48 protein-coding genes and 1 riboswitch (1 of these 49 running past the window's edge) are annotated in these 57,671 nt (G+C 35.7%); of the genes, 34 read left to right on the plus strand and 14 right to left on the minus strand.

Annotated elements, in window-relative coordinates:
- Window positions 1-92: 92 nt before the first annotated feature.
- Both glnA and HMPREF3031_RS05295 read right to left on the minus strand, forming a co-directional pair.
- A complete protein-coding gene (glnA, locus tag HMPREF3031_RS05290; RefSeq protein ID WP_002480826.1) occupies window positions 93-1,433 on the minus strand; it encodes a type I glutamate--ammonia ligase in 1,341 nt (446 codons plus the stop codon).
- 20 nt (window positions 1,434-1,453) lie between these two features.
- Window positions 1,454-1,819, minus strand: a complete 366-nt coding sequence (locus HMPREF3031_RS05295) for a MerR family transcriptional regulator (RefSeq protein ID WP_002480827.1) — start codon at window positions 1,817-1,819, stop codon at window positions 1,454-1,456.
- A 460-nt stretch (window positions 1,820-2,279) separates the two neighbouring features.
- Between HMPREF3031_RS05295 and cls the strand changes: the two genes are divergently transcribed.
- Window positions 2,280-3,758, plus strand: coding sequence for a cardiolipin synthase (gene cls, locus HMPREF3031_RS05300; RefSeq protein ID WP_070724676.1), 1,479 nt, complete (start codon window positions 2,280-2,282; stop codon window positions 3,756-3,758).
- A gap of 54 nt (window positions 3,759-3,812) precedes the next feature.
- On the opposite strand, the gene HMPREF3031_RS05305 is transcribed toward cls, so the two are convergent.
- Window positions 3,813-4,007: a hypothetical protein gene (locus HMPREF3031_RS05305; RefSeq protein WP_002480829.1), complete on the minus strand. Its 195-nt coding sequence runs from the start codon at window positions 4,005-4,007 to the stop codon at window positions 3,813-3,815.
- A gap of 128 nt (window positions 4,008-4,135) precedes the next feature.
- Between HMPREF3031_RS05305 and HMPREF3031_RS05310 the strand changes: the two genes are divergently transcribed.
- The gene (locus tag HMPREF3031_RS05310; RefSeq protein WP_002480830.1) at window positions 4,136-4,669 is read left to right on the plus strand and encodes a thermonuclease NucI; all 534 of its coding nucleotides are present in this window, start codon (window positions 4,136-4,138) and stop codon (window positions 4,667-4,669) included.
- A 41-nt stretch (window positions 4,670-4,710) separates the two neighbouring features.
- Here HMPREF3031_RS05310 and HMPREF3031_RS05315 read toward each other — a convergent pair whose 3' ends face one another.
- The gene (locus tag HMPREF3031_RS05315) at window positions 4,711-5,571 is read right to left on the minus strand and encodes a hypothetical protein (protein ID WP_002480831.1); all 861 of its coding nucleotides are present in this window, start codon (window positions 5,569-5,571) and stop codon (window positions 4,711-4,713) included.
- Between the two features lie 250 nt (window positions 5,572-5,821).
- Window positions 5,822-6,196: a transcriptional regulator, SarA/Rot family gene (locus tag HMPREF3031_RS05320; protein ID WP_070724678.1), complete on the minus strand. Its 375-nt coding sequence runs from the start codon at window positions 6,194-6,196 to the stop codon at window positions 5,822-5,824.
- A gap of 192 nt (window positions 6,197-6,388) precedes the next feature.
- Here HMPREF3031_RS05320 and HMPREF3031_RS05325 point away from each other — a divergent pair, with 192 nt between their 5' ends.
- Window positions 6,389-6,853 carry a sugar phosphate isomerase family gene (locus tag HMPREF3031_RS05325; protein ID WP_002480833.1) on the plus strand — a complete coding sequence of 155 codons (465 nt, stop codon included), beginning with the start codon at window positions 6,389-6,391 and terminating at the stop codon, window positions 6,851-6,853.
- 95 nt (window positions 6,854-6,948) lie between these two features.
- Window positions 6,949-7,533, plus strand: coding sequence for a hypothetical protein (locus HMPREF3031_RS05330; protein WP_002480834.1), 585 nt, complete (start codon window positions 6,949-6,951; stop codon window positions 7,531-7,533).
- An 82-nt stretch (window positions 7,534-7,615) separates the two neighbouring features.
- Here HMPREF3031_RS05330 and HMPREF3031_RS05335 read toward each other — a convergent pair whose 3' ends face one another.
- Window positions 7,616-8,992 carry an aspartate kinase gene (locus HMPREF3031_RS05335; RefSeq protein ID WP_002480835.1) on the minus strand — a complete coding sequence of 459 codons (1,377 nt, stop codon included), beginning with the start codon at window positions 8,990-8,992 and terminating at the stop codon, window positions 7,616-7,618.
- Between the two features lie 192 nt (window positions 8,993-9,184).
- Between HMPREF3031_RS05335 and HMPREF3031_RS05340 the strand changes: the two genes are divergently transcribed.
- From HMPREF3031_RS05340 to HMPREF3031_RS05355, 4 genes are read left to right on the plus strand one after another with little or no spacing between them, the layout of a single operon-like run.
- Window positions 9,185-10,465: a homoserine dehydrogenase gene (locus HMPREF3031_RS05340; RefSeq protein ID WP_002480836.1), complete on the plus strand. Its 1,281-nt coding sequence runs from the start codon at window positions 9,185-9,187 to the stop codon at window positions 10,463-10,465.
- A gap of 5 nt (window positions 10,466-10,470) precedes the next feature.
- Complete coding sequence (gene thrC / locus HMPREF3031_RS05345; protein ID WP_057509855.1) at window positions 10,471-11,538, plus strand: threonine synthase; 1,068 nt, start codon at window positions 10,471-10,473, stop codon at window positions 11,536-11,538.
- Window positions 11,538-12,452 (plus strand): homoserine kinase, encoded by a 915-nt coding sequence (gene thrB / locus HMPREF3031_RS05350; protein WP_070724680.1) that lies wholly within the window; start codon window positions 11,538-11,540, stop codon window positions 12,450-12,452. Before thrC ends, thrB begins: the two co-directional genes overlap by 1 nt.
- Window positions 12,453-12,508: 56 nt before the next feature.
- The gene (locus HMPREF3031_RS05355) at window positions 12,509-13,312 is read left to right on the plus strand and encodes a Cof-type HAD-IIB family hydrolase (protein ID WP_002480839.1); all 804 of its coding nucleotides are present in this window, start codon (window positions 12,509-12,511) and stop codon (window positions 13,310-13,312) included.
- A gap of 59 nt (window positions 13,313-13,371) precedes the next feature.
- Here HMPREF3031_RS05355 and HMPREF3031_RS05360 read toward each other — a convergent pair whose 3' ends face one another.
- The 3 genes from HMPREF3031_RS05360 to rpmG all read right to left on the minus strand — a co-directional run bounded on the left by HMPREF3031_RS05360 (window position 13,372) and on the right by rpmG (window position 15,707).
- Entirely contained in the window at window positions 13,372-13,686 is a 315-nt protein-coding gene (locus HMPREF3031_RS05360; protein ID WP_002480840.1) for a hypothetical protein, read from the minus strand.
- Window positions 13,687-13,815: 129 nt separating this feature from the next.
- A complete protein-coding gene (locus tag HMPREF3031_RS05365; RefSeq protein ID WP_002480841.1) occupies window positions 13,816-15,273 on the minus strand; it encodes an amino acid permease in 1,458 nt (485 codons plus the stop codon).
- A 284-nt stretch (window positions 15,274-15,557) separates the two neighbouring features.
- Window positions 15,558-15,707 (minus strand): 50S ribosomal protein L33, encoded by a 150-nt coding sequence (rpmG, locus tag HMPREF3031_RS12975; RefSeq protein WP_001265708.1) that lies wholly within the window; start codon window positions 15,705-15,707, stop codon window positions 15,558-15,560.
- A gap of 256 nt (window positions 15,708-15,963) precedes the next feature.
- Here rpmG and rpsN point away from each other — a divergent pair, with 256 nt between their 5' ends.
- The 8 genes from rpsN to HMPREF3031_RS05405 all read left to right on the plus strand — a co-directional run bounded on the left by rpsN (window position 15,964) and on the right by HMPREF3031_RS05405 (window position 24,182).
- Window positions 15,964-16,233: a 30S ribosomal protein S14 gene (rpsN, locus tag HMPREF3031_RS05370; RefSeq protein WP_002480842.1), complete on the plus strand. Its 270-nt coding sequence runs from the start codon at window positions 15,964-15,966 to the stop codon at window positions 16,231-16,233.
- Between the two features lie 179 nt (window positions 16,234-16,412).
- Entirely contained in the window at window positions 16,413-17,390 is a 978-nt protein-coding gene (gene guaC, locus HMPREF3031_RS05375) for a GMP reductase (RefSeq protein ID WP_070724682.1), read from the plus strand.
- 100 nt (window positions 17,391-17,490) lie between these two features.
- On the plus strand, window positions 17,491-18,426 hold the full coding sequence (locus HMPREF3031_RS05380; protein ID WP_002480844.1) for a CAP domain-containing protein: 936 nt from the start codon (window positions 17,491-17,493) through the stop codon (window positions 18,424-18,426).
- Between the two features lie 196 nt (window positions 18,427-18,622).
- Complete coding sequence (locus tag HMPREF3031_RS05385) at window positions 18,623-19,603, plus strand: LacI family DNA-binding transcriptional regulator (RefSeq protein WP_061054739.1); 981 nt, start codon at window positions 18,623-18,625, stop codon at window positions 19,601-19,603.
- Between the two features lie 68 nt (window positions 19,604-19,671).
- Window positions 19,672-21,144, plus strand: a complete 1,473-nt coding sequence (locus HMPREF3031_RS05390; RefSeq protein WP_002480846.1) for a sucrose-6-phosphate hydrolase — start codon at window positions 19,672-19,674, stop codon at window positions 21,142-21,144.
- A gap of 2 nt (window positions 21,145-21,146) precedes the next feature.
- Window positions 21,147-22,106, plus strand: coding sequence for a carbohydrate kinase family protein (locus HMPREF3031_RS05395; protein ID WP_002480847.1), 960 nt, complete (start codon window positions 21,147-21,149; stop codon window positions 22,104-22,106).
- The gene (locus HMPREF3031_RS05400) at window positions 22,106-23,518 is read left to right on the plus strand and encodes a sucrose-specific PTS transporter subunit IIBC (protein WP_002480848.1); all 1,413 of its coding nucleotides are present in this window, start codon (window positions 22,106-22,108) and stop codon (window positions 23,516-23,518) included. The genes HMPREF3031_RS05395 and HMPREF3031_RS05400 overlap by 1 nt, the downstream gene beginning before the upstream one ends.
- A 142-nt stretch (window positions 23,519-23,660) precedes the next feature.
- Window positions 23,661-24,182, plus strand: a complete 522-nt coding sequence (locus HMPREF3031_RS05405) for an NAD(P)H-dependent oxidoreductase (protein ID WP_002480849.1) — start codon at window positions 23,661-23,663, stop codon at window positions 24,180-24,182.
- 43 nt (window positions 24,183-24,225) lie between these two features.
- Here HMPREF3031_RS05405 and HMPREF3031_RS05410 read toward each other — a convergent pair whose 3' ends face one another.
- Together HMPREF3031_RS05410 and lexA are read right to left on the minus strand one after the other, a co-directional pair.
- Window positions 24,226-24,909, minus strand: a complete 684-nt coding sequence (locus HMPREF3031_RS05410) for a phosphoribosylaminoimidazolesuccinocarboxamide synthase (RefSeq protein WP_070724684.1) — start codon at window positions 24,907-24,909, stop codon at window positions 24,226-24,228.
- A gap of 341 nt (window positions 24,910-25,250) precedes the next feature.
- Window positions 25,251-25,874: a transcriptional repressor LexA gene (gene lexA / locus HMPREF3031_RS05415; RefSeq protein WP_002480851.1), complete on the minus strand. Its 624-nt coding sequence runs from the start codon at window positions 25,872-25,874 to the stop codon at window positions 25,251-25,253.
- A 144-nt stretch (window positions 25,875-26,018) separates the two neighbouring features.
- Here lexA and sosA point away from each other — a divergent pair, with 144 nt between their 5' ends.
- The 7 genes from sosA (at window position 26,019) to sbcC (ending at window position 34,323) form a co-directional block, all read left to right on the plus strand.
- On the plus strand, window positions 26,019-26,252 hold the full coding sequence (gene sosA / locus HMPREF3031_RS05420; RefSeq protein WP_002480852.1) for a DNA damage-induced cell division inhibitor SosA: 234 nt from the start codon (window positions 26,019-26,021) through the stop codon (window positions 26,250-26,252).
- A gap of 156 nt (window positions 26,253-26,408) precedes the next feature.
- Window positions 26,409-26,651 carry a DUF896 domain-containing protein gene (locus HMPREF3031_RS05425; RefSeq protein ID WP_002480853.1) on the plus strand — a complete coding sequence of 81 codons (243 nt, stop codon included), beginning with the start codon at window positions 26,409-26,411 and terminating at the stop codon, window positions 26,649-26,651.
- Window positions 26,652-26,859: 208 nt separating this feature from the next.
- Complete coding sequence (tkt, locus tag HMPREF3031_RS05430) at window positions 26,860-28,848, plus strand: transketolase (RefSeq protein WP_002480854.1); 1,989 nt, start codon at window positions 26,860-26,862, stop codon at window positions 28,846-28,848.
- 174 nt (window positions 28,849-29,022) lie between these two features.
- Entirely contained in the window at window positions 29,023-29,253 is a 231-nt protein-coding gene (locus HMPREF3031_RS05435) for a YneF family protein (RefSeq protein WP_023015255.1), read from the plus strand.
- Window positions 29,254-29,414: 161 nt separating this feature from the next.
- Complete coding sequence (locus HMPREF3031_RS05440) at window positions 29,415-29,882, plus strand: CcdC family protein (protein WP_002480856.1); 468 nt, start codon at window positions 29,415-29,417, stop codon at window positions 29,880-29,882.
- A gap of 278 nt (window positions 29,883-30,160) precedes the next feature.
- Window positions 30,161-31,288: an exonuclease subunit SbcD gene (sbcD, locus tag HMPREF3031_RS05445; RefSeq protein WP_002480857.1), complete on the plus strand. Its 1,128-nt coding sequence runs from the start codon at window positions 30,161-30,163 to the stop codon at window positions 31,286-31,288.
- Entirely contained in the window at window positions 31,285-34,323 is a 3,039-nt protein-coding gene (gene sbcC, locus HMPREF3031_RS05450; protein WP_002480858.1) for an exonuclease subunit SbcC, read from the plus strand. The genes sbcD and sbcC overlap by 4 nt, the downstream gene beginning before the upstream one ends.
- A 58-nt stretch (window positions 34,324-34,381) precedes the next feature.
- On the opposite strand, the gene mscL is transcribed toward sbcC, so the two are convergent.
- A complete protein-coding gene (gene mscL, locus HMPREF3031_RS05455; protein WP_002480859.1) occupies window positions 34,382-34,753 on the minus strand; it encodes a large conductance mechanosensitive channel protein MscL in 372 nt (123 codons plus the stop codon).
- Between the two features lie 380 nt (window positions 34,754-35,133).
- On the opposite strand from mscL, the gene HMPREF3031_RS05460 reads away from it, so the two are divergent.
- The 3 genes from HMPREF3031_RS05460 (at window position 35,134) to menI (ending at window position 40,309) form a co-directional block, all read left to right on the plus strand.
- Window positions 35,134-36,759 (plus strand): BCCT family transporter, encoded by a 1,626-nt coding sequence (locus HMPREF3031_RS05460; RefSeq protein WP_070724686.1) that lies wholly within the window; start codon window positions 35,134-35,136, stop codon window positions 36,757-36,759.
- Window positions 36,760-37,022: 263 nt separating this feature from the next.
- Complete coding sequence (gene acnA / locus HMPREF3031_RS05465) at window positions 37,023-39,728, plus strand: aconitate hydratase AcnA (protein ID WP_002480861.1); 2,706 nt, start codon at window positions 37,023-37,025, stop codon at window positions 39,726-39,728.
- A 119-nt stretch (window positions 39,729-39,847) separates the two neighbouring features.
- The gene (gene menI / locus HMPREF3031_RS05470) at window positions 39,848-40,309 is read left to right on the plus strand and encodes a 1,4-dihydroxy-2-naphthoyl-CoA hydrolase MenI (protein WP_002480862.1); all 462 of its coding nucleotides are present in this window, start codon (window positions 39,848-39,850) and stop codon (window positions 40,307-40,309) included.
- Between the two features lie 64 nt (window positions 40,310-40,373).
- On the opposite strand, the gene HMPREF3031_RS05475 is transcribed toward menI, so the two are convergent.
- Together HMPREF3031_RS05475 and plsY are read right to left on the minus strand one after the other, a co-directional pair.
- Window positions 40,374-40,670, minus strand: a complete 297-nt coding sequence (locus HMPREF3031_RS05475; RefSeq protein ID WP_002480863.1) for a HesB/YadR/YfhF family protein — start codon at window positions 40,668-40,670, stop codon at window positions 40,374-40,376.
- A gap of 185 nt (window positions 40,671-40,855) precedes the next feature.
- Window positions 40,856-41,464, minus strand: coding sequence for a glycerol-3-phosphate 1-O-acyltransferase PlsY (plsY, locus tag HMPREF3031_RS05480; RefSeq protein ID WP_023015251.1), 609 nt, complete (start codon window positions 41,462-41,464; stop codon window positions 40,856-40,858).
- Between the two features lie 292 nt (window positions 41,465-41,756).
- Here plsY and parE point away from each other — a divergent pair, with 292 nt between their 5' ends.
- The 8 genes from parE to mprF all read left to right on the plus strand — a co-directional run bounded on the left by parE (window position 41,757) and on the right by mprF (window position 57,466).
- On the plus strand, window positions 41,757-43,757 hold the full coding sequence (gene parE / locus HMPREF3031_RS05485; protein ID WP_002480865.1) for a DNA topoisomerase IV subunit B: 2,001 nt from the start codon (window positions 41,757-41,759) through the stop codon (window positions 43,755-43,757).
- On the plus strand, window positions 43,754-46,177 hold the full coding sequence (gene parC / locus HMPREF3031_RS05490) for a DNA topoisomerase IV subunit A (protein ID WP_002480866.1): 2,424 nt from the start codon (window positions 43,754-43,756) through the stop codon (window positions 46,175-46,177). The genes parE and parC overlap by 4 nt, the downstream gene beginning before the upstream one ends.
- A 288-nt stretch (window positions 46,178-46,465) precedes the next feature.
- Window positions 46,466-47,929: a glutamine transporter AlsT gene (locus HMPREF3031_RS05495; protein ID WP_002480867.1), complete on the plus strand. Its 1,464-nt coding sequence runs from the start codon at window positions 46,466-46,468 to the stop codon at window positions 47,927-47,929.
- 264 nt (window positions 47,930-48,193) lie between these two features.
- Window positions 48,194-49,054, plus strand: a complete 861-nt coding sequence (gene glcT, locus HMPREF3031_RS05500; protein WP_037556387.1) for a glucose PTS transporter transcription antiterminator GlcT — start codon at window positions 48,194-48,196, stop codon at window positions 49,052-49,054.
- A 127-nt stretch (window positions 49,055-49,181) separates the two neighbouring features.
- Window positions 49,182-51,206, plus strand: a complete 2,025-nt coding sequence (gene ptsG / locus HMPREF3031_RS05505; RefSeq protein ID WP_002480869.1) for a glucose-specific PTS transporter subunit IIBC — start codon at window positions 49,182-49,184, stop codon at window positions 51,204-51,206.
- Window positions 51,207-51,327: 121 nt separating this feature from the next.
- Window positions 51,328-53,406 (plus strand): glucose-specific PTS transporter subunit IIBC, encoded by a 2,079-nt coding sequence (gene ptsG, locus HMPREF3031_RS05510; protein WP_002480870.1) that lies wholly within the window; start codon window positions 51,328-51,330, stop codon window positions 53,404-53,406.
- A gap of 163 nt (window positions 53,407-53,569) precedes the next feature.
- Window positions 53,570-54,796 (plus strand): AI-2E family transporter, encoded by a 1,227-nt coding sequence (locus tag HMPREF3031_RS05515; RefSeq protein WP_142351311.1) that lies wholly within the window; start codon window positions 53,570-53,572, stop codon window positions 54,794-54,796.
- A 144-nt stretch (window positions 54,797-54,940) separates the two neighbouring features.
- Complete coding sequence (gene mprF / locus HMPREF3031_RS05520; RefSeq protein WP_002480872.1) at window positions 54,941-57,466, plus strand: bifunctional lysylphosphatidylglycerol flippase/synthetase MprF; 2,526 nt, start codon at window positions 54,941-54,943, stop codon at window positions 57,464-57,466.
- A gap of 198 nt (window positions 57,467-57,664) precedes the next feature.
- Window positions 57,665-57,671, plus strand: a riboswitch (SAM riboswitch) (it continues 91 nt past the right edge of the window).

Below are 57,671 nucleotides of genomic sequence, written 5' to 3' on the forward strand. Positions count from 1 at the left end.
GACAAGTCCGTAGGACTTTGTCGACAGTCTGAAAAGAGGCCAGTCGGCCTCTTTTTTTTATCCCTATTGTTTAGCACCTGTGTGCGTAGTGATTAATACAATTTCATGTATTGTTCGCGTTCCCACTCAGATACTTGTGTTCTATAGTAATCCCACTCAATTGATTTAGAGTTGATGAATTGATTATAAATGTGTGAACCTAAAGCATCTTTAACAATTTTGTTTTCACGCATTGCTTTTAATGCTGTGTAAAGTGTTGAAGGAAGATCTTCGATACCGATTGCTTCACGTTCGTCACGGTTCATTTCATAGATATTTTGGTTTACAGGTTCAGTAACTTTAAGTTTGTTTTTGATACCGTCTAAACCAGCTTCTAAGATTGCTGCTAAAGCCATGTATGGGTTAGCTGCTGGGTCAACTGAACGAACTTCTACACGTGTAGATAAACCACGTGAAGTTGGAACACGTACTAATGGAGAACGGTTTTTACCACTCCAAGCGATATAACATGGTGCTTCGTAACCTGGAACTAAACGTTTGTATGAGTTTACTAACGGGTTACATACAGCAGTGAATCCACGTGCGTTTTTCAAGATACCTGCGATGAATTGGTAAGCTTCTTCAGTCATTTGGTCACGACCATTTGGATCGAAGAATGCATTTTCTTTACCTTTGAATAAAGAAACGTTGAAGTGCATACCGCTTCCGTTTACACCAAATAATGGTTTTGGCATAAATGTCGCATGTAAGTTATGTTTACGTGCAATTGTTTTAACAACAAGTTTGAAAGTTTGGATGTTATCACATGCAGTGATGGCATCTGCGTATTTGAAGTCGATTTCATGTTGGCCAGGCGCAACTTCGTGGTGGCTGGCTTCAATGTCAAAGCCCATGTCTTCTAATTCTAATACGATATCACGACGGCAGTTTTCACCTAAGTCAGTAGGAGCTAAGTCGAAGTAACCGCCATGGTCATTTAATTCTAATGTTGGTTCGCCATATTCATCTAATTTGAATAAGAAAAATTCTGGTTCAGGCCCTAAGTTGAAATCAGTGAAGCCTAATTCTTCCATTTCGTTTAAGACACGTTTCAAGTTAGTACGTGGGTCACCAGCGAATGGTTTACCATCTGTACCGTATACGTCACAGATTAAACGTGCAACTTTACCTTGACTTGCTGTCCAAGGGAAGATAACCCAAGTGTCTAAGTCAGGGTGTAAATACATATCTGATTCTTCAATACGAACGAAACCTTCGATTGAAGATCCGTCGAACATCATTTCATTATCTAATACTTTTTCTAATTGACTTACAGGTACTTCAACATTTTTGATTGTTCCTAAAATGTCAGTGAATTGCAAGCGTAAATATCTTACGTTTTCCTCAGTAGCAAATCTGCGGATGTCATCTTTTGTAAATGTACGTTTTGCCATGTTTTAAATCCTCCAGTGAATTATTTGATAAAACGAGATAGGTCGCCTCGATTTATCGGGATAGCTTCCTGTTGCGGTTTCTGTGTTGCTTCAACGATAACGTGTTTTCTGATGGCTTTTTCATCAGTAGACAAATGTTGATCATCTTGATAAATGATTTGTTTGATTGCTTTTAGGTTAAACCCTTTTTCTAATAGGTGTTTGATTTCTAACAGGCGATCTAAATCATTCATCGAAAATAATCTTTTGTTACCGGGTGTTCTCTCTGGTTTAACGAGTCCATGTGCTTCGTAATACCGTACCTGTCTTGGTGTTAGCTCAGTCAATTGATTTACGACACTCATAGAGAAGACGGCCATGTTTCTGCGAAGTGCATCATTTGACATTTCTCCATCACCTCTATTTTTGAACTTGTTATTAACTTATCACAAATAAACCGAAATTACAAAAATATGTAAGGTTTCCTGACATCAGTATAAAAAGCCTTATATATCAAGGGTTCAACATATTTTTCTGATAATTCTAACAAATTAAAACACGAACCATTCAAAAATATTTCACATTTTCGTTCCGATTTACTGTGTTTTTACTTAAATAAGAGAGAATCTACTATGACTTTCTCTATGTAAAATTATACCTAAGTTGCGTTAGACATAAACATTTGACTAAATGAAATGTGAAATTAGACGTACTCAAGTACTGATATTTCAGTTGTTTATATGATGTCTTATGCGATTATAAATGTTAAAATAGTTTTATCTTATTTATATTAAATGATAGACGTTTTAACTTACCATTAAATCAATGTAAGAGTTTAAAATGAATCGCAAGAATGGAGTTGAGACAATGATAGCCTTTTACGTACCAGGATTACTAGGTGATATATTGCTAGGCATATTTATCTTATTCACAATCTTGAATTTGATTGTTGCCTTTAATATCATCTTCTTGAAAAATAGGTCGACAAGTGCCACATGGGCTTGGTTGTTTATTTTATTTATCGCACCAGTGTTAGGTTTCTTCTTATACATTTTATTTGGAAGAGGCGTATCAAAGAAAAAGTTATACAAAGATTACAGAAAAGATATAGAACAATTTGATGATATTATCAATGAACAACGTTACCAAGTTCAACAAGATCAGATACAAAGTGATAATGAAATAGTTCAAAAACATCATGACTTAGTAAATATGCTGTTAACGAGACAACCTGCTTTCTTAACAGAAGGTAATGATATCGATGTGTTTGTCGATGGCCATAAATTATACGATCAAATGATTGAAGATATTAAAAAAGCGGAGTCTTTTATCCACTTAGAGTATTATGTATTTGAATTAGATGGTTTAGGCCATCGCATTATTGATGCTTTAGAAGAGCGTTTAGAAGCGGGTGTAGAGGTCTTATTATTATATGATGATATTGGCTCGAAAAAGTTAACCTTGCGCCAATTCAAGCGTTTTAGAAAGCTTGGTGGGCAAGTTGAAGCTTTCTTCGCAAGCAAACTGCCGTTAATCAACTTCAGAATTAATAACCGTAACGATAGAAAGATTGTGGTGATTGACGGTAAAATCGGTTATATCGGTGGTTTCAACGTTGGAGATGAATACTTAGGCTTAAGTAAGAAATTCGGTTATTGGAGAGATACACATGTCAGAATTAAAGGTTCTGCAGTGGATGCGTTAGAATTACGCTTTATGTTGGATTGGAATTCTCAATCTAAACGTCAAACGTTGCCATATAAACCTAAATACTTCCCAGTGAAAGAAGATGTAGGGGAAGCTTCTGTTCAGATTTGTTCAAGCGGACCTGATGATAACTGGCATGAAATTGAATTCGGCTATACAAAAATGATTAACTCAGCTAAAAAATCGATTTATATGCAGAGTCCTTACTTCATTCCAGATAATTCTTATATCAACGCGTTGAAGATGGCCGCAAATTCAGGAGTAGACATTCACTTGATGATTCCTGATATGCCTGACCATCCGTTTGTATACTGGGCAACATATTATCATGCGGCAGAGCTATTAGACTCAGGTGTCAAAATCTATACGTATAATAATGGGTTTATCCATTCTAAAACGATGGTAATTGATGATGAAGTCGCTAGTGTCGGTTCAGCCAACATGGACTTCAGAAGCTTTGAATTAAACTTTGAAGTCAACGCTTTTATGTATAACAAAGAAATCGCTACAGAGTTACGTAAAGCGTTTGAACATGATATCACACTTTCAACAGAATTAACGAAAGCACGTTATGCGAATCGTTCATTCTGGATTAAAATGAAAGAGGGCTTCTCAAAACTGATTACACCAATTTTATAAGATAAGAAAAACTCGGAAGTGAGCTGTCTCATTTCCGAGTTTATTTATACTGTGTTATTTTCTTTTATTGTGTTTATCTCGATTCTGCTGGATGATAAATAAAATAAAACCGACGAGCATTCCCATTAAGATGCCAATAATTGCTGTGACTAGTAATGGAAACTCATATACATATTGCAAAATCAAGCCGACGATAATTGCGACTGCAACAGCAACAATCATTACAATGTTTTCTTTAATGGCTTGCATAGCGCGCCTCCTCATCAAATTCCTTGTTTCTATCATACCAAATTTTTGTGCATCAGAGAATTGACGCACCTATGAAAAAATAGATATGATGAGTCGGTGATAACTTTAATCTAAGCAGGTGAAAATTTTTGAAACGTAAGTCTATGTCGTCAATCATTGTAATTGCAGTGATTGCTGTAATTGTTTTAGGTTTCCAATATTTTAATCATTCAGGTCCCTTTAAACAAAGCGGTGGAGAACAAGCGTCGACATCGATGGGGGATAAAGAAGCGGTTACTGTCAAACGTGTTATTGATGGTGACACCTTTATCGCAACAGATAAAGATAATCGTGAAATTAAAGTCAGAATGATTGGTATGGATACACCAGAAACAGTTAAACCTAATACACCTGTACAACCGTACGGGAAAGAGGCTTCAAACTATACCAAGAAGCATTTAAATAACCAAAAGGTTTATTTAGAATTTGATAAAGAGCCGAAAGATCAATATGGCCGCTATTTAGCTTATGTTTGGTTAGATGAGAACCATATGTTTAACGAAGAATTAGTTAAACAAGGACTTGCACGTGAAAAGTACTTTGCGCCGAATGGCAAGTACCGAGATGTGCTTAAAGATGCTGAACGAGAAGCGAAACAAAAACATTTAAATATTTGGAGTTAAAAAATAACGGACAAGCTGAATGTGCTTGTCCGTTATTTTAATTAAGGTTGATTGATGTAGCCCAGAATCTTTTCGCAATCTTGTTCAGTGATTTCATGTTTTGACTGCATAAATATATTGCGAATCGCATCTTTTAAGTCATGCTTAGAAGTTGCGGTCTCAACATATTTTTGACGTTCAGTCGGACCATCAATGATATTTACAGAACCGTCACTAAAGTATACTAAACCGACACTTGAAATTTTTTGATTGAAGTTCTTTTCGTAAGCATCTTTTAGTTCTTTAGAGTTCACAGAAGCTGTAAGGTACGGGTCATAGTCATAGAAATCAAAAGTGACACTGTTGCTTTTGACTTTTTCAGTGAACGTATAAATATCTTCTCTTGTTGACTGGAATTGACTTTGATATTGATCTGCGATGTAATGCCCGATAATTTGATCAATATCTTCTACATTTGTATCAATAGGTTTTTCAGGTTCAGCACTGAAATGATAAAATGTTTTTTCTTTCCAGTTCTTCACGTCGATATTTAACAACCCTTTATCTGTGATGACTACATAATCAAAAGTACGCAAGAAATCGAAGAGTGGATGTTTAACAGCAACATTGCCTGTTGAAACAATATGATAAAACTTAACTTCTCCATTTTCTTTTAAGCTTTGCATAACTTTCTCGATAGATTGTTTAGCTTTGCGTACACCATAATGATGTTGTTGTGTACCATCATTAATGATTTGATTTTTCAATGATGCGACTTCTGTACGTAAGGTGTTGACCTTGCTTACAAGTTGATTTTTTGAATAAATCTCTGTATCTAGTCGGTGCTGCATTAAGCTGCGTGATACAACAAGCGCAATGGCCAAAATCACGATGACAGCAACTAGAAGTAATATTAAATACATACCTATCATTCCTTACTCAATAAAAAGTAGTTAAATTTAAACATACCCTAATAATCTAACTCTTAGTGGTAAAAATCAATAATAAAGTCTTAACAAAATATTAATGTAACATTTATGACATATTATGATAATACTAAAAAAGTTCCAGACGAATATGTAGGAAATGTGTCTGGAACTTTAATCGTTAAATTCAATTTTAAGTGTTTGGTTTCAACTCAGCTTGGGAATCAATGAAATATCTTAAAAACTATTACGCTTTTGTATCTTGTAAGATAGATTTTTGTAAAGCGTCAAATTCCTCAAGCAGTTTCAATGCTTTTTTCGTTTGTGCGCTTGTAATAGTAATGAAAACTTTTCGTTCATCATCGATGCAGCGTTGCTTGCCGATGATTTTCATTTCCGTTAATGTGCTGAACGATTTATGAATTTCCATTAAACTGAAATTTATACCGTGTTTCACTTCAAGAAGAGGAATAAGTTTCTTTTGACGATCTAAAATGTGTTTTAAAAATAATAAATCGTTGAAACGTAAGTTATATTCCTGCTTCAAAGCTTTAATTAATTCTTTTCGATGCAATTCATAGTAAAAAATCGATTCTGTAGACTGTGTTTTTTCAGAATACATGATTTCACCTCGTGTTGTATTTATAATATCTTGCGTCTACATTATTATAATAAAAAAGTTATACTTTGAAAAGAGATATTCTTTAGTTTTAACTTAAATTATTGTATCTATTTTTAAAAATTCAATTAACGAATGAAAATAAAGTTTATAAATCCAATAGGGTTACTTGGTATAACAAAAGGAGTTTAAAAATTGTTCTCTATTATAAAGAATAAAACAGATTTATCAGACTTTTATAATAATATTCCTCCTAATGCAGTTATCGCATTAGATAATCATCCTATCTCTTATTATGTGTTAGACTGTTTAGCTGAACAGGAGAGACATGTTTCTGTTGTCACATTTTCCACAGATATTATGCAGTATGTGTGTCAAAATACTTTTTCAAATATTATTTTTGCGCCAGGTAAAGTGGATTCAAGCTTACATATTATTACTGGTGATACAATGGTGGAATCATTTAAAACTCTTCAAATAGATGTCTATTTCTGCGCAGCGAGTTACATAGATGAACAAGGTAGTTTATATCAAGTGCATTCAGAAATAGGGGCATTGCAAAAAACGTTGATCCAACAAGCGCGACACAGTTTTGTCGTTAATTATCCTGATTTTATAGAATCAAATCAGCGTTATATTCATATCGGATATGTAAATTAAATGATAGACAAGTAGTGAAACACACGCTAAAATGAATATGAATAGAGAGAAAATATAACCATTATTGTAAGCGCTTACTAGTAGGAGGTGTCAGAATGCAAAAGTCTAATAATGAAGATTTAAATTTCTTGGTTGATAGATTAATAGAGAATACCAATGATGAAATCAAATTTTTCGGAGAGACTGCAAAACTTTTATTCTTGAAAAATGAATTTATTATTAACGATACAGTAGATATTTGCGTAAAACGTAAGAACCTTACTAAAGTTTTAAAGAATATCCCGGATAATTATCGTATTCGATACATAGATTCAGAAGGGAATGTCAGTGAAAAATTAAGAGATACGAAATTCTCTCAACTAACACATTTAGAAGTAGAAATACATGGGCAAAGAATTATGACTATTTATATTTATGATGTACATAACAAAGAGTGGATGTTTAGATTCAACCACAACATTCGATTGCCTGAAAAACATATTTATTTCCATTCTTTACCTTGGGGCGTTGATTATATTAAACCAGAAATCGTTCTGATGTATGAGTTGCTGCAACCTTCAGTACATCGCAGTAGTTTTAACAACAAAGCTGTGATTGATGCATTGAGTTATTATCAATTCGTTATGTTACGCGTGGTCGTAGGTGAAGAACGTCTACATGATGCATTATACGCATCGTAAAAAGAACAAGAGCGTTGCTTAGTCGCAACACTCTTGTATTTTTATATCTTTAAATTTTAACTAAATATTGTTTAAATTCAGATTATTTTAATTGTAAATTTTCTTTCGCATGGGCACAACTTCCATCATATACTGCACGTACGGCATCGTCAGCATCCTTAACGCTGATACCGAACATCATTGAAATTTCAGACGCACCTTGGTTGATCATTTTCAGGTTAATATTCGCTTTTGCGAGTGCAGATGTAATCATATTGGCAGTACCGACCATTTGGTTCATACCTAAACCAACAACCATCATCACAGCTAAGTCGTTATCAATACCTAATTCATCAACATCACATTGTTTACGAATTTCATTTAACACTTTTGTTTCTTTGCCGCGAATTTGATGTGTTCGCATGATAATACTGACGTTATCAATACCAGAAGGCATATGGTCAAATGAGATATTGTAGTCTTCAAGTACTGATAAGATTTTACGTGTGAAACCAACTTGTCTGTTCATTAAGTATTTACGTACGTTAATGACTGTAAAGCCTTTGTCACAGCTAATACCTGTAATCAAGTGGTCTGGTTTAATTTCACGGTCGTATCTGATGAAAGTACCTGGATCTTCAGGACGATTTGTATTTTTAATTACGACTGGAATACGTTCTTTTTGTACAGGTTGAAGGGCTTCGTCGTGGAAAACACTAAAGCCTGCATATGAAAGTTCACGCATTTCGCTATATGTTACTTCTTCCATAATTTCAGCGTTTTTGATTAAGTTCGGATTTGCACGATAGATACCTGAAACATCTGTAAAGTTTTCATACAACGTTGCGCGTACACCGCGTGCCAAGATTGCACCAGTGATATCAGAACCGCCGCGAGGGAAAGTGACAACATTACCTTGTTTCGAGTAACCGAAGAAACCTGGAACGATAATTTTTCCTTCAATTTTTCTTAGATTGTAAATTTTATCATAAGATTCTTCTAATATTTGAGCAAATTGAGGCGTGTTGGTTACGGTAATACCTGCGTCTAAAGGAGACACATATGTAGTTGGAACACCTTGAGCGTTATTATATTGTGCGATTAAGCGAGCGTTAAAGTCTTCACCACAAGAAAGTAATGCATCTTTTAAACGAGGCGGATTGCTTTGGTTGGCTTTGATACGCTGTTCAAGAATATCATCGAATTCTGTTAAAATATTTTCGTCCATGTTTAAATCACGGATGATATCTGCATAACGTTCGATAATTTCTTCCTTTTTATTTTGATAATCTAATTTTGCTACACTTTTTTCATAAAGCCTAAGCAACAAATCTGTTGTCTTAATATCTTCAGAATGTCTTTTACCAGGAGCAGACACAACGATTATTTTTCTTTCGTCATCGCTATTGATGATGTTTAACACTTTCTGAATTTGGCTTGCTGAAGCGACGGAACTACCGCCAAATTTAGCTACTTTCATATTTAATCAACCTTTCTATCAATCTTAATAATATACTGCTTTGTTTTTTGGGTGAAAAATGCTAAAATTTCAACATATTCCAAATTTTTTGAACTTTACAATTTTGATGAATGAATTTATACTAAACCATAATCAAGTATTTTTCAATAGTACAGGTGTTTTTTTAGAACGAACAAACGGAGGAATGTAATTATGAAGAAGTTAAACATCGCTTTGCTCGGTCTGGGAACAGTGGGCTCAGGAGTAGTTAAAATTATTGAAGAGAATCATCAACAGATTAAAGATACGATTCACAAAGATCTTCACATCAAACATATTCTTGTTAGAGATAAAAAGAAAAAACGTCCCTTAAATATCAGTAAATACCATCTGACTGAAGATGTGGATGAAATCTTAAATGATGATGAAGTCGACATTGTGATTGAAGTGATGGGCGGTATCGAACCTACTGTTGAGTGGTTGAAAAAATCATTAAAACAGGGCAAACATGTGATTACTGCTAACAAAGATTTATTAGCGGTTCATTTACGCACATTAGAAGATTTAGCAGAAGAAAATGGCGTTGCTTTAAAATTCGAAGCCAGTGTGGCAGGCGGTATTCCAATCGTCAACGCAATCAACAATGGTTTAAATGCGAACAACATCAGTAAATTCATGGGTATTTTAAACGGTACATCCAACTTCATTTTATCTAAGATGACAAAAGAGGGCGCAAGCTTTAAAGAAGCTTTGGATGAGGCACAACGTTTAGGTTTTGCTGAAGCAGATCCAACCGATGATGTTGAAGGTATCGATGCGGCACGTAAAGTAGTCATCGTTACATACTTATCATTCAACCGAGTTATCAGTTTAGACGAAGTTAAAGTAACAGGTATTTCTGAAGTAACAGTAGAGGATATCAAAGCCGCAACAGCGCTTGGTTATAAAATTAAATTAATCGGTAAAGGTACATTTGATAATGGTGTTATTGAAACATCTGTTGCACCAACCTTAATCGATGAAAGACATCAATTAGCATCAGTTGAAGATGAATATAATGCGATTTATGTTATCGGCGACTCTGTTGGAGAAACGATGTTCTATGGTAAAGGTGCAGGTAGCTTAGCTACAGGTAGTGCAGTAGTCAGCGACTTACTTAACGTTTCACTGCAATTCGAATCTAACTTGCATACTTTACCGCCGCATTTCGAATTGAAAACAGGTCATGCAAAAGAAATGATCGACGCAGATGAACCGACAAAATTAAAAGAAAAAGGTAGTTACTATGTTGTTTTACAAACAAATGGTGCACCGGTTAAACGAGTGGAAGAAGAGGTTAAAGCACAATTACCGCTTCACAAATCACTCAATGTCATTGAACGAGATGACAACACAGCAGCTGTCATTGTAAAAAGTATCAATGTTCCAGCTGATGAGATTTTAGCACAAGGCAAATATCCAGTGGAAAAAGTTTATCCAGTAGAAGGGGTTTAATTAAAATGAAAAGATGGCAAGGTTTAGTACAAGAATACAAAGCATATCTCCCAGTTAACGACAACACACCGAATGTAACTTTAAATGAAGGCCAAACGCCGTTGATTCATTGTGATACATTATCAGACATGTTAGGTATTAACTTGTTTGTAAAATTTGAAGGTGCCAATCCGACAGGTTCATTTAAAGACCGTGGTATGGTCATGGCAGTCACTAAAGCAAAAGAAGAAGGTAAAAAAGTAGTGATTTGTGCATCAACAGGTAATACTTCGGCTTCTGCAGCTGCATATGCGGCACGTTCAGGCTTGAAAGCAATCGTAGTTATTCCTGAAGGTAAAATCGCTTTAGGTAAATTATCACAAGCTGTCATGTACGGAGCAGAAATTGTATCGATTGAAGGCAACTTTGATGAAGCGTTAGAAATTGTTAAAGAAGTTGCGAAAGAAGAAGGCGAAATTGAACTTGTTAACTCAATTAACCCATACCGTATCGAAGGTCAAAAAACAGGTGCATTTGAAGTAGTCGATCAATTAGGCGGCAAAGCACCAGATGTATTAGCTATCCCAGTCGGTAACGCAGGTAACATCACTGCGTATTGGAAAGGCTTCAAAGAGTTTAATGATAAACATCAAACAGGATTACCGAAATTATTTGGATTCCAAGCGGAAGGTGCATCACCAATCGTACAGAACAAAGTCATTAAAAATCCTGAAACAGTCGCAACTGCGATTCGTATCGGTAACCCAGCAAGTTGGGATAAGGCAGTGAAAGCTTTGGATGAATCAAACGGCTTGATTGATAGTGTGACAGATGAAGAAATCTTAGAAGCTTATCAATTACTTGCTTCTAAAGAAGGTGTGTTTGCAGAACCTGCAAGTAACGCTTCAATTGCTGGATTAATAAAATTGCATAGGGCTGGTAAATTACCAAAAGATATTACAGTCACTGCAGTGTTAACTGGTAATGGCTTGAAAGACCCTGATACTGCCATCTCATTATTAGACAACCCGATTAAATCTTTACCAAATGATAAAGCAAGTATTATTAAATATATCAAAGGAGCTATACATTAATGGGAGAAAGTTTAAAACTTAAAGTTCCCGCTTCTACTGCCAATCTTGGCGTAGGCTTTGATTCAATCGGACTCGCATTAAATAAGTTCCTATATGTTGAAGCAGAAGTGAGTGCAGATGATCGATGGCACTTCCATCATAAAGGTGACAACTTGCATGGCTTACCGACAGATGAACACCATCTGATTTATCAAGTTATACAGTTTCTTGAACAGAAATATGATATGTCAGTGCCGCCATTAGATGTCACTATGCGGAGTGAAATTCCTTTAGCCAGAGGACTTGGGTCCTCGGCTTCTGCTTTAGTTGCAGGTATTTATTTAGCAGATTTCTTCGGTCACTTACAATTATCAGAATTTGAAATGGTCGAAGCCGCAACAGAAATAGAAGGACATCCAGATAATGTTGCCCCTGTGATTTATGGTGGGATGATTGCTGGATTTTATAATCATGAAACAAAAGAAACATACATTTCTTCAATAGAACCTCCATATGTGAACCTCGTGATCACTATTCCAAGCTACGAGTTGAAGACACATGACTCTAGACAAGTTTTGCCGAAAAGCTTTGAACATGAACAAGCGGTTCAATACAGTGCCATCAGTAACACGATGTTAAGTGCATTGATGCAGCATGATTATCAATTAGCAGGTATGTTGATGGAAATGGATGGGTTCCATGAACCGTATCGTCAAGATTTAATCCCAGAATTTCAACGCGTTAAAGCGTTAGGTCGTGAATATCATGCTTATGCGACAGTTATCAGTGGGGCTGGTCCGACGATTTTAACATTAATTGATCCTTCTAAAAGCGGTAAATTAGTCAGAAGATTGAACAAAGAGTTGCCAGATTGTGAATCTGAATTAATTTCAGTCAATAAAAGCGGAATTATCGTTGAAAAAGTTTATGATTAATGAAGAAATGCGATATAATTTGATGGAATACGCTTGAAAGGAGCACTGCACATCAAATGAGCAGCTATAAAATGATAGTAATGGATATGGATGATACTTTGTTGAATTCAGAGAATCAAGTCAGTCCAGATACTGCAAAATATTTAATTGAATTACAAGATAAAGGATATCATGTTGTCTTAGCTTCAGGACGTCCAACAGAAGGTATGTTGCCAATCGCAAAAGACTTGCATCTTCATGAGCATGATAGTTATGTCATCAGTTTTAACGGCAGTCGTACAACACGTGTTAGAGATGGAGAGCTTGAAGCCGAACAAAGTATTTCTAAAAAAGACTTTGACCGTATTGTAGATTATTGTCGCGATAATAATATCTTTGTGTTGACGTATCAAGACGGTCATATTATCTATGAAGGTGAACATGAGTATATGAATATTGAGTCTGAGTTAACAGGGTTACCTATGCATCGCACAGATGATTTGAAAGCATTCATTCAAAATCCTGTTGCAAAAGTATTGGGCGTAGACTACGAATCACATATTCAAGAACTCTCTCAAGCATTTGGCGGTGTGTTTAACGACCAAATCGATGTGACGACAAGTAAACCCTTCTTCTTAGAATTTGTGCCGCATGGTGTGTCTAAAGGTAATGCATTACATGCGTTATGCGAAAAAGTCGGCATCGATATCAGTGAGACTATCGCATTTGGTGATAGTATGAATGATTATTCTATGATGGAAGAAGCAGGGTATGCTGTCGCAATGGGCAATGCACGTGATGCGTTAAAAGAAATCGCTGATTTTGTGACGTTAGATCATAACTCAGACGGTATTGTCTATGCCTTAAAGAAAATTTTATAGATTTAAATACAAAAGGAGACTTTCTGTTCAAGAGAGTCTCCTTTTGTATGCGATACATCTTATTTAGCTGTATGTGTCCATTCATGCATGCCATGGTTTCGTTTTACAAGAGCATAAATATTATCAGCAGAGTAGTCTAAGTTTGTATAGACTGTGATAATAAATGATGATTGTCCAGTTTCAAACGGTTCACTTAGGTAAACATCTTTTAAGTGTTCAAATAGAGGTACCATTTGATCATGTTCTAGACTTGGATATTCTCTTAAAGTTCTTTTGATAAGTCTGCCATTTTTTTCTTCAAGAGACTGAACGACAATCACAAAACGTTCATCTTCCTTCAAAACATCGTCAAATAAATTTGTTTGTCCTACCATGTTGTAACACCTCGATTTCTCGTCTTATTACTCCTATTATACTACATATCCATAAACGTTAAAATCTTAAAAGTTATAAGAAGAAACAAAAAAACAGATTGGCCAAAGCCAATCTGTCAGTGTGAATAATTATTTCACTTTATTAAATTCTTCGAAACTTCTTACATCCATTTCTTTCAATTTAACAGGTTTTGTTTTCTTAATGATTTTATGGACAATGAAAATAATAAAGAGCACTACAATCGGTACGAAGTCTTTAATTAATCCGCCGACATTCAAGTGAATCATATTTTCAAATGAACCACCGAATAATAAGAACACGAGTATAGCTAAAACAAGAATCGGTCCTAGCGGATATAACGGTGTTTTATAAGGTAAACGTTCATTAATATCTATACCTTGTGCTTTTAATCCTTTACGCAATCTGATTTGCGAGAAGATTGCGGCTGCCCATACGAAGATAACAAGTTGCCCTATAATACCAAGTAATGTGAAAATCGCATTCGCATGGAAGTTCGCTAAAATAATGACCGCCACAACAATTACGAAGTTCGTTAAGATGGCTGGAATCGGTAACTTTGTTTTACCATGCAAATAACTTAAGAATTTCGGCGCTTGTCGATCTGTACTAAGTGAGAACAACATACGACTTGTTGAATAGATACCTGAGTTAGCAGCTGATAATAGTGATGTTAAAATAACCGCATTGATGACAGAAGCTGCAAAGGCGATACCGACTCTATCGAACACAATCGTAAATGGACTTTGTGTTACAGATTCACTTTTATTAAGTAATAACGGTTCATTGTAAGGTAAAATCGCTGAAATGACTGCGATTGAGAGAACATAGAATAATAAAATTCTCCAGAATACTGATTTAATGGCACTTGGCATTGATTTTTTAGGATCATCTGATTCACCAGCTGTGACCGCTACAATTTCCGTACCACCGACAGAGAATCCAGCGATAAGCAGAACGCTTAAGAAACCAGAGATACCGCCAACAAATGGTGCTTCACCGACAGTGAAGTTTTTAAAACCATACGTATGACCGCCAAGAATACCAAAGATAGTTAAAACACCTATAACGATGAAAACGATAATCGTCACAACTTTAATAGCTGCTAACCAGAATTCCGCTTCACCGAAGGCTCTTACCGTAAAGATATTCAATAATAGTAAGAACGTGATAAATATTAAACTCCATGTAAGTGGAGAGAAGAACTTAAATGTGTCCCAATAGTACAAGACATTTGATGCAATAATAACATCAACGCTTGTCACAAGTGACCACATTGCCCAGTATAACCAACCGACTGTAAAACCAAGTGAGGGGTCAACGAATCGTGTTGAATAAGAACTGAAAGAACCTGATACAGGATAAAAGGTTGCAAGTTCTCCGACTGATGACATTAAGAAATATAACATGACACCAATAATCAGATACGCTGCAATCGCACCGCCAGGACCAGCTTGAGAAATGACGCCGCCCATTGCGATAAAGAGACCTGTACCGATTGCACCCCCGATAGCAATCATTGATATATGGCGAGAACTGAGTCCTCTATTCATTTTGTTTTCATCCATATGCGTTACCTCTAATCTTTAAATTAAAATATATGTACTCTATTCTAATTGTTTTTATACGACTAATCAATGACCTTTGATGCATTAAATCAAATATTTTAAAAAATTCAGAAAAATGACAGAATTTTGTTCATTGTGTCCGTTAAATTGACATAAATTCTTAGTTGATATAGTAAGAGCGTATTAGACAAAATAGAAGGAGAGGTGTATATTTAGACCCAACAATAAAAAAAGTGAACGTTACCGATTTGAATAGGTAAGTTCACTATCGTAGTTTCAATACATTATTTAGTTTCGCGGTGTAATGTATATTTGTTCAATCTTGGGCAGTATTTTTTCATTTCGATACGTTCAGGATTGTTACGTTTGTTTTTAGTAGTAATATAATTACGATCGCCGCATTCTGTGCAAGCTAATGTTACGTTTACGCGCAATGTAGACACCCTTTCTATTAAGTTATTAGCAATACTTACGCACTTAAATTTACCACAATCATGCATATCGTGCAAGATGGATAAAATAAGCAGCATAAGCTCAATGTATTCTATTGTATAGAAAAATTTACGATTAGTAAATAACTTTGCCTAAAAAATGAGCAAAAAGTATTGATAAAGATGGAAATTGTGTTATGATATAAATCGTAATAATTACGATTATGAACATTTACTATTAAGAAAGGTAGGAACTTTAATGGCAAAAAAATCAAAAGTTGTTAAAGAACAAAAACGAGAAGAACTCGTTGCTAAATATTACGCAAAACGTCAAGAGTTAAAAGCTAAAGGTGACTATGAAGCATTAAGAAAATTACCTAGAGATTCATCACCAACACGTTTAACTCGTAGATGTAAAGTAACTGGAAGACCTCGTGGCGTAATGAGAAAATTCGAAATGTCACGTATTGCATTCAGAGAACATGCACATAAAGGTCAAATTCCTGGCGTAAGAAAAGCAAGCTGGTAATTTCTAGTTTTTAGCAATCAATTTATCATGAAACACATTTCTTGAATGAAATGTGTTCTTTTTTTGTGTATTTTTAGAGAGAATACACGCTTTTTTATGGTAAAAGTCGTAATGAGGTAGTATGATGTATATTGGACTTTTTGAGTTAGAGAAAATAAAGGGTAAGGTGTTAGATAGATATGAAAATTTTTGATTATGAAGATATCCAAATGATTCCTAATAAATGTATAGTGAAAAGCCGCTCAGAATGTGATACATCAATCCAATTCGGACCGCGTCGTTTTAAGATGCCGGTTGTTCCTGCAAATATGCAGACGGTTATGAATGAAAAACTTGCAGAGTGGTTCGCAGAAAATGATTACTTCTATATTATGCATCGTTTTGATGAAGCAGCGCGTATTCCATTCATCAAAAAAATGCAAGATAAAGGATTATTCGCATCTATTTCTGTAGGTGTTAAAGATAATGAATATGATTTCGTTAAAGAAATTGCAGAACAAGGTTTAAAACCTGAATATGTCACAATTGATATTGCTCATGGTCACTCAGAACAAGTCATTAACATGATTCGCCACTTGAAAGAATATTTACCAGATTCATTTGTGATCGCAGGTAACGTAGGTACGCCTGAAGGTGTAAGAGAATTAGAAAACGCTGGTGCAGATGCGATAAAAGTCGGTATCGGACCAGGCCGTGTATGTATTACAAAAATCAAAACAGGATTCGGTACAGGCGGTTGGCAATTAGCTGCAGTAAACCACTGCAGTAAAGCAGCGCGTAAACCAATCATTGCTGATGGCGGTATCAGAACTCACGGTGACATCGCGAAATCAATTCGTTTCGGTGCTTCAATGGTTATGATTGGCTCATTATTTGCGGCACATGAAGAATCACCAGGTGAAACAGTAGAACTTGATGGTAAATTATACAAAGAATACTTCGGCAGTGCTTCTGAATTCCAAAAAGGTGAGCGCAAAAACGTTGAAGGTAAGAAAATGTTTGTAGAACACAAAGGTTCATTAGCAGACACATTGAATGAAATGCAACAGGACTTACAAAGCTCTATTTCTTATGCAGGCGGTAAAGACTTGCTTGAATTAAGAAAAGTAGATTATGTCATCGTAAGAAACTCTATCTTCAATGGTGATAGAGACTAAGCTTTACCTTCTGGAGGTGTAGACGATCAGACGCACATTTTCATTTGTAGTCATCCTGTTACTTGCTGCTTTAATCATTCCTTTTAAAGAGACACCATGGATGATTGACATTCAAAATCAAGCAAAAGCCAAAATACAAGCAATCACTGCACAAGAAAGTGCCAATGAAACAGCACTTAAAGTGCCGGATAAGCAAGATTTTGCTTTAAATAACATTCAAATGAATATGACAAAAGAAGAAGTCGAACAGGCTTTAGGTAAACCTGAGCGTGTCAGCGCAAATGAATATGGTTTAAAATGGTACACATACCATAAAGATTACCATTCATTCGTAATGGTCAGTTATATGAATAATAAAGTGAATGGTATCTATAGCAATCAAAATGTTATCTCTTCTAAATCTAAAATCAAGTATGGTTCGCCGAAATCAGCTGTAAGAGATAGACTAGGCCAACCGATTGATGAAATGACGAAAGGTAATTATAGATACCAAATTACGAGCGATGAATATGATGTTTTTGATAAAGATGGTATTTATACGACCGTCTTTTATGACAAGCATGAAAATAATCAAGTAACAGGTGTCATGCAGATTAGTAAGGAAATGGAACATCGTTTAACTAAACCTTACGGTGCGCCATCGTCTTCACTTGCTCAGAGTTTTGAGATGCAAAACTTTGATATAGTCAATGCAGAGCGTGTTCAAAAAGGCTTATCTGTATTGAAATATAGTGATGCAATCTCTAATACTGCACGAAAACACAGTAAAGATATGGCTGACAACCATTACTTTGATCATACTAATCCAAAAGGAGAATCTCCATTTGATCGTATGAAAAAGGATGGCATTGATTATAATAGCGCGGGTGAAAACTTAGCGTACGGCCATCAAAATAGTATTTTCGCACATGAAGGTCTGATGAATTCAGAAGGACATCGAAAAAATATTTTACAACCAAGCTTTAAAAACTTAGGTGTCGGTGTTGATTTCAATGATGAACGACAGCCTTTCTGGACTGAAAATTACACAAGTTAATCAGCTTTAAAATAAAGGCAAAATTTCTGTATTCAGCAGAGATTTTGCCTTTTGTTTTATAAAGAAAAGATTAATTTATTCAGAAATTATTGATTAATGAATGATTTCTTGATTATAATAAGCACAAGCAGAAAAAAGGATAATATTTTATAATACATATTAAATGACTTGAAATCATAAAGGAAGGAGGATGACCATGAATATTTCAGATATCGCATCAATGGCAAACGTATCAAAAAGCACAGTATCAAGATACTTAAATGGTGGATCTGTCAGCCAGAAAACTAAGGATAAAATAGATAAAATTGTACAGGAAACAGGCTATTCACCTAATCAATTTGCACAATCCTTAAAAGCCAAACGTACATTCATGATTGGTGCGATTATTCCTAGACTTGATTCCTATGCGGCAAATCAGATTCTTGAAGGTGCAGATACTTACTTACGTGAAATTAAGTACCAAACCCTGATTGTTAATACGAGTCAAAGTATTGAACAAGAAATAGAAGCATTATATACACTAAATAAAAATAAAGTAGATGGTATTTTATTAATCGCCACACAAATCACAAAGCAACACATTGAAGCGATACAAGAAATAAAGGCTCCTGTTATATTAGTCGGGCAGTCAGATGAACATGTACCTTCTGTAATACAAAATGATTTTGAAGCGGGGCGCACTATTGGAGAATTATTTGGACAACAAAACTTTAAACGTATCGCATATTTAGGTGTCGATGAATATGATAAAGCAGTAGGTGTTGAAAGAAAAAAAGGTATATTGTCAGGTTTAAAACGATATAATCAAACGCCTGATGTTTATTACACAACTTTTGATTTACAACAAGCTGTAGTCGCTGCAAAACCGTTAGTGTCTCAATACGATGCATTAATTTGCGGGACAGATAATATTGCGTTAGGAACTTTGAAAGCTGCCCATCATCAACATATTCAAGTTCCAAATCAACTATCAATAGCGGGATTCGGAGGCTATGATACAACCTCTATTGTCACACCATCTCTTGCGACAATCAGCTTTCCCTATAAACAAACAGGTGAGAAAGCTGCCCAAAATTTAATTCGTATTATCAATGGTGAAGCGATTAAACAAATAGAAGTGATGGATTTTGAGTTTATTAAAAATAACAGTATTGACTTATCTGAAAGCAATGAGTAAAATGTTTGTGAAAGCGTTTTACTTTTATAGCATTTTGGAACCGGTTCCAAATAGAAAGGAGTGATAGGATGGAATGGACACGCGAAGCAAGGTATCGAGGGTTATCTTCAATTACAAATGAAGAATTTGAAAGTATGACAGACAAAGTGCATCAATCGCCTTGGCGACAACACTTTCATGTTCAACCTGTTTCGGGATTGTTAAATGATCCGAACGGCTTCATTTACTTTAAAGGTCAATACCATTTATTTTATCAATGGTATCCGTTAGGTCCTGTTCATGGTTTGAAATATTGGTATCATGTTGTTTCTGATGATTTGATTCATTTTGAAAATAAAGGACCAGTCGTCTATCCTGATACCACATATGATTCGCACGGTGCTTATAGTGGCTCTAGTATACAAATTGAAGACCAGTTGTATTTATTCTATACAGGTAATCATAGGACAAAAGATTGGGAACGTTTACCTTATCAAATGGTAGCGACATTAAATGACGCGTTTCAAGTGAAGGACAAACAGCCACTCATTGAAGGTACACCGCAAGGTTATACCGACCATTTTAGAGATCCGAAAGTTTGGCAGGAAAATGGAGATTATTATTTCGTGATTGGTGCACAAACTACAGCACAAACAGGGCGTGCTTTAATCTATCAAGGTGATACATCATTCAAGTTTCATTTACTCGGAGAAATTCAAACAGGTTTATCAGATTTCGGATATATGTGGGAATGCCCAGATTTATTTAAATTAGGAAATAAAGATGTGTTAATTTTTTGTCCACAAGGGTTAGAAGCAGATGGGATGAACTATCGCAATATCTATCAATCCGGTTATATCATAGGAGATTTTGATTTAAAGACTTTAGAAATGAAACATGATGGATTTGTTGAATTAGATCACGGCTTTGATTTTTATGCGCCGCAAACAACTATTTCTAAAGAAGGCGAACGTGTCTTAATCGGATGGATGGGTTTACCAGACATTAACTATCCAACAGATGTTTATAACTGGGCACATTGTCTGACTTTGCCGAGGGTATTGAAAGTTAAAGAGAATACATTAATACAAACGGTACATCCAGATGTAGAAAAGTTGAGAGTTCGCAGTAATGAAACAACAATGGATATCACTAATGACAACACTGTATTAGATTTGATTCAACCAGACCGTTCAGAAATCAACATTTCAATCGTTGAAAATGAAGCGGATGTATTAAGCATAGTTTTTTCTAATCAAGTCGAAGAAGCGGTTAAAATAACGTATGATAAAAATACAGGAGTTTTTGAACTAGATCGCAGCCAGAGTGGTGAATTACCAAACAATCAAGATAATCAAAAGAGAAGTGTAAAGTTATTTGATGCTTTAAAATCATTGAGAATTTTTATAGATACATCAAGTATAGAAATCTTCATTAATGAAGGTACACATGTGATGACGTCTAGACTGTTTCCTGTTGAACCATATCAATATTGTCAACTATCGTCAGAGTCAGGAACGGTCAAAATGGAAACGAAACAATATGAATTGAAAAGAGGGTAATCATGAATAAATTATATGCAGTTGGAGAAGCATTAATCGATTTTATCCCTAGTGAACGTGATGCGAAATTAAAAGAAGTGACACAGTTTTCACCACAAGTCGGCGGTGCACCTACAAACGTCGCAAGTTGTGTCGCAAAATTAGGCGGCGATGCGGCAGTAGTTACACAAGTCGGTGATGATGCATTCGGCGAGAAAATAGAAGATAAACTCAAGGATGTTGGTGTCGATACGCAGTATTTGAAACAAACATCCACAGCGAATACAGCACTTGCATTTGTCAGCTTAACCGCAGCGGGTGAACGAGACTTTGCGTTTTATCGTAAACCTTCAGCAGATATGTTGTTGGAAGCGGATCAGTTAACAGATTTATCCTTTGATGAGACAGATATTCTGCATTTTTGTTCGGTTGATTTAGTAGATTGTCCAATGAAAGCAACACACCGCATGTTGATCGATCAAATGTTAGAAGCAAAAGGGACTATTGTTTTTGATCCGAACTTGCGTTTCCCGCTTTGGGATGATTTAGATGCATTACACCATACTGTATTAGAATTTATACCTAAAGCACATATTGTCAAAATTTCAGATGAAGAATTAGAGTTTATTACGCGTATTAAAGATAAACAAGCAGCAATCGATTCGCTTTTTAAAGGCAATGTAGAAGCTGTTATTTATACAGAAGGCAAAGCAGGTGCTGCGCTTTATACAAAAGAAGGCTTAATTGCACAAGAAACTGGTTTTAATGTAGAAGTTTTAGATACGACTGGTGCGGGTGATGCCTTTATCGGTGCCATCAACTATCAGTTATTAACACATGGTAAGCACAAGCTTTTTGAAGAAAGTCATCAATTTTTAAAATTTGCGAATGCGGTCGGCGCATTAACAACTACTGCATATGGTGCGATAGAAAGTCTGCCGACAAAAACACAAACGACAACGTTTATGAGAGGTGAAAAGTAATGAGTGATAAGAAAATAGCAGAAGCGGTCATTCAAGCAGTGGGTGGAGAGGAAAATATTGAATCTCTTGCCCATTGTGCGACGCGTTTAAGAATCATGGTCAAAGATAATGAAAAAGTAGATCAAGCAGAAGTAGAAGAAATTGAAAAAGTAAAAGGTGCCTTTTATAACTCGGGACAATTTCAAATTATTTTTGGAACCGGTACCGTCAACAAGATTTATAATGAAATTACACAATTAGGTGTAGAGGGCAGTTCGAAATCAGAGGTTAAAGAAGCGGGTGCCAAACAAGGCAATGCATTTCAACGAGCGATTCGTGTGTTCGGTGATGTTTTCGTACCGATTATTCCAGTCTTAGTTGCGACAGGTCTGTTTATGGGACTACGCGGTGTCGTAATGAACGACCAAATTTTAAGCTGGATGGGCATGACAGCTAAAGATATCCCACAAAACTTTATTTTGTTCACACAAGTGCTGACGGATACTGCCTTTGCGTTTCTGCCTGCATTAGTTGCTTGGAGTGCCTTTAAAGTCTTTGGTGGCAGTCCTGTTTTAGGTATCGTATTAGGATTGATGCTCGTAAACCCAGCATTGCCTAATGCGTATGAAGTAGGTGATGGTTCAGCAGAAGCTATTAAATTCTTTGGATTTATACCGATTGTCGGTTACCAAGGTTCAGTATTGCCTGCATTCTTCGTTGGTTTAATTGGTGCTAAGTTTGAAAAAGCATTGAGAAAACGTATTCCAGATGCGATTGATTTAATTGTGACACCATTCTTAGTCTTACTTGTGATGATTACTTTAGGATTATTTGTGATTGGTCCTGTATTCCATTCAATTGAAACAATTATATTGTCAGGAACAGAATGGGTACTTGCTTTACCATTCGGTATCGCTGGACTTTTAATTGGGTTCTTCCAACAAATTATCGTGGTTACAGGTGTACATCACATCTTTAACTTCATGGAAATTCAGTTGTTAGAAAAATTCCATTATAATGAATTCAATCCGATTATTTCAGCAGCTATGACAGCTCAAGCCGCAGCAGCTGTTGCGGTAGGACTTAAAACGAAAAAAGCGAAATTAAAAGCGTTAGCTTTACCTTCAGCATTTTCAGCACTACTTGGTATTACAGAACCTGCGATTTTCGGTGTAAACTTACGTTACTTTAAACCTTTTGTTTGTGGTTTGATTGGTGGAGCAGTAGGTGGATTCTTCGCAGCACTTTTCCACTTAAAAGCATCAGGTATGGCGATTACTGTATTGCCAGGTATCTTATTATTCTTAAAAGATATTGGCCAATTGCCACTTTATTTATTAGTATTAGTAATTTCATTTGCGACAGCTTTTGTATTAACTTGGTTCTTTGGATATAGTGATAAATTAGCTGAGGAGATCAAGGAAGCTAAATAATGGATAAACTGTTAATCACAAATTGTGGTTAACAGTTTTTTTAATAGAAAATGTTCGCAATTTTTGTGAAGCATCATGGCAAAAGAAATGTTTAAAAGTTATAATCATTTCGAGTATTGAAGAAGATCAAAGGAGTGCAAAGATGCGAAAATTAGTCATTATTATCCATCCAGATATGGAAAACTCAGTAGTTAATCGTATGTGGAAAAATGCTTTGATAAGCGAACAAGTTGATGTTGTCGATTTATATGAATTGTACCCTGACAGAAACATTGATGTTGCACGCGAACAAGAAAGATTAATGAGTTACGATACAATAGTATTCCAATTTCCATTGTATTGGTATAGTAGTCCGCCATTATTGAAACAATATCAAGATGAAGTATTTTTATTTAATTTTGCATATGGTCCAGAAGGAACGAAACTTCGTGATAAAAAATTTGCGATTGCGACGACAGTTGGCAGTTTAGAAGAAGATTATTCAGAAGAAGGTTCGAATCGATTCACGTTAGACACATTACTTTCACCATTCGTTGCGACTTTTAATTATATCGGTGCCCAATATAAAGGACACTTTGAACAATATGGTACAGTGAATCATGCGACGAAAAACGAATTGATTGAAGGCAGCAAGCACTATATAGAATTTGTGAAAGCCTTATAAATAAAAAAGCTGAGATCAAAAAACGATCTCAGCTTTCGTTTAATTAGAATAAATACTCTCCAAACTCTAAAGGTTCAATGTATTTGCCGTCTTTATCAAACACACGCATGTTACCGCCAGAGATTTCGTCAATAAGTAAAACTTCGCCAGTTTTTTCATCGCGACCAAATTCTAATTTAATGTCGTAAAGTTCTAAACCTTTTTGTGCAAGCTCTTCTTTAATGATGTCTGAAATTTTTACTGTTAATTTAGCAATTTCGTCGTATTCACCTGGTTTTAAGATGTTTAACGCTTCAAGACCTGCTTTGTTGATGAGTGGATCTTGTCTTTCATCATCTTTTAAAGTCATTTCTACATATGCGTTAAGTGGTGCGCCTTCTTCGATATAGTCACCGTATCTGCGGATAAATGAACCCACTGCGCGGTATCTGCAAATAACTTCTAATCCATGACCGAATACTGATACTTTTTTAACACGCATTTGACGATCTTCAATATTTGCGTCGATATAATGTGTTGGAATACCAGCAGCGTTGATTTTTTCGAAGAAATAACTTGTCATTTTAAGACCAGCTTTACCTGAACCCTCAACAGTTAAGCCAACTTGGTTTTCACCTGGATCAAATTTGCCATCTTTTCCTGTCATATCATCTTTGAAGAAAAGAACAATTTCACCATATTTGTCTTGATAGACATCTTTTGTTTTACCTTTGTAAATTAAATCCATTTCATCTCACTCCTCAAGTATTACTCATGTTTAGTATAAGTGAATTTCTCTTTTATATAAATACAAAAGTATGAAAATATGATGGCATTGCTGCATTTTAAGCTAAAAAGGCAAGGTGCATGCAAGACTAAAGCTGCTTTAAGCTGCAATTTATTTATGCAAAGTATAAAAAATAACAGAACGGAGATAAACACAACAAAATAATTAAAAACACCCCATAATGTCTATGAATTTTGGACATTATGGGGTGTTAGTAGTTTACTAATCTAATTTGAATTTAAATAATTTGTCACGAACAAAAATTAAGAAGAGATGATATGCCTATGAACAGATACGATTGCCTATAGCTCTCTAAATAGACCTACAACTTTACCTAAAACAGTTACATGTTCTAAGTAAATAGGTTCCATTGTACTGTTTTCAGGTTGTAATCTATAACGATGTTTTTCTTTGTAGAAGCGTTTTACAGTTGCTTCATCATCTTCTGTCATAGCTACAATAATATCACCGTTTTCTGCTATAGTCTGACTTCTGACGATGACTTTATCTCCATCTAAAATACCAGCTTCAATCATACTGTCTCCAACAACATTTAAAATGAAAATGTCGCTGTTATGTGTTGATGTAAAGTGTTCTGGTAATGGGAAGTATTCTTCTACATTTTCTACTGCTGTGATTGGGACACCGGCTGTGACTTTACCAATAACTGGTACATGGATAGTACCTTCGATTTCAGCAGCATCTTCAATTTGGTCGCTGACAATTTCAATTGCGCGTGGTTTTGTAGGGTCACGACGAATATACCCTTTGCTTTCTAATCGTGATAGATGCCCGTGTACAGTAGAGCTTGAAGCAAGTCCGACTGCTTCACCGATTTCTCTGACACTTGGCGGATAACCTTTTGTATGAACGACTTGTTTTATATATTCATAAATTTCGCTTTGACGCTTCGTAAGTTCAGTCATTTATATGCACATCCTCTTCTAGTTTGTTCTCATTATATCACGTTAATATAGCCTTTACAAACATTTGTTCGTAAAAGTGTTGACACCGAACAATCGTTCTGATATTGTTTAAATACAAACAAATGTTCTAGGGGTGTTCGAATAATGATTAGGAAATATCAAACTAGTTTTTTACTATATACAGCAGTATTGTTAATGTCTTTTATGTTAGTTTCAGCGTTTTTAATCGGTGCAGAGCAGTCAAGTAATGAGGAACAAGTGTACGAAATGACAGATCATACACTTCCAACTAAGGTAGAACAAAAAGCCGAACATGAGCAACAATATATAGAACAGGGCGAACAAAATAACAGACCTATCGTCGCAACTGTTCACTGATTTAAAAATAAAGTGTATTGATTATACTGCTAACACGATGTGTTCTATGGTGTAAGGTTGCTGTAAGTGGGAATAAGTTTAGTAGAACATATTGATTTTATTTTGAGCGATTGTTTGCTAAGATAAATAATCATCAGACTAATGGAGGTCGATAGCATGGCAGATCAACATAAAGAAACAATTAACCGTATTAATGAACTTTCTAAGAAGAAAAAAGAAGAAGGCTTAACAAAAGAAGAAGCGAAAGAAAGAGCAGAGTTACATCAAAAATATCTTGAAACATTCCGCGAAGGTTTCAAACAACAAATTGAAAATACAAAAGTATTAGATCCTGAGGGAAATGATGTAACACCAGAAAAATTAAAACAAGTACAACGTGAGCAAAATAAAAGACAATAAAACTCAATATACTACAATAAATGTAGAGCTTTTAGAACAGAATAATTGATGTTCTAAAGGCTCTTTTTTCATGAAAATGTATATTTTGATTGTTTTAATCACTTTTATTATATTTGATAGCGATTTCATGAGGACAATAAATGTTAAACTTAACTAATTTAATGTATAATGGCATAAAATCATGCTGTATAGAAAGGAAGTTTTATTGATGTTCGATAAAAGAGATGAGCTTGCAATCAATACAATCAGAGCATTGAGTATTGATGCAATTGAAAAAGCAAATTCTGGTCACCCAGGATTACCGATGGGTGCTGCACCAATGGCATACACATTATGGACAAGACATTTGAACTTTAACCCTAATTCAAATGAATACTTTAACAGAGATAGATTCATCTTATCTGCAGGGCACGGTTCTGCATTACTTTACAGCCTATTACATGTATCAGGCAGCTTAGAATTAGAAGAATTGAAACAATTTAGACAATGGGATTCTAAAACTCCAGGACATCCTGAGTTCAGACACACACAAGGTGTCGAAGTAACTACAGGTCCACTTGGACAAGGTTTCGCAATGTCAGTAGGTATGGCAATGGCAGAAAACCACTTAGCAGGTAAATTCAACAAACCAGATGCTGAAGTCGTAAATCATTACACTTATGTTTTAGCTTCTGATGGTGACTTGATGGAAGGTATTTCTCATGAAGCAGCTTCATTAGCAGGTCACTTACAATTAGACAAATTAATCGTGTTATACGATTCAAATGATATTTCACTTGATGGTGATCTTGATAAAGCATTCTCTGAAGACATCAAAAAACGTTTTGAATCATATGGTTGGAACCACATCTTAGTTAAAGATGGTAATGATTTAGAAGAAATTAATAGTGCCATTGAAAAAGCTAAAGAACAAAATGGTCCAACTATGATTGAAGTTAAAACAGTTATTGGTTACGGTTCACCAAATAAATCAGGTACACATGGTGTACATGGTGCGCCACTTGGTGATGATGAACGTACATTAACATTAGAAAACTATAAATTGGATCCAGAAAAACGTTTCTACGTTCCGGATGAAGTTTATGATGTCTTCAATGAAACTATGTTGACACGTGCAACTGAAAACGAAGAAGCATGGAAAGCTTTAGTTGAAAAATACGCAGAATCTTATCCAGAATTAGCACAAGAATTCAAAGATGCGATTGCTGGTAAATTACCTGAAAACTATGAAGCAGAATTACCAGAATTCGAAGTCGGTTCAGAAAGTGCTACACGTGCAGACTCAGGTGAAGTCATTCAAGCACTAAGCAAATCTGTACCTTCATTCTTCGGTGGTTCAGCAGACTTAGCTGGTTCAAACAAATCAAATGTTAAAGATGCACCAGACTATGATCGCAATACACCTGAAGGTAAAAATATTTGGTTTGGTGTTAGAGAATTTGCGATGGCAGCAGCTGTAAACGGTATGGCAGCACACGGTGGAGTAAATCCTTACGGTGCGACATTCTTCGTGTTCAGTGACTACCTAAAACCAGCATTAAGACTTTCAGCAATTATGGGTCTTAACTCAACATTTATCTTTACACATGACTCAATCGCTGTAGGTGAAGATGGTCCAACTCACGAACCGATTGAACAATTAGCAGGTTTACGTGCAATTCCTAATATGAATGTGATTCGTCCAGCAGATGGTAACGAAACACGCGTAGCTTGGGAAGTTGCATTAGAGAGTGAACAAACACCAACTTCATTAGTATTAACACGTCAAAACCTTCCAGTATTAGATGTTTCTAAAGAAACAGTAGAAGAAGGTGTACGTAAAGGTGCTTATGTAGTATATGAATCTGAAGAAAATCCAGAATATCTTGTATTAGCTTCTGGTTCAGAAGTAAGCTTAGCAGTAGAAGCAGCAAAAACTTTTGCGGATAACGGCAACTCAGTACGTGTTGTTTCTATGCCGAACTGGCATGCATTTGAACAACAACCAAAATCTTACCAAGATGAAGTTATCCCACCAACAATTAAAAAACGTTTAGCGATTGAAATGGCTTCTTCATTAGGTTGGCATAAATATGTCGGCTTAGAAGGCGAAGTACTTGGTATCGATCGTTTCGGCGCAAGTGCACCAGGCGGATTAGTTGTTGAAAAATATGGCTTCACTAAAGAAAATGTTTTAAAACTTTTGAATAACCTATAAGTTTTGAATTAAGATAAAGATAAGAGCTATTCTACAATTGAAACACCCAAAATAGCGGTTAGCGTTTCAATGAGCTAGGAATAGCTCTTATTCTTATGTTTTAGTATCGATTCAACTTGAAAAGATGAAATTATTTTAGTAAAATGCTAAAGGATAAAGAAAGTGGGTGAGACAATGGCAACTTGGATAGCAATTTTATTAATCATTGCTGCACTTATCATCGGTTTAGTTGGTGGATTCTTCCTAGCAAGAAAATATATGATGGATTATCTTAAAAAGAATCCTCCTATCAACGAAGAGATGTTACGTATGATGATGATGCAAATGGGCCAAAAACCATCTCAAAAGAAAATCAATCAAATGATGACGATGATGAACAAAAACATGGATCAAAAAATGAAATAATCAGTATCTATAAAAAGAAAGTTGTGTGCAGCGGCATATAGCTTTCTTTTTATTTGTATTTATACATTTTCAATCGTTTTGATATGGAAATATAGACACAAAATGATATACTATGAAATGATTTCTCAGGATAGACTTAATGTAGAAAAGAAGGTGTCACGGTGTTATATCTTATATTCTCAGTCGGTGTCGCATTTTTAATGAGTATCGGCGTTATTATATTACGAATGAAAGCACAACAATATCCAGTCAATGAGAAGAAACTCATATTGCCGCCGATTTTTATGTCTACAGGTGCACTGATGTATGTTATTCCTTATTTTAGAATTACAGGACTTGAAGCACTTGAAGCAATGGCAGTTGGGTTGATGTTCTCAATTGTATTGATTTGGACATCTCGTTTCGAGATAAAAGGCAAAGAGATTTATATGAAACGTTCGAAAGCCTTTCCAATCATTTTGATTTCCTTGCTAGTGATTCGTACTGTTATGAAACTTGTCATCAGCAGTCAAATTGATCCAGGTCAACTCGGCGGTATGTTTTTCTTATTGGCATTTTCAATGATTTTACCATGGCGAATTGCGATGTTGATGAAATATAAAAAATTAAGAAAACAAATAGCTGATTGATGGATAATAGTAAATAAAACAATAAATATAATTTAAACGATGTTTTGCAATGATTGGTAAAGCATCGTTTATTTTTATTTTGGGTAAAGAAATAAGCATAAAGTGAGGTGACTCGGAGTGAAGCTCAAACATGTTATTGGTATTATTTCAGCGATTATTGCTGGGATGGTGTATACCTTTACGAAATTTCAAAAGCTATATAAGTAGTCAATGATAAACGTCTATTCTCTATAAAGGGATGGACGTTTTGTATTATAATCAATAAAAGAGGTGATTAGATGAAAATCATACATACTGCCGATTGGCATCTAGGTAAAATTTTAAATGGGCAATCTTTTTTAGAGGACCAACGTTACATTTTAAACCAATTTATTAATGCGATGAAAGAAGAACAACCAGACGTCATTGTCATTGCAGGTGACTTGTATGACACGAGCTATCCAAATAAAGAAACAGTTAAATTATTAGAAGAAACAACAAGAACTTTAAATTTAACATTAAATATCCCACTTATCATTATTAGCGGTAACCATGATGGCAGAACACGATTGAATTATGGAGCTAGCTGGTTTGAGCATACGCATTTATATATTCGCACCAATTTAGACCGCATTGCAGAACCGATTACGATTAATGGTGTGAATTTTTATATGTTGCCATACGCAACTTTAGGAGAAATTCAGCATTTCTATCCAGAAGAAAAATTGAAGTCCTACGATCAAGCAATTCAATGTTGTTTAAAACATATGACAGCACAATTAGACTCTAATCAAACTAATATATTAGTCGGTCATCTGACTGTTTCAGGCGGCATAAAGTCAGATTCAGAACGTGAGTTATCTATTGGAACAGTTGAAGAAATATCGGAAAATGTTATGAAGCAATTTGATAGCGTACTCTTAGGCCATTTACATCATCCATTCAGTATTCAATCAGATTTTGTTCATTACAGTGGCTCACTCTTACAGTACTCATTTTCAGAAACGAAACAAGCAAAAGGTTATCGTAAATTAACTGTAGATGAAGAAGGATACATTGAATCTATTTTCATTCCACTCAAACCATTGAGAGAATTAGAAGTCGTTGATGCCACTTATGAAGAAGCAATTCAAGAAAATGCACAAGTTAAAAATAAAGAAAACTACATCCATTTCAATTTAACTCAACTTTCACATGTTAATGATCCGATGATGAATTTAAAACAAATCTATCCTAACGTATTAGCACTATCTAATCAGAGTCGAACGTTTGAAGTACATGAAACACAAAATGCGATTAAACAAATGACAGATAAAGAAATTATTGAGGATTTCTATGAAAGCATGACACAAAAATCATTAAGCAAAGTACAAGAACAAAAAATTAATGACTTGTTAAATCGCATGAATCGAGGTGAAGAAGCATGAGACCATTGACATTACATTTAGAAAACTTCGGGCCTTTCTTAGACGAAACAATAGATTTCTCTAAACTAGAGGATAACGAACTGTTTTTAATCAGCGGTAAAACAGGGTCAGGAAAGTCTATGTTATTTGATGCGATTGTCTATGCTTTGTTTGATGAAGCTTCTTTAGAAAGCAGAAAAGGCAAAGAGCTTAGAAGCCATTTCGCAGATGGTAAATCACCAATGGTTGTCACATTTGAATTTCGATTGAAAAATCGTTTATTTAAAGTCGTCCGACAAGCACCCTTTGTGAAAGAAGGAAATAAAAACGAGACAAAAGGCGAAGCACTAATTTACGAGTGGAAAAATGACGGCTATGAACTTATAGAAAGTCGAATCAGACAAGGAAAAGAGTATCTGATCAGATTATTAGGCGTTAATGCCAGTCAGTTCAGACAATTATTTATTTTGCCGCAAGGTGAATTTAAAAAGTTTTTATTCTCTAAAAGTTCTGAGAAACAAACAATTTTACGTACATTATTCAACACAGTACGTTTTGACCACCTAAAAAAGCAACTAGAAGAAGAGATTAAAGATGAAAAACATCAAATTGAATTACGTTATCAAACAATTGCGCAACATTGGCAAAATGTAGATACTTTTGAAGATGAACATTTAGAAAATTTGAAAACAACACCAAGTATTCAAACAGATAAATTGATGTTATACATCCCAGAATTTGAAACAACAGCTGAAACATTATTAAAACAACTGACAAAACAAAAAGAAAAAGAACAAAATGAATTTGAAAAAGCAGATGCTACGTATCGTAAAGCACTTGAACTGAATCAAAACATCAAAGCATTACAACAAGAACAAGAAAAGTATCAAAACTTAACAAATGAAGTACAACATATTGAATCGTTAGAAACACTTTTAAAACAAATGAGTGAAGTGCGTCCTTTACATCAAATTTTGACGACACTTGAACAATCGCGTGAAGATTACACACAAACGCAAGAAAGATCTGAAAATTTAACTAAACAGTTAAAACAAACTGCAACGCAATTAGAAGAAAGTAAACAACAGTTAAAACAATTACAAGAAAATCAATCACAAATCGAACAAACACAACATTTTATAAGTGAAACTCAATATTTTTATAAAAATGCATCTCAATATCAAAGTGCTTATAAATTAATCGATGAGCTGACAGTTGAAGTGAAACAACTAGAAGATGCATTAAATGAACATCAAGCACATTTAAAACAACTTGATTCAAGTCATGAAACAGTTCAACCGGATTACGAAAAAGTAAATCAACTAACCCAGAAACTGTTCGAAATTGACAATGAAATTAAAGCAGCTGAACAATATCAAACTGCCTTTACGACATATCAAAAGCAAATACAAAATATTGAACGGCTAAAAACAAAGCAAGAAGAAAATCAAACGGCCTTAAATGAACTAGAAGAAAAAATCAAAGCATTCAATACACATCAGTTAGAATTAGACAATCAAGAAACAATGATTCGAAAATTACAATCTATGTTAGAACCTGGTGATCAATGTCCAATTTGTGGTCATGAAATTACATCACTGTCAGATCATGTAGATTACGAACAATTAAGAGCTTATCGACATGAGCTTGAAAACTTACAAAAACAAAGAGATGAATTAAAAGCTAAAGCAGCCGAATTCAATACAGAAATAAAAATCGGGCAACAAGCAGTCAATACGTTTGAAGAAACACATGGCACTGAAAAAATCAAAGTGGATATAGAAGCATTAAGGGAGCAATATAAAGATACAGAAACCATAAAACAACAACAACAAAAAGCTAATGCTGAACTTGAAGAGAAAATAAAGCAAAAACAACAAACTAAAGAAGCAATTCAGTCATTACAGTTAAAAGTAGCCAATCAACAAGCAGAATTGACGAACCAGCAAAAACTGATTAAAGCGTTTGAATCAAATACTGAATATAAAGATGTAGTGGCATTTAAAAATGATTATGAAACTAAAGAAAAAGAAGTCCGTCAATATGAAACACAACAGACAAAGTTAACTGAAAAAATAAGAGAGCTTGAACAAAACTTTGCATTAAAACAAAACTCGCTTCAAAGTGTTAATGAGCGTCTATCAGAACTCTCAGAACAAATCAAAAATCAAGAAACACAGTCTAATAAAGAAATGGAAACGCTAGGTATTCAATCACCAGATGAAGTGAAAAATGTTCTGGAAAAAATGAGTGAGAAAGCATCTATTGAACAAGAAATTAAAGATTTCCGTGACGCTCAAGTTAAACTAGCCAGCCAAATTGAGAATTTAAAACAATTGATACAAGGACAACCTGAACCAGATTTAGAAAGTTTGGAAGCGCAACTTCAAGAGGCGAAAGAGAAGTTAGATGTGCAAACGCGACAAGTGAATGAACATGAATTCAAAATCCAATCTAATCAAAAAGAATTTAAGGCGTTAAAAGAGAATATAACAACGTTACAGCAAGAATTAGCTGATCAAGAAGAGATTTTCAGACTTTCAGAAATTTTATCTGGAAAAAATATTCAAAAATTAACATTAGAAAACTTCGTGTTGAGATATTACTTAAACTTGATTATTGATAATGCGAATAAACGTTTCTTCCAGATGACAAATCAAAGGTATAAATTGGTGAGAAGTGAAGCGGTGTCAGTAGGTTACAGTGGATTAGATATAGAAGTCTTTGACTGGTATTCTAATAAATCACGACCGATTAGTACATTGTCAGGCGGAGAATCTTTCCAAGCTGCATTAGCCTTAGCGTTAGGCTTAAGTGAAGTGGTACAACAAGAATCTGGCGGTATTACGTTAGAAGCTATCTTTATCGATGAAGGATTTGGAACGCTAGACCAAGAAACGTTAGAAACAGCATTGGATACATTGATTAATATTAAAACATCAGGTCGAATGGTGGGGATTATTTCTCATATCAGCGAGTTAAAACAACGCATTCCAAGTATTTTACAGATTCATTCAAATGGTTATCAAAGCCATGCAGAATTTAGATTTCAATAAAAAAAGCAATGCCGCAGTTATTAAAATTGCGGCATTGCTTTTTATTTTGTGCTAAATCTTATTGATCAGATGGGTTATTCTGTTTTTGAAGTAAGTCTCTGATTTCAGTTAATAAGATTGTATTTTCTTCTGGTTCTTCTTCAACTTCTTCTTTCTTCATCATAGTGTTAGCTACTTTGACGAATAAGAATAATGCAAAAGCGACGATTAAGAAATCAATAATCGATTGAATAAATAAACCATATTTAATACCGAACATTGACCAGTTTTTCGCAAAATCTACTGTTCCGAAAATCAAACCGATTAACGGCATAATAATATAAGTGACAAGTGATGTAACAATCTTATTGAATGCAGCTCCCATTACTACTGCGACAGCTAAATCTAATACATTTCCTTTAAACGCAAACTCTTTAAATTCTTTAAACACGAGTATGTCCTCCTAAATTTACTAAAGTTAATTATACATTAATGTTTTAAGTAATAAAATACATTTTTTTAGATGTTGGATTTTTTACTAATAGTAAGCGTTTGCTTAAAAAAAGTTAAAAATTCTTAGTTTTTTATCTGGTAAGAGGGTATGTTAAAGTAATGTATAATTTCAATGTAAGAAATCAAGTTGTTTATTGCTCAATGTATTTTTAATAAAATTAATTTTTATACGATTGTATAATCAATTTTCCTAAATTTGCCTATACAACTTGATTTTGTTATGATTATACTTGGTTTTTCACTAAAATGATATTTTGTTATAAAATATCAAAAGCATATCATTGACAACAAAATAAATCAGAAAGGGAGTAATTGATTATGGATTCTTCTCAAAGAGGTAAGAAGCTCTCACCAGTCTTTATTTACGCTTCAATTATTGTACTTATTGTAGTACTCGCTGGTGCAATCTTCCCATCACAGTTTGATCATGTAACAAATACAATCAAACTATGGATTACCGATAAATTGGGTTGGTATTACTTAATCTTAACTACAATCCTAGTATTCTTCTGTGTTTTCCTTATCTTCAGTCCAATTGGAAAACTGAAACTAGGTAAGCCTAACGACAAACCTGAATTCAATACTATTTCATGGTTTGCGATGTTATTCAGTGCCGGTATGGGTATCGGTTTAGTATTCTATGGTGCAGCAGAACCAATGGGACATTTTGCGGCGCCGCCAAATGCGAAACCTGAAACAGCTCAAGCCTATACTGAAGCGTTACGTTCTACGTTCTTCCACTGGGGCTTCCATGCATGGGCAACTTATGGTGTAGTAGCATTAGCACTTGCTTATGCACAGTTCAGAAAAGGAGAACCAGGTTTATTATCTAAGACTTTACGTCCTATTTTAGGAGATAAAGTAGATGGACCTGTGGGTACTATCATTGACGTATTAGCAGTCTTCGCGACTGTTGTTGGTGTAGCAGTATCATTAGGTATGGGTGCACTACAAATCAATGGTGGTTTACATTACTTATTCGGCCTTCCAAACAATGTTTGGGTACAAGGTATTATTATCGTTGTTGTGACTATCATGTTCATCGCATCAGCATGGTCTGGTATCAGTAAAGGGATCCAATACTTAAGTAACTTAAACATCGGTTTAGGTACAATCTTAATGATTGTTGCATTAATTATTGGCCCAACTGTCCTAATCTTAGACATGTTGACAAGCTCAACAGGTAGCTTGTTGAACACATTCTTAGCCAACAGCTTTGATACAGCAGCATTAAACCCACAAAAACGTGAATGGATGTCAGGTTGGACACTATACTATTGGGGCTGGTGGTTAAGCTGGAGTCCATTCGTAGGTGTGTTCATTGCGCGTGTATCTAAAGGACGTTCAATTCGCGAATTCGTTTCAGGCGTGCTATTAGTACCAGCATTAGTCAGCTTCATTTGGTTCAGTGTGTTTGGTGTACTAGGTATTGAAACTGGTAAAAAACACAAAGAAATCTTTGAAATGTCACCTGAGACACAATTATTCGCAGTATTTAATCACTTGCCTTTAGGCATTATATTATCAATTGTTGCGTTACTATTGATTGCATCATTCTTCGTTACTTCTGCAGACTCAGCTACATTCGTATTAGGTATGCAGACTTCTTATGGTTCATTAGAACCGGCATCATACATTAAAGTAACTTGGGGTGTTGCGCAATCATTAATCGCGTTCATCTTGTTATTCTCAGGTGGAGATACAGGCTTGAACTCACTGCAAAGTGCAGCGATTATCAGTGCCTTGCCATTCTCCATTGTGATCATATTAATGATGATTGCCTTCTACAAAGATGCGAACCGTGAACGTAAGTTCTTAGGCTTAACATTGACACCTAATAAGCATCGTTTAGAAGAATATGTGAAATATTCACAACATGATTATGAAGAAGATATTCTAGAAAAACGTAAAGTACGTCAACAATCACAAAATCTTGATTCTTAATTGAATTTTAGATGCGTTGTCTTTCAATTATTAAATTGAAAGGCAGCGCATTTTTAATTTTATTTAGGCTAAATAAATGAAAATTATTCTCAATACATAATAGATACTTATTACACGAAGTGGATATGATAAGATATACTTATACATACTGATTATAAAACAAAAACAATGAACATTTGGTTTTTAATGAATATCAGTTGTATTCGCTATCATATCAATATACAATCTAAGTAAAGGCATAATATTAATCAGGGGGGATTTAGATGTCTTCTAACTTAAAAGAGCAAGCAAAGAAAACGTTTACTTTAAACGACAATACGTATACTTTTTACGATTTGCAGTCATTAGAAGAACAAGGTTTAACTAAAATCAACAAATTGCCATATTCAATTCGAGTACTATTGGAATCGGTATTACGCCAAGAGGATGGCTTCGTAATTACTGATGACCATATTAAAGAATTAGCGAAATTCGGTGATGGCGCTGAAGGTGAAGTACCATTTAAACCATCTCGTGTTATCTTACAAGACTTCACAGGTGTACCAGCAGTTGTTGACTTAGCTTCATTACGTAAAGCAATGGATGATGTAGGCGGCGATATTAATAAAATTAACCCGGAAGTACCTGTAGACTTAGTTATTGACCACTCAGTACAAGTAGACAGCTATGCGAATCCAGATGCATTACGTCAAAACATGAAATTAGAATTCCACCGTAACTTCGAACGTTACCAATTCTTAAACTGGGCAACAAAAGCATTCGATAACTACAATGCTGTACCACCAGCAACAGGTATCGTACACCAAGTTAACTTAGAGTACTTAGCTAACGTTGTACATGCAAGAGATGTAGATGGTGAAACAGTAGCATTCCCAGATACATTAGTCGGTACTGACTCTCATACGACAATGATCAACGGTCTTGGCGTATTAGGTTGGGGTGTCGGCGGTATTGAAGCTGAAGCAGGTATGTTAGGTCAACCTTCATACTTCCCAATTCCAGACGTAATCGGTGTTCGTTTAGAAAACCAATTACCACAAGGTGCAACAGCAACTGACTTAGCTTTACGTGTAACTGAAGAGTTACGTAAAAAAGGCGTAGTTGGTAAATTCGTAGAATTCTATGGTCCTGGTGTTCAACACTTACCATTAGCTGACCGTGCTACAATCGCTAACATGGCACCTGAATACGGTGCAACATGTGGTTTCTTCCCAGTTGATGAAGAATCATTAAAATATTTACGTTTAACCGGCCGTACTGAAGAACAAATTGAATTAGTTGAAGAATACTTGAAACAAAACCATATGTTCTTCGATGTGGAAAAAGAAGATCCTTCTTACACAGATGTTCTTGAATTAGACTTATCTACTGTTGAACCTTCTTTATCAGGTCCTAAACGTCCACAAGACTTAATTAAATTAGGCGACATGAAACAAGAATTCGAAAAAGCAGTGACTGCACCAGCAGGCAACCAAGGTTTCGGATTCGACGAATCTGAATTCGATAAAGAAGCAACAATCGAATTCGCAGATGGCCACACTGCTAAAATGACAACAGGTGATATCGCTATTGCGGCAATCACTTCATGTACAAACACATCTAACCCATATGTAATGTTAGGTGCTGGTTTAGTTGCGAAAAAAGCAGTTGAAAAAGGCATGAAAGTACCTGAGTACGTGAAAACATCACTTGCACCAGGTTCTAAAGTTGTAACTGGCTATTTAGATGATTCAGGCTTACAAGAGTACTTAGATGCATTAGGCTTTAACTTAGTAGGTTATGGTTGTACGACATGTATCGGTAACTCAGGTCCATTATTACCAGAAATTGAAAAAGCAATTTCAGGCGAAGACTTACTTGTAACTTCTGTATTATCTGGTAACCGTAACTTCGAAGGTCGTATCCACCCATTAGTAAAAGGTAACTACTTAGCTTCACCACCATTAGTTGTGGCATATGCTTTAGCAGGTACTGTAGATATCGACTTACAAAATGACCCAATCGGTCAAGACAAAGATGGCAACGATGTATACTTAGATGATATCTGGCCATCAATCAAAGAAGTTGCTGATACTGTTGAAAGCACTGTTACACCTGACTTATTCCGTGAAGAATACTCAGATGTATACACAAATAACGAAATGTGGAATGAAATTGAAACTACGGATCAACCATTATACGACTTTGATCCTAACTCAACTTATATCCAAAACCCTACATTCTTCCAAGGTTTATCAAAAGAACCAGGAAAAATCGAACCGCTTAAAGATCTACGCGTGATGGGTAAATTCGGTGACTCAGTAACAACTGACCACATTTCACCAGCGGGTGCAATCGGTAAAGATACGCCAGCAGGTCAATACTTGCAAGAAAATGACGTACCAATCAGAGAGTTCAACTCATACGGTTCTCGTCGTGGTAACCACGAAGTAATGGTAAGAGGTACTTTCGCAAACATCCGTATTAAAAACCAATTAGCGCCAGGTACAGAAGGCGGCTTCACAACTTACTGGCCTACAGGCGAAGTAATGCCAATCTATGACGCAGCAATGAAATACAAAGAAGACGGTACTGGATTAGTTGTCTTAGCAGGTAACGACTACGGTATGGGATCTTCTCGTGACTGGGCTGCTAAAGGTACAAACTTACTAGGCGTTAAGACAGTTATTGCACAAAGCTACGAACGTATCCACCGTTCTAACTTAGTAATGATGGGTGTATTACCGCTTCAATTCCAAGACGGCGACTCAGCTGACAGCCTTGGATTAGATGGTACTGAAGAAATTTCAGTAGACATCGATGAATCTGTAAAACCACATGACAAAGTTAAAGTAACTGCTAAAAAAGAAAATGGCGAAACAATCGAATTCGATGTAATCGCTCGTTTCGATTCACAAGTTGAATTAGACTACTACCGTCATGGCGGTATCTTACAACTTGTATTACGTAATAAATTAGCAAATGCGTAAGGCATCAACCTTATTTTGATAGAACTTGATGTGAGGCTAAGATGGTGTGAAACTGTCTTAGCCTCTTCATTTTGTGCTATGATAAAACATGGAATGAGAATAGAAAGTGTGGCGTAAAAATGATATACAGTATTACTGAAATAGAAGCAAGATACCAAGAAACTGATAAAATGGGATTTATTTATCATGGGAACTATGCGACATGGTTTGAAGTTGCTCGTACAGACTATATAAGCAAGCTTGGCTTTAATTATGCTGATATGGAAGCGCGTGGCATCATTTCTCCAGTCACGCACTTAGATGTGAAGTTTATTAAACCTGTGACTTATCCTGAAAAAGTAAGAATAAAAACATGGGTAGAACGCTATTCACGTTTACGCTCTTTATATCGTTATGAAATTTATAACGAAAAAGGAGAAATTGCGACAACAGGTTCAACTGAGCTGATATGTATGACAGAAGATACGCATACACCGATTCGTTTAGATCGTTATTTCCCAGACTGGCACGAAGTCTATCAAGAAGTAGAAAAACGAAACAAAGCTGGCGAACAATTTGAAGTGACTGATGGGATTCAATAATTAAATGAACGCAAAAAACTGGGACATATGAATGCCCCAGTTTTATATGTGTTTAGAGATGCTATTAAAATTTGAAAGTAATTTCATCTTTGTCATCAACATCGATAGTTATTGATACATCTTCAAAGTACCATAAGTCTTTTTCGGCAATAATGATGTCTACACCGTCATAGTCTTGTTCAAATCCAATTTCAATGGGTTGATCATTGCGGTTATCAATATTGAATGCAGGGCTGAAACCTTGTTTGATTTGAGGTTCTCCGCCATAACGCACAAAGATGTGAATGGCTTTTCCTTCTTGAGGTAATTCAAACTCATCTTTGAACCAGTTGATTGCTTTATCTGTCAATTTCAATTCCATGGTAAAACTCCTCTCATTATTACCAAATATTATGCTGCATATAAAGATTTATATATAAGAGTATAACCGTTATAACACCATGATTAACCTTAAATGCTCAATTTCTTTAAAAAGTATAGAACGGATTTGACAAAATTTTGTATAGTTATAAAAAAACCGGAACACATTTTGTCCCGGTTTGTGATTTACATCCATTTAATTTTAGGCTCTTCACCTTTGAAGATTCTTATAATATTTGTACGGTGTCTGATAATCAATAAGACAGCAACGATGATGCTGACACCTAATAAGATATAATCTTGAATAATGAGTGATCCGATGACACAGCAAATAGCTGCGACGATACTTGATAAGGATACGTATTTAGTCAGTTTTAATGTAATAAAGAAGATAGCTGCTAAGATTAAGAGTAAAATCGGAGCAACACCTAATACGACACCCGCACTGGTTGCGACAGCTTTTCCGCCTTTGAATTTAAGAAAGACTGGGAAAACATGTCCGACTATCGCAAATACACCGACAATCATACCATGTGTAAAGAACTCACTGATAGGTCCTGTCGTATGGATTGGGAACCATAGTGGAAAGAAAACTACAATAAAACCTTTAAATATATCTAAGAAAGTTACAGCAAATCCGGCTGGTCGTCCTAACACACGAAAACTGTTAGTAGCACCGGTATTACCGCTTCCATACTGTCTTATATCTTTTTTGAAAAATAATTTTCCGATTATGATACCGCTTGGGAATGAACCTACTAAGTAGGCGAGCAGCAGCATGAGTACAATCATCATTGACCTTGACACTTCCTTTATTGACGATAACGTTATTTTACCACACTCCAAGACTTTGAAGTGGACTGTTCTGTTATTTTCACGACACATTCTCGTTATATATAGTTTAAGCGACAATGTTCGATTTTCATAGTAACAAAATCTTTTATCGAAAGAAATCTTTTTTCGTTAGGTTGTAAAATGTTATCACATGCAAATCAATTTCTGACTTGCATTTTGATTTGATTTAAGTAAGAATGTTTATTGTAATGTTTTATAAACGAACGTACGTTTGTAGGAGGCGAAGAATCGATTGGCAACAAATAAACGACAAAACTATTCGGACGATTCTATTCAAGTACTTGAAGGATTAGAAGCAGTCCGTAAAAGACCAGGAATGTATATTGGGTCAACCGATAAACGTGGTTTACACCACTTAGTATATGAAATCGTAGATAACTCAGTAGATGAGGTATTGAACGGTTATGGTAATGAAATCAAAGTGACTATCAATAAAGACGATAGTATCACAATAGAAGATAACGGACGCGGGATGCCGACGGGGATTCATAAATCTGGTAAACCGACAGTCGAAGTTATCTTCACAATCTTGCATGCCGGAGGTAAGTTCGGCCAAGGCGGCTACAAAACATCAGGCGGCTTACATGGTGTAGGGGCTTCCGTAGTTAACGCATTGAGTGAATGGTTAGTAGTTGAAATTTATAGAGACGGCTTTATTTATGAACAGCGTTTTAATAAAGGGGGGTTACCTGCCACTGGTTTAGAGAAAAAAGGAAAAACACGTAAAAAAGGAACGAAAGTAACGTTCAAACCTGATCCAGAAATCTTTAAATCAGCCACATCATTCAATTTTGATACATTAAGCGAACGCCTACAAGAATCAGCCTTCCTTTTAAAAAATCTAAAAATCACTTTAACAGACTTACGTTCTGGTAAAGAAAGAGAAGAAATTTATCATTATGAAGACGGCATCAAAGAATTCGTGTCTTACGTCAACGAAGGCAAAGAAGTTTTACATGATGTTGCGACGTTTTCAGGAGAAGCCAATGGTATCGAAGTCGATATCGCTTTCCAATACAATGATCAATATTCTGAAAGTATCTTAAGCTTTGTCAATAACGTACGTACTAAAGACGGCGGTACACATGAAGTCGGATTTAAAACTGCGATGACACGTGTGTTTAATGATTATGCGCGTCGCATTGGTGAATTAAAAGCTAAAGATAAAAATTTAGATGGTAATGATATTCGTGAAGGCTTAACAGCGATTATTTCTGTCCGTATTCCTGAAGAGTTATTACAATTCGAAGGACAAACGAAGTCTAAACTAGGTACGGCGGAAGCAAGAAGTGCAGTAGATAGTGTAGTCGCAGAGAAACTACCTTTCTACTTAGAAGAAAAAGGACAATTATCTAAATCACTTGTCAAAAAAGCAGTGAAAGCACAACAAGCCAGAGAAGCTGCACGTAAAGCACGTGAAGATGCACGTTCTGGTAAAAAGAACAAACGCAAAGATACTTTATTGTCTGGTAAGTTAACACCAGCACAAAGTAAAAATACAGAGAAGAAAGAACTGTATCTTGTAGAGGGTGACTCTGCAGGCGGTTCCGCTAAACTCGGTCGTGACCGCAAATATCAAGCTATTTTACCATTACGTGGTAAGGTTATTAATACTGAGAAAGCACGTTTAGAAGATATCTTCAAAAACGAAGAAATCAACACTATCATTCATACGATCGGTGCAGGTGTAGGAACTGAATTCAAATTAGAAGACAGCAACTATAATCGTGTCATTATTATGACCGATGCCGATACAGATGGTGCACATATTCAAGTTTTATTATTAACGTTCTTCTTTAAATACATGAAGCCGCTTGTACAAGCAGGCCGTGTCTTTATTGCCTTGCCGCCACTTTACAAATTAGAAAAAGGCAAAGGTAAAGCGAAGAAAGTAGAATATGCCTGGACAGATGATGAACTAGAAAATCTTCAAAAACAATTAGGCAAAGGTTTCAGCTTACAACGTTATAAAGGTTTAGGTGAGATGAACCCTGACCAATTGTGGGAAACTACAATGAATCCAGAAACGCGTACGTTAATTCGCGTTAATGTTGAAGATGAAGTTCGTTCATCAAAACGTGTGACGACGTTGATGGGTGATAAAGTTGCACCACGTCGTGATTGGATTGAACGACATGTACAATTTGGTATGCAAGAAGATCAAAGTATTCTAGAAAACGAAGAAATCGAAATTCTAGATCAAGAAGCATACGATGAGGAGGAAGTAAATTGAGCGAAATCATCCAAGACCTTTCGTTAGAAGATGTCATTGGCGACCGCTTCGGCCGCTACAGTAAATACATCATCCAAGAACGTGCCCTCCCAGATGTCAGAGACGGTTTAAAGCCGGTACAACGTCGTATATTATATGCGATGTACTCAAGCGGCAATACATTTGATAAAAACTTCCGTAAGAGTGCCAAAACAGTCGGTGATGTTATCGGACAATTCCACCCTCATGGCGACTCTTCTGTTTATGATGCGATGGTGCGTTTAAGTCAAGACTGGAAATTGCGTCATGTGTTAATTGAAATGCATGGTAATAACGGGAGTATTGATAATGACCCGCCAGCTGCGATGCGCTATACCGAAGCGAAACTCAGTCAACTTTCTGAAGAATTATTACGCGACATCAATAAAGAAACAGTTTCGTTTGTGCCGAACTATGATGATACTACAACAGAACCGATGGTATTGCCTGCGCGTTTCCCTAACTTATTAGTGAACGGTTCCACAGGGATTTCTGCAGGTTATGCGACAGATATTCCGCCGCACAACTTAGGTGAAGTCATTAATGGAACTTTGAAGTTCATTGATAATCCAGATATTACAGTGAATCAGTTAATGAAACACATAAAAGGGCCGGATTTCCCGACTGGCGGCATTATTCAAGGTGTCGACGGTATTAAAAAAGCATATGAAACAGGTAAAGGACGTATTGTTGTTCGCTCTATGGTGGAAACTGAAACGTTACGTAACGGCAGACAAGAATTAGTAGTGTCTGAAATTCCATATGAAGTGAATAAAAGTGCGTTAGTGAAAAAGATTGATGAATTGCGTGCAGATAAAAAAGTGGATGGTATTGTCGAAGTACGTGATGAAACAGACCGTACGGGATTACGTATTGCGATTGAATTGAAAAAAGATGTTAATAGTGAAGCGATTTTGAACTTCTTATACAAAAATACAGATTTACAAATCTCTTATAACTTCAACATGGTCGCAATCAGTGAAGGACGCCCTAAACAAATGGGCATCCGCCAAATTATCGATAGTTACTTGAATCACCAAATTGAAGTTGTGACGAAACGTACGCGCTATGACTTGTTCCACGCTGAAAAGCGTATGCATATTGTTGAAGGCTTAATGAAAGCTTTATCTGTGTTAGATGAAGTCATTGCGATTATCCGCGGATCTAAAAACAAACGTGATGCGAAAGATAATTTAGTCGCAGAGTTTGACTTCACTGAAGAACAAGCAGAAGCTATTGTGACATTGCAATTATATCGTTTAACAAACACTGATATTGTGGCGCTTGAAGCGGAACATAAAGAATTAGAAGAGCAAATCAAAGGCTTACGTCATATCTTAGATAACCACGATGCTTTATTAAACGTGATTAAAGATGAATTGAAAGAGATTCGTAAACGTTTTAAGTCAGAACGTTTATCTCGTATTGAAGCAGAGATTTCTGAAATTAAAATCTCTAAAGAAGTGATTGTGCCGAGTGAGGAAACAATTTTAAGTTTATCTAAAGATGGTTACATCAAACGTACTTCAATCCGAAGCTTCAATGCGAATAAAGTAGAAGAAGTCGGATTAAAAGAGGGCGACAGCTTATTACGTTACGTAGAAACGAATACGCAACATATCGCTTTAGTCTTTACAGATAAAGGCCGTTATCTCTACTTACCGGTGCATAAACTATCTGATATCAAGTGGAAAGACCTTGGTCAGCATATTTCACAACTTGTGCCGATAGAAAATGATGAACGTGTCATTGATGTCTTTACTGAACCAGATTTCAAACAAGAAGCGGATTATTTAATGGCTACGAAAAACGGTATGATCAAGAAAAGTGAGTTAGGTCTGTTTAAGACAACACGTTTCAATAAACCGCTGATTGCGATGAAATTAAAAGATGACGATGTAGTGATTAATGTGATGCGTATTGAAACACCGCAATTACTCTCAGTCATTACACATACAGGTATGTCATTAACTTATAGTTCTGATGAATTATCAAGTACTGGTTTACGTGCTGCAGGGGTAAAATCGATTAACCTTAAAGATGATGACTACGTAGTGATGACACAAGTCGTACATCCTGATAATACGATTTTAATGGCAACACAAAGAGGTGCAGTTAAACGTATCGGCTATCAAGTGTTAACAGAAGCTAAACGTGCACAACGCGGTATTAAACTGTTGAAAGAACTAAAAAGCAAACCGCATCGTATCGTAGGTGCTGATGTGATTGAAAATCCAGCTGCGACGTATACATTGTATTCAAACAAGGATACTTTCACAGGTACTGTCGGAGATGTACATTTAACAGAACAATATACAAATGGCTCATTTGTGGTTGATGTAGATAGCTTCGGAGATGTTGAAGCATTATCTGTATCAGATATGAGTGAACCTGAAGCATAAATTTAATGAAGTAAAGCTGTTCAAAAAAGGGACGTATATCCCTTTTAATTTGAACAGCTTTTCTTTGTGAAGGATAAGGTTTTTCAAAAAAATATAGTCAGATAATTGCTAAGATGATAAAATATAGAGTAAATCAAATGAAATAACAAGTGGTAGCACATTCTTTTAGAATCCTGCCTCTTGGTATTTTTTTTATTTAAGTGGTGTATATTGAAGAAAGCAGTCGATATATTCCATTGTTATGTATCAGATATACATAAATATTTAACAGAATATGAGGTAATAAATGTGAAAGATTTTGATAGTTTAGTACCTGGTTGGTTTAAAGCATTTGTTGAAGTAGGGAATGACTTGATTTGGTCACAATACTTAATCGGTTTACTGCTGACTGCAGGACTTTTCTTTACAATCAGCTCCAGGTTTATACAGTTTACGTCATTTGGAGAAATGTTTAGAGCGTTAGTGGAAAAACCTGAAACATTAGATAGCGGTGAAAAAGGGATTTCACCTTTCCAAGCTTTCGCAATCAGTGCAGGATCTCGTGTAGGTACGGGTAATATTGCCGGTGTTGCGACTGCGATTGTCTTAGGTGGTCCAGGTGCAGTCTTTTGGATGTGGGTCATCGCGTCTATCGGTGCTGCCAGTGCGTTTGTAGAATCCGTTTTAGCACAAGTTTATAAAGTACCTGATAAAGCAGGCGGTTTCCGTGGGGGACCAGCGTACTATATGACAAAAGGTTTGAATCAAAAATGGTTAGGTGTCTTATTTGCGGTATTAATTACGATTACATTCGCTTTTGTGTTTAATACAGTACAAGCCAATACCATTGCAGAATCATTGAAAACACAATATCATATCAGCCCAGTCGTAACAGGTATTGTCCTTGCAGTATTAACAGGAATTATCATTTTCGGTGGTGTAAGAAGTATCGCAACATTGTCTTCATATATCGTTCCGATTATGGCAATTATTTATATTGGTGTGGTATTAGTCATCTTAATCATGAACTATGACCAAATCATTCCAATGATTTTAACAATCTTCAAGAGTGCCTTTGGGATTGAACAAGCGACTGGCGGTGCAGTCGGTGCGGCAGTATTACAAGGGATTAAACGTGGTTTATTCTCAAACGAAGCCGGTATGGGTTCTGCGCCGAACGCGGCAGCAACAGCAGCTGTACCACACCCAGTAAAACAAGGTTTACTTCAGTCATTAGGTGTATTCTTCGATACAATCTTAGTATGTACTGCAACAGCAATCGTTATTTTATTATACGGCGGTTTACAATTTGGTGAAGGTGCTCCACAAGGGGTTGCGGTAACACAATCAGCATTGAACGAACATTTAGGCAGTGCAGGCGGTATTTTCTTATCTGTCGCAATTACATTGTTCGCATTCTCATCTGTTATCGGTAACTACTATTATGGTCAATCTAACATTGAATTCTTATCTTACAATAAAACGGTGTTATTTATTTTTAGATGTTTAGTTGTATTATTAGTCTTCTTTGGTGCAGTCGTGAAAACAGAAACAGTATGGAGTACTGCGGATGTCTTCATGGGCTTAATGGCAATCGTCAATATTATTTCTATCATTGCCTTGTCTAACATTGCACTGGCTGTGATGAAAGATTACCATGACCAACGTAAAGCCGGTAAGAAACCGATCTTCAAACCAGAGAACTTGGAAATCAATTTATTTGGTATTGAATGTTGGGGCGATCCAGCTAAACAATTATCACGTAAAAAATAATAAATAGAGTATGAGTTGAATAAGAGATTCAACCATTTGCTTCCCTTATCACACACATCATGTGTTGTTGATAAGGGATTTTATTTTTTTAGAAGTATAAAAAATGACAAATTATTGTATTTCTAGAGAAGAAAAACATGAAATAATAAAAAATAGCCCAAGTATGTACAAGGATATGGTAAAATAATTTCTAATTCAGCGCTATCAATAGTGAAATGGGCTATAATGAATAGGATAGAGTATTGAGGAGAAAAGGTGATCTTCATGAGCAGCTACGTGATAGAGAAAGCATTAAATAATAACGTCATCATCTGTAAAGATGAAACACAACAGCACGAAGTCGTTCTTATCGGAAAAGGTATCGGTTTTAATAAGAAAAAAGGGATGCGCTTATCTGACAAAGCAATGATTGATAAAGTTTATAAATTAGAACATAAATCTGAACAAGAACATTATAAAGCATTAGTAGAGATGGCTGATGATGATGTTTTACAATCAATTATTGAAGCGATTGATATCATCACGAAAGCGGACCGCTCAGTTGATGATAATGATTTAGTCGTCGCGTTAACGGATCATATCTTGTTTGCGTATAAACGTATCAAACAGCAGCAATTTATTAAAAATCCATTCTTAATTGAAACGAAACAGCTATACCCTGAATCATATCAAATTGCGGTTCAAGTGATAGAGCATTTAAACGGCTTGTTAGATATTGATTTTCCAGATGATGAAATCGGCTTTATCGCGTTACATATCGCAAGCAGTAAAGATGATTTAACTTTAAGCGAAGTAAGATTGACGAATGAGATTATCAATAAAAGTGTTCAAATTATGGAACATGATTTAGGTTATACAATTGATACAAGTTCGATTATCTATCAACGCTTTATCCGCCATATCCAATTCTTAATCAGACGCTTGCAAAAAGGTGAAACTATTCAAGTCAATGAAGATTTCGGAAACATGTTGAAAGCGCATTATCCCGTGTGCTATAATATAGCTGTTAAAATCATTAAAATGATGCAGCAGCATCTTGAAGTTCCTGTCTATGAAGCGGAACTCTCGTATCTGACGTTGCATATTTATCATTTTGCGAATAAAAATCAAAATCATAACGTGTAACTAATTCGATTAGGCATGAGTCATGAAAGTTGGTCGTACTTCCAGCTTTTATTACTCATGCCTTTTTTCTTTGCTGCTATGTCGCTAGGTGATGTTTACAACTTTATAAATTTAGGAGGAAACTTTTATGTGGAAAAAGTTTTTCGGTCAATTGCAACGTATTGGTAAAGCGTTAATGCTTCCTGTTGCGATCTTACCGGCAGCGGGTTTACTTTTAGCATTAGGGAACGCCTTTCAAGGCGATGCGCTTCAAAGTTTACTGCCTTTTATTAAAGTAGAAGGTGTTCAAAACGTTGCGAAAATGATGGAAGGTGCCGGTGGGATTATCTTTGATAACTTGGCCATTATCTTCGCATTAGGTGTCGCAATCGGGTTGGCTGGCGGAGATGGTGTTGCAGCTATCGCAGCATTCGTCGGTTTTATCGTATTAAACAAAACAATGGGAATGTTCTTAAATGTAACACCTGAAAAAGCAGCAGATGCTGCAAAAGGTTTTGCGACAGTATTAGGAATTCCGACACTCCAAACGGGTGTGTTCGGCGGTATCATTATCGGGGCTTTAGCGGCCTGGTGTTATAACAAGTTCTATAACATCTCGCTGCCAAGTTATTTAGGATTCTTTGCAGGGAAACGTTTCGTACCAATTATGATGGCGACGTTATCATTTATTTTAGCGTTTCCAATGGCGATTGTTTGGCCATTTATCCAAGGCGGCTTAAACGCATTCAGTGAAGGTTTATTAGCATCAAATACAGGATTAGCTGTATTCTTATTCGGTTTCATTAAACGTCTATTGATTCCGTTTGGTTTACACCATATTTTCCATGCACCGTTCTGGTTTGAATTCGGTTCATATAAAAACTTGGCGGGTCAAATCATTCATGGTGACCAACGTATCTTTATCGAACAAATTCGTGATAACGTACCTTTAACTGCAGGTAAATTCATGCAAGGTGAATTCCCAGTTATGATGTTCGGTTTACCAGCAGCAGCACTTGCGATTTATCAAACAGCGAAAAAAGAAAATAAAAAAGTGGTTGCTGGTTTAATGTTATCTGGTGCTTTGACATCATTCTTAACAGGTATCACTGAACCTTTAGAATTCTCATTCTTATTCGTAGCACCATTATTATTCTTCATTCATGCAGTATTAGATGGTTTATCATTCTTAATTCTTTATTTATTAGATGTGCACTTAGGTTACACATTCTCTGGTGGATTTATCGACTTCTTCTTACTCGGTATCTTGCCGAATAAGACACAATGGTGGTTAGTTATTCCAGTTGGATTAATTTATGCGGTTATTTACTATGTTATCTTCCGCTTCGTCATCCAAAAAATGAACTACAAAACACCAGGTCGTGAAGACAAAGAGATGCAGACATCTACAGTTTCAACAAATGAATTACCATTCAAAGTGTTAGACGCGATGGGTGGCGAATCTAACATCAAACATTTAGATGCATGTATTACACGTTTACGTGTAGAAGTAAATGACAAAGCAAAAGTAGATGTACAAGGTTTGAAAGATTTAGGTGCTTCAGGTGTGCTTGAAGTCGGTAATAACATGCAAGCGATCTTTGGTCCGAAATCAGATCAAATCAAACATAATATGCAACAGATTATGGATGGTAAAATCACATCTCCTGAAGAAACTACAGTGATTGATGAAGGCGATGCAACAACGAAAGTAGCGCAAACAGGTGACGCAGTGATTTATGCACCGATTACAGGTGAATTAGTAGATATTACAGAAGTACCAGATAAAGTATTCTCTGAAAAAATGATGGGCGACGGTATCGCAATCAAACCAGATAATGGTGATGTTTATGCACCATTCGACGGTACTGTGAAAATGGTCTTCCCAACAAAACATGCGATTGGTATTGAATCAGAAGATGGCGTGGAATTATTGATTCACTTCGGTTTAGAAACTGTTAAACTTGAAGGTCAAGGTTTCGACATCTTAGTTAAAGAAAACGATAACTTCGTTTTAGGCCAACCTTTAATGAAAGTCGACTTAGATTACATTAAAGAACATGCTGAAAGTACGATTACACCAATCGTCGTTACAAATTTAAATGATCGCACATTAGAAGTGTTACACCATGGCCATGTTAACCATGGTGATAAAGCAGTCTTAATTAAATAGAAACAGCTACACAGAAACAACACCTTAGACACTTTAATCGATGCGTCATGCACATTGAGCACGAGCTATGAAACTCTAGGAGGTTTCTAGCTCGTGCTTTTTTTATACAAGGAGGTTATCTATGAAACAGTTATTCAAATTCTTTTTTGGACAATTACAACGTATTGGTAAAGCCTTAATGTTGCCAGTGGCGATTTTACCTGCAGCTGGGATCTTACTGGCGTTCGGTAATGCGATGCACAACGAACAAATCTTACACTACGCACCTTGGATGGAAAATCATTATATTCAGATGGTCAGTCAGATTATGGAAGTATCTGGTCAGGTCATCTTTGATAACTTGCCATTACTCTTTGCGATGGGGACAGCACTTGGTTTAGCAGGCGGTGATGGTGTTGCTGGTATTGCGGCACTAGTCGGTTATTTAATTATGAATGCGACCATGGGTAAAGTCGTAGGTATTACAATTGATGATATTTATTCTTATGCTGAAGGGGCTAAAACGTTAGGACAATCAGCAAAAGACCCGGCACATGCTTTGATATTAGGCATACCGACCTTACAAACAGGTGTATTCGGCGGGATTATTATCGGGGCTTTAGCAGCGATATGTTACAACCGCTTCTACAACATTCAACTTCCTCAATTTTTAGGATTCTTTGCTGGGAAACGATTTGTACCGATTATTACATCATTAGTCGCAATCGTGACAGGGATTGTTTTAAGTTTTGTATGGCCACCTGTTCAAGATGGCTTAAATAACTTATCTAATTTCTTATTAGGTAAAAACTTAGCTTTAACGACATTTATTTTCGGGATTATTGAACGTTCACTTATTCCATTTGGTTTACATCATATTTTCTATGCACCATTTTGGTTTGAGTTCGGACATTATACAAATGAAGCGGGTAACTTAATTCGTGGTGACCAACGTATTTGGATGGCACAATACCAAGATGGTGTACCGTTTACGGCAGGGGCTTTTACCACAGGTAAATATCCATTTATGATGTTCGGTTTGCCAGCAGCAGCGTTCGCGATTTATCGTCAAGCGAAACCAGAACGTAAAAAAGTAGTCGCAGGTTTAATGTTATCAGCAGGGCTTACAGCCTTTTTAACAGGGATTACAGAACCATTAGAATTCTCATTCTTATTTGTAGCGCCGATTCTTTATGTTGCACATGTCATTTTAGCAGGTTCTTCATTCTTAATTATGCATTTATTAGGCGTTAAAATCGGTATGACCTTCTCAGGCGGTTTTATTGATTATATTTTATATGGCTTATTATCATGGGATCGTTCCAATGCGTTATTAGTGATTCCAGTCGGTATTTGTTATGCAGTTGTGTACTACTTCTTATTCACATTCTTAATTAAGAAAATGAACTTGAAAACACCAGGTCGTGAAGATCAAGAAGTGACACAAACGAACGTGTCAGTGAGTGAATTACCATTTAAAGTATTAGATGCGATGGGTGGTAAAAACAACATTAAACATTTAGATGCATGTATTACACGCTTACGTGTAGAAGTGAATGATAAGTCTCAAGTGGATGTTCAAGAATTAAAAGATTTAGGAGCATCAGGTGTCCTTGAAGTCGGCAATAATATGCAGGCGATTTTCGGACCGAAGTCAGATCAAATCAAACATGATATGCAACAGATTATGGATGGCAAGATTACGTCTCCAGTAGAAACGACAGTAACAGAAGATGGTGATGCAGAAACAGCAGAAGTTGTAGCTGAGGGCGGTGCAGTAATTTATGCGCCGATTACAGGTAAAGTCGTTCCACTTTCAGAGGTACCTGACCAAGTATTCTCTGGCAAAATGATGGGAGATGGTTTTGCGATTCAACCATCTAAAGGTGAAGTCTACGCACCATTTGATGGTACAGTGAAGATGATCTTCCCAACCAAACATGCACTTGGTTTAGAATCTAAAGACGGCGTAGAATTATTAATTCATTTCGGCTTAGAAACCGTTAAATTGGAAGGCCAAGGCTTTGATATTTTAGTTGAAGCAAGGGATAAAATTGTACTGGGCCAACCGTTGATGAAAGTAGATTTAGATTATATTGAGAAACATGCGGATAGTACTATCACACCGATTATCGTCACAAATCAAGAACAACCAGAAATAGAGTTGGTTCATGAAGGTGAAGTGACACATGGGGATAAAGTCGCTATAGTCAAACCATAGTAAAACAAACACAAACTGGTGTCTAAATTCTTTTAGGCATCAGTTTTTATTTTTAGGGTTAGGGGTAAAGAGTAGCGTTGAAGGGAATGATAAATAAAAAGTTTCTTTTTTTACAAAATAGCGATAAAATATGATTAATCAATAGCAAGGAATGGTGAAGTACATGGAAAATAATGATAAACCGAAGCGTTTTTCGCTGAGTGAAACACGGTTTATGAGATTTATCGGAGGTAAGAACTTGATGTTCGGTCTTCTGATGTTGATTATGATTGGATTAACAATATTTATATTTGATAAAGTATCGTACATATTCCACCCGTTTGTGATCATATTCAATACGATTGCAGCGCCGGTTATTTTAGGTTTGATCTTATTCTACTTGTTAAATCCAGTTACTCAATTTATGGAACGTTATAATATCCCAAGACTATGGGGGATTATTATTCTGTTTTGTTTTGCTGCAGCGGTGATTGCGTTAGTGGTTAATTTACTAATTCCAGTCATCAGCGATCAAATCAAAACGTTCGCGCATAACTTCCCACGTTATGTAGATAAATTTAATGAAATGGTTGATCAAGTAACCAGCTGGTCGCATTTTGCGGGTATGTCTGATTTCTATACGCAAATTCAAGATCAGCTTGATAAAATAGCGAAGAAAGTACCGACAATGGTTTCAGATTTCTTTGATGGTTTCGGAACGAAGATTATGTCAATCGCTGAAGCGGTTGTGAATATTGGTGTGGTTATCGTCACAACACCATTCGTACTCTTCTTCTTCTTAAAAGATGGTCATCGCTTCAAAGCAGGTTTAACAAAAGTGATGCCACCGAAATATCGTCAAGATGTGCATGAAGTAATTGAAAGTATGAGCTTACAAGTAGGTTCATATATCCAAGGTCAAATCATTGTATCATTTTGTATCGGTATCTTACTCTTTATCGGTTATTCGATTATCGGTTTAGATTACAGCTTAGTTTTAGCGAGTATTGCGGCAGTCACTAGTGTGGTTCCTTATTTAGGACCAACCATCGCAATTTCTCCAGCTATTATTATGGCGTTGATTACATCACCGATTATGTTAGTAAAATTAATTGTTGTGTGGACAGCAGTTCAATTTATTGAAGGTCACTTTATTTCACCTAACGTTATGGGTAAAACATTAAAGATTCATCCTTTGACAATTATCTTTGTATTATTATGTGCAGGTAATTTACTTGGTATTGTGGGTGTCATTCTCGCAATTCCTGGTTATGCGGTCATTAAAGTGTTAGTCACACACTTATTCGGTATGTATAAACGTCGTTATAACCGTTATTATGGTCAAGATTCAGGACCTTATGAAGTTGCTGATGATGAGTGGGCAGATAATCCGAATAATCAATTGAAGTAAAGTAACGTATAAGGCATGACACTTTTGTTAGGTGTCATGTCTTATTTTTTTGGTGCTTTGACATATAGTTATGTGGTAACATTTTGGTATATTATAAATCATTTCATGAATTGCTTGAAATGGTGTGAGGAATTGAGGGAAACAATGTCAAAACAATTAAAAGGTCGATTAATCACCGGTGCGAAAATTGTGTTTGCGACTGTTCTTTTTATCTTAGTTGTGACGACTTTATACAAAGAACTCTCAACCATGAACTTTAAAAAATTATTTGTACTGTTTGAAAAATTGAATCGTGTTGAATTAACGAGTCTGTTAGTTGCTGGTGGCTTATCTATATTATTATTAAGCCTGTATGATGTGACGATGGTACGGACTTTAAAATTGAAAATGTCTTTATTTAAAGTATTACGTGTCAGCTATATTATCAATGCGTTGAATTCTATTATCGGATTTGGAGGCTTTATCGGTGCGGGTGCACGTCTATCGGTCTATAAACCTTACGTGAAAGATACGAAAACGTTATTGCATTATATTTCATTGGTTTTATTATCGATGTTGACTGGTTTAAGCATGCTGTCGATTCTAGTCGTGACCCATGTCTTTAATGCGAAACATTTACTGAATGATTATCCAGTAGTACATGTTTTACTCTATGTGGTCGCATGTTTCTTGCCTGTATTTATCTTTATCACAATTAAAAAACCAGTAGAACCGTCTCGTCGTTTTACAGGTGTCTATTTAACACTAGTGTCAGGTGTGGAATGGTTAGCCGCAAGTTTTGTACTCTATTTTGCATTACGGATTGTCAACTTAGATGTGTCATTCACATCATTTGTCGGTATCTTTATTATTGCGGCGATTGCCGGTTTAATCAGTTTTATTCCTGGTGGTTTCGGGGCATTTGATGTCGTGATTTTAGTCGGCTTGAAGCACTTGAATTTACCAGAAGAAAAAATTGTCTTAGCGTTGATGTTATATCGTTTTGCGTATTATATCATTCCAGTGATTATTGCGTTAATCTTATCAATGTTTGAGTTCGGTACTTCAGCTAAACGTTATATTGAACAATCGAAGTACTATACACCAGCAAAAGAAGTGACTTCATTTTTATTTTCATATCAAAAATCCATCACTTCTAAAATTCCATCGCTTTCTTTAGCGGTACTGGTCATGTTTACGAGTTTAGTCTTTATCTTAAATAACGTCAGTATTATTTATGAAGGCTTATATGATCCGAACCATATGTTTTATTATATTGTGGTGACGATTCATACGAGTGCTTGTTTAATTCTGATGTTGAACGTTCGCGGTATCTTTAAACAAAGTCGCAGAGCCATATTATTTGCGATGGTTTCTATCGTGTTGATTTTTGTGATTACAGTGTATACGAATACCTCATTTTTATTAATTACGTGGTTGCTTGTAGTATTTGGTTTATTGATTTATGCCTTTATGAAAGCACAAGTCTTAAAACGTCCGATTCGTTTACGCCATATAGTTTCAATGCTGATTATTAGTATTATTATGTTGACACTGAATCACTATATGATTGTCTTTGTATTAGATGCGGTAGATGCTTACCGTATTGAAGTAGATAACTCAATGTTACGTTATTACTTATGGTTGACCATTCTTGTGGTTATTATTATCGTGACGTTTATTGTCTGGTTATTTGAAAATGCATATCGTAAAGATTATCCAGCCAATGATATCGAACAGTGTGAAGCGATTATCGAAAAATTCGGCGGCAACTATTTAAGCCATTTGCTTCATAGTGGAGATAAAACTGTGTATATGGATGAATCGAAAGAAGCGTTTGTGATGTATCGCTTTAAACTTAATTGTATTGTGGTATTAGGTGATCCGATTGGTAACCCTAAACGATTTAATGATTTATTTGAATCGTTGTACCATTATGCTAGAGATTTGGGTTATGAAGTGATTTTCTATCAAGCGACAAATCGTCATATGCCGCTATATCATGATTTTGGTAACCAGTTCTTTAAATTGGGTGAAGAAGCGGTCATTGATTTAACGACATTTACAACTTCTGGTAAAAAACGTAGAGGATTCAGAGCAACGTTAAATAAACTAGAAGACCAAAATGTTCATTTTGAGATTATAGAACCGCCATATACAGATGAATTCCTTAAAGAGTTAGAAGATATTAGTGATCAATGGTTAGACGGTAAAAATGAAATGCATTTCTCAGTCGGCCGTTTCACACATGACTATTTATCAAAAGCACCGATTGGAATTCTAAAAGAAGAAAATGGCCGTGTCATCGCATTCTGCAGTTTAATGCCGACGTATTACAATGATTCCATTTCAGTAGATTTAATTCGTTGGTTGCCAGATGTAGATTTACCGTTGATGGATGCGCTCTATCTGCATATGTTGTTATGGAGCCAAGAAAAAGGCTACAAAGCATTTAATATGGGTATGGCGACCTTATCCAATGTCGGTCAAAATGAATACTCGTATTGGAATGAACGTGTCGCAGGTAAAATCTTTGATAACTTTAATACGTTATATCGCTTCAGCGGTTTAAGACGTTATAAAGATAAATTCAAACCAGAGTGGGAACCACGATATTTAGTTTACTCAAGACACAGTTCTTTATGGCAAAGTATGATTAAAGTGTTGTTAGTGATTCGTTCTAAACACTAGTTGAACCGTTTCATACTGCAAGGTGCATATAAAGATCGAGGCCAAAAAAGGTCTCGGTCTTTTTTTAATGGTTTACGATTAAACGTATGTAAACTTTGTTATCCAAATATTTTATTTTAATCCAAAATTCAGAAAACTAAGAAAAGTCTATTGACATTGTCTGAATTTCAGTCTATACTCTGAATAAATTAATAAAAAAACTTAT

Source organism: Staphylococcus sp. HMSC072B07, assembly GCF_001815505.1.
Classification (GTDB): Bacteria; Bacillota; Bacilli; order Staphylococcales; family Staphylococcaceae; genus Staphylococcus; species Staphylococcus simulans.

Bases quoted from the DNA above. Each gene is read 5' to 3' on its own strand.
- HMPREF3031_RS05410 (WP_070724684.1), bottom strand. From the start codon at position 24,909: ATGGATTTAATTTACAAAGGTAAAACAAAAGATGTCTATCAAGACAAA.
- HMPREF3031_RS05330 (WP_002480834.1), top strand. From the start codon at position 6,949: ATGCAAAAGTCTAATAATGAAGATTTAAATTTCTTGGTTGATAGATTA.
- rpsN (WP_002480842.1), top strand. From the start codon at position 15,964: ATGGCAAAAAAATCAAAAGTTGTTAAAGAACAAAAACGAGAAGAACTC.
- HMPREF3031_RS05340 (WP_002480836.1), top strand. From the start codon at position 9,185: ATGAAGAAGTTAAACATCGCTTTGCTCGGTCTGGGAACAGTGGGCTCA.
- HMPREF3031_RS05475 (WP_002480863.1), bottom strand. From the start codon at position 40,670: ATGGAATTGAAATTGACAGATAAAGCAATCAACTGGTTCAAAGATGAG.
- mprF (WP_002480872.1), top strand. From the start codon at position 54,941: ATGTCAAAACAATTAAAAGGTCGATTAATCACCGGTGCGAAAATTGTG.
- thrC (WP_057509855.1), top strand. From the start codon at position 10,471: ATGAAAAGATGGCAAGGTTTAGTACAAGAATACAAAGCATATCTCCCA.
- HMPREF3031_RS05515 (WP_142351311.1), top strand. From the start codon at position 53,570: ATGGAAAATAATGATAAACCGAAGCGTTTTTCGCTGAGTGAAACACGG.
- glnA (WP_002480826.1), bottom strand. From the start codon at position 1,433: ATGGCAAAACGTACATTTACAAAAGATGACATCCGCAGATTTGCTACT.
- HMPREF3031_RS05425 (WP_002480853.1), top strand. From the start codon at position 26,409: ATGGCAGATCAACATAAAGAAACAATTAACCGTATTAATGAACTTTCT.
- acnA (WP_002480861.1), top strand. From the start codon at position 37,023: ATGTCTTCTAACTTAAAAGAGCAAGCAAAGAAAACGTTTACTTTAAAC.
- HMPREF3031_RS05295 (WP_002480827.1), bottom strand. From the start codon at position 1,819: ATGTCAAATGATGCACTTCGCAGAAACATGGCCGTCTTCTCTATGAGT.
- HMPREF3031_RS05460 (WP_070724686.1), top strand. From the start codon at position 35,134: ATGGATTCTTCTCAAAGAGGTAAGAAGCTCTCACCAGTCTTTATTTAC.
- HMPREF3031_RS05385 (WP_061054739.1), top strand. From the start codon at position 18,623: ATGAATATTTCAGATATCGCATCAATGGCAAACGTATCAAAAAGCACA.
- tkt (WP_002480854.1), top strand. From the start codon at position 26,860: ATGTTCGATAAAAGAGATGAGCTTGCAATCAATACAATCAGAGCATTG.
- HMPREF3031_RS05365 (WP_002480841.1), bottom strand. From the start codon at position 15,273: ATGGATGAAAACAAAATGAATAGAGGACTCAGTTCTCGCCATATATCA.
- HMPREF3031_RS05395 (WP_002480847.1), top strand. From the start codon at position 21,147: ATGAATAAATTATATGCAGTTGGAGAAGCATTAATCGATTTTATCCCT.
- HMPREF3031_RS05355 (WP_002480839.1), top strand. From the start codon at position 12,509: ATGAGCAGCTATAAAATGATAGTAATGGATATGGATGATACTTTGTTG.
- plsY (WP_023015251.1), bottom strand. From the start codon at position 41,464: ATGATGATTGTACTCATGCTGCTGCTCGCCTACTTAGTAGGTTCATTC.
- lexA (WP_002480851.1), bottom strand. From the start codon at position 25,874: ATGACTGAACTTACGAAGCGTCAAAGCGAAATTTATGAATATATAAAA.
- HMPREF3031_RS05380 (WP_002480844.1), top strand. From the start codon at position 17,491: ATGATTGACATTCAAAATCAAGCAAAAGCCAAAATACAAGCAATCACT.
- HMPREF3031_RS05400 (WP_002480848.1), top strand. From the start codon at position 22,106: ATGAGTGATAAGAAAATAGCAGAAGCGGTCATTCAAGCAGTGGGTGGA.
- guaC (WP_070724682.1), top strand. From the start codon at position 16,413: ATGAAAATTTTTGATTATGAAGATATCCAAATGATTCCTAATAAATGT.
- HMPREF3031_RS05320 (WP_070724678.1), bottom strand. From the start codon at position 6,196: ATGTATTCTGAAAAAACACAGTCTACAGAATCGATTTTTTACTATGAA.
- sbcC (WP_002480858.1), top strand. From the start codon at position 31,285: ATGAGACCATTGACATTACATTTAGAAAACTTCGGGCCTTTCTTAGAC.
- menI (WP_002480862.1), top strand. From the start codon at position 39,848: ATGATATACAGTATTACTGAAATAGAAGCAAGATACCAAGAAACTGAT.
- sosA (WP_002480852.1), top strand. From the start codon at position 26,019: ATGATTAGGAAATATCAAACTAGTTTTTTACTATATACAGCAGTATTG.
- HMPREF3031_RS05305 (WP_002480829.1), bottom strand. From the start codon at position 4,007: ATGCAAGCCATTAAAGAAAACATTGTAATGATTGTTGCTGTTGCAGTC.
- ptsG (WP_002480869.1), top strand. From the start codon at position 49,182: ATGTGGAAAAAGTTTTTCGGTCAATTGCAACGTATTGGTAAAGCGTTA.
- HMPREF3031_RS05390 (WP_002480846.1), top strand. From the start codon at position 19,672: ATGGAATGGACACGCGAAGCAAGGTATCGAGGGTTATCTTCAATTACA.
- ptsG (WP_002480870.1), top strand. From the start codon at position 51,328: ATGAAACAGTTATTCAAATTCTTTTTTGGACAATTACAACGTATTGGT.
- cls (WP_070724676.1), top strand. From the start codon at position 2,280: ATGATAGCCTTTTACGTACCAGGATTACTAGGTGATATATTGCTAGGC.
- HMPREF3031_RS05335 (WP_002480835.1), bottom strand. From the start codon at position 8,992: ATGAAAGTAGCTAAATTTGGCGGTAGTTCCGTCGCTTCAGCAAGCCAA.
- HMPREF3031_RS05435 (WP_023015255.1), top strand. From the start codon at position 29,023: ATGGCAACTTGGATAGCAATTTTATTAATCATTGCTGCACTTATCATC.
- thrB (WP_070724680.1), top strand. From the start codon at position 11,538: ATGGGAGAAAGTTTAAAACTTAAAGTTCCCGCTTCTACTGCCAATCTT.
- sbcD (WP_002480857.1), top strand. From the start codon at position 30,161: ATGAAAATCATACATACTGCCGATTGGCATCTAGGTAAAATTTTAAAT.
- HMPREF3031_RS05360 (WP_002480840.1), bottom strand. From the start codon at position 13,686: ATGGTAGGACAAACAAATTTATTTGACGATGTTTTGAAGGAAGATGAA.
- HMPREF3031_RS05405 (WP_002480849.1), top strand. From the start codon at position 23,661: ATGCGAAAATTAGTCATTATTATCCATCCAGATATGGAAAACTCAGTA.
- HMPREF3031_RS05315 (WP_002480831.1), bottom strand. From the start codon at position 5,571: ATGTATTTAATATTACTTCTAGTTGCTGTCATCGTGATTTTGGCCATT.
- glcT (WP_037556387.1), top strand. From the start codon at position 48,194: ATGAGCAGCTACGTGATAGAGAAAGCATTAAATAATAACGTCATCATC.